This window comes from Serratia sp. Ag1 (genome assembly GCF_000743355.1).
Classification (GTDB): Bacteria; Pseudomonadota; Gammaproteobacteria; order Enterobacterales; family Enterobacteriaceae; genus Chania.
On the sequence record NZ_JQEI01000042.1, the window covers coordinates 1 to 57,671 of the forward strand.

Below are 57,671 nucleotides of genomic sequence, written 5' to 3' on the forward strand. Positions count from 1 at the left end.
ATTTTGTGATCCACTACAGCTTTCCCCGGCTTCGCCTGGCCAGAATCCTACCACAAGAGCCCCGATAGTGGTCGCAGCAGTCCCTGCTGTTACCGTCGGTGCAGCCTCAGCCAATGCTACTGCTCCACGCGATATAGCACCAGATATAGAGCCCGACAGTGTGCGACCTGCCGTTAGAATACCTTCAGCGAAAGTAGATAACTGAGTCATCCCCGGGGCACGATTCATTACCAGTGCACCCGCAGCGGTTAAAGAAGCCTGAGCCAACTTAACCATTTCTGACGTATATACTGGCGTGGGGTTTACGCCCGCTTTGGCCATCAGTGCCGCCAGTTTCGCTCGAGCTTCAGCCTCTGCTTTTGCCCTGGCCTCTGCCGCCGCTTTAGCCTCCGCCTCGGCCTTTGCTGTAGCCTCAATCTTTTGTGCCAATTCCGCGGTGGCACTTTTGAGTTGCTCGCTCAGCGTACTAATCTCCCGCCACAATCCGTCAATCTGCATACGCCCTTCAGAAGCAGCTTTCTCAAAAGCAGCGGCGCGAGCATTAGCATCCATGCGCTCCTGGTTGTGATGACTCCCCAGAAGGCCAGCCACAGCTCGAGCCGAGCGAGCTTGTGCATCTAGACGCTCCACTCTGGCCTGCGTGACAGCTAATAGTTGCTGCCTCTCAGCAAGGCGGGCCTCTGATGCTACCTTACGGCGCTCATATTGAGTGACCTCCGCCACCCCACCTGCCCAATTCCAGGTTACGATTTGTTCAGCCTGCTCTCGTATGGCCCGACGTTGGTTAAGCTCCTCCTGAGCCAGGCTTTCTTCCCGTTGGCGCAATTCAACCTCACTCAAAAGACGGGTCACAGAAATATAGACTGGATCCATGTTCAGCTCTTTTGGAAAGGTCACGATCGCATCACGAGTATTGCCCCCTTGCATTCTGTCAGACAAAGGCTTGGCAGACTGATCGGTAACTTTAGCAAAAGTCTTACTGTCTAGCTCTGGATTGGGCTGAACGGCTGACGGCTGTGCGACATCTAGTCGTAGCGGTGTACTCAGCCCTGGTACGGAAACATCAAACTGGCGAGGTTTACCCGTTGGTTTGGCTTGTACCACTGGAGCCTTGGTCGGGGTACCTTTATCCCTCACAACTGCCAATACCTGCTTGCCATTATCGATGACATCACTCACATGTCCCTTGACCGAAGCCTCTGGCTGAGAGAACAGGGTATTTAGGTCAACAGTAACGATATCCTTGGCGGAGATCACCTGAGCAATTTGTTGCTGCTTTACACCAGCGCCAATGACACTCATATCATCAGGAGCAATGGATGAAGGCCAAACCGCCGCAAGCGGGGCAAATGCCCTGCTCAATATGCTGCTGGCTACCGCAGCCAATGGTGTCGACGCCAGTTCACTCAGTGCTGCTGCACCTATGCCAAAAGCGAGAAAACCTTCGGTAAGTGAAAAGGTACCTGGAACCCCACTGGAAACCATCGTCGGAGCAGTCGAGTTGGAGCCACTGCCTTGACTACTGCCACCACCACTACTCGGCATTCCACCACCTGGTGCTGGAGTCTCCCCCCTTTCTTTACTCCAGGATGTGCCGTCCCCTGGTCCTCCACCATAATCAAATCCACCCATATTTATCTCCTTGCTTTTCTGTTAGTTGGGTAGTAAACGTACTGTTTCAATACAAAGAATCCTCTGAATTATCAGCTCTGGTTGCTGATGATTAATTCTTCCAGCATTGCCAATCGGGACTCCAACTGACGTCTCGCCTCACCTTCTTCTTTTAATGCTTCAATCAGAAGTGCCACAACACCATTAATATTGATCCCGCGGGCGTCTTTCAGTGTGTTACCGTCATTAAGCCTCAATTCTGTTGTAGTCACTGACTGTGGTAATACGTTCTCCACTTCCTGAGCAATTACCCCAGCCTCTGGAACCCCCTGCTTCAGATAGGTATACCCACTGATTTTTTGCAGCTTCTCCAGGGCTTCATCAATTTTCACGATTTCCGTTTTCATACGGGCATCAGAGCTACTATTCCAGCCGCCGTTGGCGAAGGCATAACCTGTGTGCAGGAACTCATACCAGGCATGCTGACCATTATTATTGGCAACATGGATCCCCATCAGGTTATGTTTACCAATGCGTTCATAATGGTAGAGTTCTGAATTCAGGCCATTTTCCCCTTGAATACGAACCCCCTGCGTATAGCGATCCGCATTGTTATTAACAGATAGGGTTCCGGTAGCCAAAATCCATCCGTTGGCATTACGCTTGACGAACTGGCCAGCCGACACTTCACTGTTTGCTCTAACATGAATTTCGTTCCTGTTTCCTAGCCGATCGAGATAGGAAAGTATGCCAAAGTCATCTTTTCCAGGAACGGTACGTGAAGTCATCAACATTGAAGTTGTCACGTTGCCGCTGGTGAAATCGGTATGTATGCCGGGTGCCTCATAGATTTGCCCATTGATTAGAGCGGCAGGACCGGCTGTCACCGCAGCAATGCCAGCGTTACTTGACACCACAGCACCACCAGATACCTCAACACCGTTACGAAGAGACACTTTGCCGGTGGCAAGATTGAAGGAGAAAGGACGCAGGGTGTTCCACTGCCCGTCCTGTGCTTGGCCACTTGGCGTGGTCAGGGCATAAAAATCCTGCCCATCGTTACGCAGGATCACGCCGGTATTTCCGTATGCCAGACGAAAACCGTTTGGTGTTTTGGATACTATTTCCCCATCGCTGATAACACGCTTACGCAGCGTAGACAAAGATTTCAGTTCAGTAATATCGTCATTCACACCGTTCAGTACCTGAGCGTTTTTCATTTCTACAGCCATTGTTATTTTCCTTTTTGTACAGCCTGTTTTATGACGGTGAGCAGCATCATGCGACCTCCCTGTTATCAGGGGTAAAGTTCACGCGACTACTGCGAACCAGTAAAATATACAGAAAAAATACTGTATATATAAACAGTGCTTTATTCTTGTGAACGGGAGGTGTCAATGGTCATTTTTTGTGTGTAGCTGATACAACGATTGGAAAGAATTAGCGAAGTGGTCAGTGACGGGGAGTTTTTGTTGGCAAATAATGTAGGTTGAAAACCGCCATTGATTGCAGGTCGGGCGGCTTCCGATGTCAGGTCGCTACACGTAATGCTTGTCAATTAAGACTAACCAGTTCCCTATCACTTGGGCTGTCCAGCCAGGTGTAATGGTAATTGCAGTAAACAGAATGCATCCCATGAAATCACGGTGAACGTCCCCCGAATCTGTAACCACCGGGCAACCTTTACAGGGGTATTGATAACAATAGATTAGACATTATTGTCGGTGAGATGAGCACGGGGGTTGAGGCCATTGAAGGCGCCGAACGGAGACACCGCGCATAGGCGAACGCGCCACGGACGGCGCGTTCAGGCGAGACAGTCAGGGACGACTGTCGTAGCCGGCCTTAATGCGCGGTGGCGGAGTGAGGGTAGTGGGCGAAGCCCACCGCCTGATATGGCAAGGGCCGGGGTGTTGGGGGCTGGCTCTTGAGCCCCCAACTCGGTCGTATTCACCCGCGTTACTGAATAAACACAAAAGGTATGGCGACCGAAATAAACACACATCCCACAACAAACCTCAAGATGTGAATAAAAGACAGCCAATGGGGTTAGAGGCTCTCCCTGCGGGGGCTACATTAATTAACTCAGGTCCGAACCATTACTGGCAATCACCTTCTTATACCAATAAAACGATTTTTTCCGGGTTCGGGCTAACGAGCCATTGCCTTGGTCGTCGCGATCGACATAGACAAAACCATAGCGTTTGCTCATTTCCCCGGTAGAGGCAGAGACCAGATCAATACAGCCCCAAGAGGTATAACCTATCACCGGAATACCGTCTTCGATCGCCTCCGCCATCGCTTTAATATGCTCGCGCAAATAGCTGATGCGGTAGTCGTCGTCGATTTCACCTTGCGGATTGATTTCGTCTTTCGCCCCCAGGCCGTTTTCCACCAGGAACAGCGGTTTCTGGTAACGGTCATACATCATGTTCATGGTGATGCGCAGGCCCAGAGGATCGATCCCCCACCCCCAATCGCTGGCCTGGATATGCGGGTTTTTCAGTGATTTGACCACGTTGGCAGCGCTGCTGTTGTGCTCATTCATCTCTGCCGATGCACAGCGTGAGGCGTAGTAGCTGAACGAAACAAAATCGACGCTGTTTTTCAGGATCTCCGCATCGCCCGGTTCCATTGCCACCGTGATGCCCTTTTCCCTGAACAGGCGTTGGGCATATGAGGGGTAAGCCCCGCGCGCCTGAACGTCGATAAAGAACAGGTTTTCGCGGTCTTTTTCCAGCGCCGCCCACACGTCTTCAGGCTTGCACGACCACGGGTAGAAATTGCCCCCGGCCAGCATGCAGCCAACCTGATTGTGCGGGTTAACCTCATGGGCAATCTTGGTTGCCAGTGCGCTCGCCAACAGTTCATGATGAGCAGCCTGATATTTCACCTGCTCCTGATTATCGCCCGGTTCAAACACCAAACCCGCGCCAGAGAACGGGCTGTGCAACAGGATGTTGATTTCATTAAACGTCAGCCAGTATTTCACCAGCCCGTCGAACGCTGCAAAGCAGGTGCGGGCGTAATGGGTAAAAAAAACCACCATTTGCCGGTTGCGCCACGAACCGTATTCACGCACCAAATGCATCGGCACATCGAAATGGCACAGCGTCACCAATGGTTCAATGCCGTGCTTTTTGCATTCGGTAAACATGTCGCGGTAAAAAGCGATGCCCTCGTCATTCGGCACGGTTTCATCACCGTTGGGGAAAATACGGCTCCAGGCGATCGAGGTGCGAAACACGCTGAAGCCCATCTCCGCCATTAAGGCGATATCGTCTTTATAACGATGATAAAAATCGATGCCCTGATGGCTCGGGTAGAACTCGTCTTCACGCAGGGCAAAGCGTTTTTGCTGGCCCAGTTTGACTGCCAGCCGATCTTTACCGTGAGGGATCATATCCACCGTGGTCAGCCCTTTGCCGCCTGCAAGATAAGCGCCTTCGGCCTGGTTGGCAGCAAGAGCACCACCCCATAAAAAATCTGCGGGGAAAACAGATGCCGACATAAGATACCTCTTGTTAATTAATGAGTGACAGGCAGCGCAGGCGCAACCTTGGCTTTTTCGCTTGCCGCCTCTTCCGCGACCGGAATATCTTCAAACCCCATCAGCAGAGTAAGCACGAAGGAAAGCACCACCGCCAGGATCATCACGCCAAACACCCAGACGATGGTCATCGGGTTGGTCGGATCAAAAAACTGCACGCTGGTAAACAGGCCCGGTGACGCCATCGAGTGACTTGCCAACCCGGCGACGCCAGCAACACCGCCGCAGACAAACCCGCTGATCAACGCCGCGATCAGCGGGCGTTTCAGGCGGATTGCCACACCGTAAAGTGCGGGTTCTGAAATACCGGCGACAATCGCCGATGCCGCTGCGGCCAGCGCCGTTTGGCGCAGTTCCGGGTTTTTGGTGCGCCAGGCCACCGCCAGCGATGAACCGCCCAACGACAGGTTGGCACCAATTTCTGACGGCATCACCATGCCCTCTTTACCGGTTTCTGCAATGGTCTGAATGATGGTTGGGGTAAACACCCGGTGCATCCCGGTCATCACCAACAGCGGCCACAGCCCGCCCATAATGGCGACGGATAACCAACCCAGATAGCTATGAATGGTGTAAACCAGTGCCGAAATCCCGCTACCAATCCAGATACCCAACGGCCCCACCAGCAGGATGGCGATCGGTGCCGACACCAGCACAATCAGCATCGGTTTGAGGAAGTTTTTGGTCACGGCTGGTGTGATACGATCGATCCATTTTTCAATGTAAGAGAGCAGCCAGGTCATAAACAGCGCGGGGATTACCGTGTAGGTATATTTCACCGCCGTCACCGGCAGGCCGATAAACTCAACCTGCTGGCCCTGCGCCGCTTTGGCCATCAGATCAATAAAAGTGGGATGCACCAGTACCCCGGCAATGGCGATCGCCAGCGACATATTGGTTTTGAATTTGATGGCGGCAGAAGCAGCCACCATCACCGGCAGGAAGAAGAAGGCCCCGTCACCGATCACGTTGAGAATAATCAGCGTTGAGGAGTCTTTAGCAAATACGCCGGTCATATTCAGGATCATCGCGAGCAGTTTCACCATCGAGCCACCGATAATCGCCGGGATCAGCGGCGACATGGTGCCGATCAGCGCATCCAGGATCCCTGCCCCAATGCGTTTAAGAGTGATTTTGCTGTTTTCTGGCGCAGGACGCTGGGCCACCGCCCCTTCCGGCAACAGCTTCAGCACTTCGGCATAGGCTTGTGAAACCGTATTGCCAATGATCACCTGGCACTGGTTTTCACTCCTGACCACGCCCAACACACCGCTGATGGCCTTGAGCTTCACCGTATCAACCACGCTATCGTCGTTGAGCACAAAACGCAGGCGCGTCATGCAATGTGTCACCGCCGCGATGTTACTCACGCCCCCAACTGCATCCACTATCGATCCTGATACTGCCGCATAATTCTTTGACATGAGGATAACTCTCATAGATAGGTAACCGGTTCCACACAAGAGTGTTTATATTGAAGTTGAATATCAATTTATAAATTTATTTATTGTCTATTTTGTGAAGAGGATCGGTTTATAGGGCTGAGGGCAAGCGTACAGCGAAAGCCGTAGGGGTAGAGGGATGGCAGAAGGGGAAGTCAGCCTAGCGTTTTTCTCGCGCGGCACGGCGATAAAGCGTGCTGCGAGCAATGCCTAACGCCTGAGCCGCTTTACTGACGTTGCCGTTATAGCGTTCCAGCGTTGCTGCAATGACCCGCTCGTCATGCAGGTGCAGAGCCAGCGGAGGCGTAACCTGTTTGGGGCGGTATTTTTCCGGCAACGCTTCGCAGGCCAATATCTCGCCGTCATCTGCCAGGGCAAACAACACCTTGAGCAAGCTTCGCAGTTCCCGCACATTACCCGGCCAGCAGTAATGACTCAGCACCTCTAACAAAGCCGGTGCGAGCTGGATACCGCGATCGATCCCGCCCAGTTCCCGCCACAGTTGCCCAATAAAAGCAGACAAGTCCGGCCATTCGCGCAGCGGCGGCAGCGTCAGGGCAAACTCTTGCAGCCGGTAGAGCAAGTCCTCACGGAATTCACCTTCGGCTACCCGTTGATTGAGATCCCGGTGCGTGGCGCTGATCACCGCAAAATTGACCGGCCAAGTGCAACTGGACCCCAGCGGCGCGACCTCTTTCTCTTGTAGCACCCGCAGCAGCCGGGTTTGCAGTGCTAATGGCATATCGCCAATTTCGTCCAGAAACAGCACTCCGCCATCGGCTTCGCGGATCTTGCCGATATAACCGTTCTTGTTGGCACCGGTAAATGCCCCCGGCTGATAGCCAAACAGCTCCGACTCAATCAGCGGTTCTGGAATAGCAGCACAGTTAATGGCGACAAACTTCCCGTCTCGCCACTGGCTTTGCTGATGCAGCGCCCGGCTGACGTACTCCTTGCCGCTGCCCGTTTCGCCGTGAATACACAGCGATATCCCCGCGTTCAACAACCGCACCAGTTTAGGCGTGTCGCGATGCAGAAACAGTGAAAGATCGGGCGCAACGGTTGGCGTAACGGCAATCTGCCTGCGGGCAGGTGCGCGCAGGTGGAAGAAATAGCGCTGTTGTTGATAAGTGAGGATCGACTGCGGCACGTTGTTCGCTTGCTGCTCGCCGTCGGGGAAAAGTTGCTGGAAGGTGAGCGAGCCCAAACGATCGGCGCTCAGTTGCAATTCGCGCATTGCCAAGCGGTTCGCCGCCATCAGCACGTTGTCAGAGAACACCAGCAGCATCTCCGTCACGCTATCAATCCCCTGCACCTGCGCATGCAGGCTCATTAACCACTGTTCCGGGTGCAGGCTCTGTTTTACCCATAGATATTCAATCTGCTGCGCGGCTTGTTTCACCCAGGCCAGCGTATGCGGATGGGCATAATGTGCCGGCCCAGAAATATCCAGCACACCGGCAATCTGCCCGCTGGGTGACTGCAACGTCATGGCCGCGCAGTACAACCCCTGATTGCTGGTGAGATAGTGCTGATGCGCCAGAATTTCGCAACCGTCATCAATGGCCAACGCCGTACCGATGGCGTTAGTGCCACGGCCACATTCGCTCCATAAATTGCCGGGTGCCAAGGCAAAGCGTTGGGCTTTTTGCAGCGCCCGCATGTCACCAAAGGTATTCAGTATCAGGCCGCTGGCGTCGGAGAGCACCACAACGGATTGTTTATCGGCCACTTTTTCCGCCAGAGCTTTAACCGTTGGGTGGGCAAACTGCTGCAACTTGGCGTTATTTGCCAGCACCTCGGCCAGCTCCGATTGATGGATACGCGGAAAGTCATCAGCCATGCGGTTTAAACCGTACCGCTCGCTGCGCAACCAGGAATCGCTGAGTAACAGCGTGTTGCCGGTGATGGAGTTATTGGTGGCTGACGCATTTCCGCGCATTAGTAACCTCATCTTCGCCCGAGAGTGTTGCAACATTGTAGCAATTTGGTTTTTCCGGTGTTGCGATTTGCAACACAAATGGCAGATTCTTCTTTAGGGCGACACGGACCTTATCAGCCAAGAAAAAATAACCTGCTGATTTAACTATAAATTAAAGATTAAATTACCCTTATAAAAAGAATGGCACGGCGGCTGCAAGAGTCATGACGTAACCGCAATCACCCAGTAGCGGTTGCCACACTCTGACAACAACACCCTACACAAGGAGTTTGCGATGCGTTATGCACATCCCGGCACGCCGGACGCACTGGTCTCTCTCAAAGCCGCTTACGGCAACTACATTGGCGGCAAATTCGTAGAACCACTCGGCGGCCAATACTTTATGAACACATCGCCCGTGAACGGCAGCGACATTGGGTTGTTCCCGCGTTCCGATGCGCAGGATATTAACGCCGCGTTGGACGCAGCCCACCAAGCCGCAGAAGCCTGGGGCAAAACCAGCGTGCAGCACCGCTCCACGCTGTTGCTGAAAGTGGCCGATCGCATTGAAGCCAATCTGGAATATCTTGCGGTTGCAGAAACCTGGGATAACGGGAAACCGATTCGTGAAACCCTGAACGCCGATCTGCCGTTGGCGATCGATCACTTTCGCTACTTTGCCGGTTGCCTGCGCGCGCAGGAAGGCAGTACGGCAGAAATTGATGAGCACACCGTTGCCTATCACTTTCATGAGCCGTTGGGCGTGGTGGGCCAGATAATCCCCTGGAACTTCCCCCTGTTAATGGCAGCCTGGAAGTTGGCACCGGCCCTTGCAGCGGGCAACTGCGTGGTGTTGAAACCGGCTGAGCAAACGCCGCTGGCCATCACACTGCTAGTGGAGCTGATCGGCGATCTGTTCCCTGCTGGCGTTCTCAATGTGGTGCAGGGTTATGGCCGCGAAGCGGGTGAAGCACTGGCGACCAGCAAGCGGATCGCCAAGATCGCCTTCACCGGCTCAACACCGGTTGGCCGCCACATCATGGCCTGTGCGGCGGAGAATATTATCCCCTGTACGGTCGAATTGGGGGGCAAATCACCGAACATCTATTTTGCCGACGTGATGGACGCCGAACCGGAGTTTATCGACAAAGCGGTGGAAGGGTTGGTGCTTGGCTTCTTTAACCAGGGTGAAGTTTGTACCTGCCCTTCACGTGCGCTGATTCATGAGTCTATCTATGCGCCGTTCATGGAACGCGTGATGGCGAAAGTCAAAAACATCCGCCGTGGCGATCCGCTGGATACCGACACCATGATTGGTGCGCAGGCTTCTCAGCAGCAGTTTGACAAAATCCTCTCCTACATCGACATCGCCCGCAATGAAGGGGGGCAAATCCTGATCGGCGGCGAAAGAGCAAGCATCACTCCTGCCTTGGATAAGGGGTTCTATATTCAGCCCACGCTGATCAAAGGCGAAAACCAGATGCGCTGTTTCCAAGAAGAGATTTTTGGCCCGGTCATTGGCGTCACGACGTTCAAAGATGAAGCCGAAGCCTTGGCCATCGCGAATGAAACCCAATTCGGTCTGGGCGCGGGCGTCTGGACACGCGATACCAATCTGGCTTACCGCATGGGGCGCAACATTAAGGCTGGCCGCGTCTGGACTAACTGTTATCACGTCTACCCTGCTCATGCTGCGTTTGGCGGCTATAAGCAATCCGGCGTCGGGCGCGAAACACACAAAATGGCGTTAAACCAATACCAACAAACTAAAAACCTGCTGGTTAGCTATGGCACAGCACCTTTAGGCCTATACCCAAAATAATTCGAGTTGCTTGTAGGCGGCAACTGAACGAGGTCCCAGGAGCTTACTCAAGTAAGTGACTGGGGTGAGTGAAGGCAGCCAACACCCAAGCAACTTGAAGTATGACGGGTATATTTTGAAACATTTGTGCTGACACTTAAAGGGAAAGGCCCACGGATGGGCCACGTCACCACACCAACGCGCCTACACCCGAAGTATGACGGGTATACTTTTAAGGATTGAAAGATGAATACGATGAAAGCCGCAGTAGTGAAAGCCTTCGGAGAGCCCTTGGTGATTGAACAGGTGCCGATCCCAAAAGCCGGGCCAGGTCAGTTGTTAGTGAAGATTGTCGCCACTGGCGTCTGCCATACCGACTTGCACGCCGCCGAGGGCGACTGGCCGGTCAAGCCGCAGCCACCGTTCATTCCTGGCCATGAAGGGGTGGGATATGTGGTGGCGGTGGGCGAAGGTGTAAAACACATCAAGGAAGGGGATCGGGTGGGTGTCCCTTGGCTGTACTCCGCCTGTGGCCACTGCGAACACTGCCTGGACAGTTGGGAAACCCTGTGCCACTCGCAGCAGAACGCCGGTTATTCCGTCAACGGCAGCTTCGCTGAATATTGCCTGGCAGACGCGAACTATGTCGGCATTTTGCCGGATAACGTTGAGTATCACGAGATCGCGCCAATTCTCTGCGCTGGCGTCACGGTCTATAAAGGCCTGAAAATGACCGATACCAAACCCGGCGACTGGGTGGTGGTTTCCGGTATTGGTGGGCTCGGCCATATGGCGATTCAGTATGCGGTTGCCATGGGGCTGAACGTGGCAGCGGTGGACATCGACGACAGCAAGTTGGCGTTTGCCAAGCGCTTGGGGGCCAGCGTGGTGGCGAACGCCAAGCATGTCGATCCGGCGAAGGTCTTCCACGAAAGCTTCGGTGGCGCACACGGAGTGTTGGTCACCGCCGTTTCGCCCAAAGCCTTCGAGCAGGCCATCGGGACCCTGCGCCGTGGTGGGACGATGGTGCTGAACGGGTTACCACCGGGCACTTTTGATCTGTCGATCTTTAATATGGTGCTGGACGGTATTACCGTGCGCGGTTCGATTGTCGGCACCCGTAAAGATCTGCAAGAAGCCCTCGATTTTGCCGGGCGCAATAAGGTGGCGGCGAATATCACCGTTGAGCCTTTAAGTAATATCAACGATATTTTCGCCCGGATGCACGCCGGTCAAATCGAAGGTCGCATCGTGGTCGACATGGCGCTGTAAAACATCACCCTCGTCTGGTTAATCATCAAGCAGGTATCGCCTTTGGCTGTACCTGCTTTCTTTTGGGTATAGAATACCGGGCATGATTAAAAAGCCAGGAAATACCTATGTCTACCATGCAGGAAGTGGCAAAAAAAGCAGGCGTCTCTAAAGCCACCGTATCACGTGTTCTTTCCGGTAAAGGATACGTCAGCGAAGCAACGAAAGATCAGGTATATAAAGCCATCGAAGAAGCGGGATATCGCCCGAATTTGCTGGCAAGAAATCTGGCCACCAATAAATCGCAATGCATTGGTCTGGTGGTAACCAATACGCTCTACAACGGCAGTTATTTTAGCGAACTGCTTTCCAAGGCAGCACAAAAGCTGGAAGAACATGGCCGTCAGCTCATTCTGGTGGATGGCAAACACAGTGCAGCAGAGGAGCAGGCGGCGATTCAATTCCTGCTTGATTTACGCTGCGACGCCATTATTATCTACCCGCGTTTTTTAAGCATTGATGTGATGGACGGCATCATCGATCACTATAAACAGCCGATTATGGTGGTAAACAGAAGGCTGAGAAAACACCAAAGCCACTGTATTTGCTGCGATCACAAAGGGGCCAGCTTTAAGGCAACTCAATACCTGATCGCACGGGGCCATCGCGATATTGCCTTTATAACCGGTTCGCTGGATTCACCGACCGCCCTTGAGCGGCTTTCCGGCTATAAAGAGGCGCTAACGCAGCAAGGTATTGCGCTACGGGATGACCTGATCATTAACGGAAAATGGACGCCGAACAGCGGTGCCAGCGCAATCGAAAGGTTGCTGAACGGTGGAATAACCTTCAGCGCCGTGCTCGCCAGCAATGATGAGATGGCAATTGGGGCCATCAAGCAATTAAATCAGGCGGGCATCGCTGTGCCCCAGAATGTCTCTGTGATCGGTTTTGATAATATCCCCACCGCCCCCTATCTGCTCCCGGCATTATCCAGCGTTAAAGATCCCGTCAGCGATATGATGAATGAAGTGATCGATCGGCTGATTTCCATGCTCGATGGCGGATATTTATCCAAGGATAATATTTTCACCTCAGATCTGCTGGTCAGGGATTCGGTGGCCGATGGGCCGTTTTGGGGTAATAGCCAAAATCATGCGGGTTGTTTTTAGGCGGCCGCTGAGCGCAGCCACAGGCGTTGGCTCAAATCTGTGGCTCTTCGATTGATTCGCCCAGCGCTTTTATTTTCACTGCCTTCTCAAAGTGATCCAGTTTCATGTCCTTGATCCACCAGGTAGCAGCTTCCATAAGCAGGAGCGACTAAAATGTGTCAACAATCATTTATATTAATGGATTAATATTATTATTGATAATCTTCATATTCATATCTTAATTTATTGATGAACTTCCTCGCGATCTGTGTCAAAGGGAAACGTTGAGAGTAAATAAAGCTATAGTCAATATCCGGCAATGGCTCTTTTATCGATATAGGGTGTAACTCTTTATTAAAATAGGGAACTTTAAGTATTTCTTTCGCCCCTACGGTAAGATAATTTTCATTTAATACCAGTTGTAATGCCATCAGCATGGTATTGGAGCGCACCACGGTAGTCGTTCTTTCTTGTGTATCACAGAAAAGCTTCGAGTTTAGCTTATCGTAGTAGCCAATTTTTGACGAAGGCAGGCACCAGTTAGCACACTCCAATTCCTTCAGCGAAGTGGATCTCGCCAGTGGGTGTTTTTTGTTTGTAAAGATATGCGCCGATGTCTTAAAAAATGGCTCTATGGTGATATCACTCAGCGTAAAATCTGTAGATATCGCATCGATAATAAAATCCAGCTCGCCTTCACGCAAGGCTGGCAGCAGTTCAGACATCTGCCCTTCGGTGATATGGATTCTCACGTTAGGGTAGCGTTGCTGAAACCGCTGTATAGAGGATGACAAGAACGTGAGAGGCAACAAAGAGGAGCATCCCAACGTTACAGCACCTTGAGAGGCCTCATTAATGATCTCGATCTCATTGACAGCCCGCTCCAATTCTTTAATGACGAGCTGAGCACGGCCCTCGAAAATACGCCCCATTTCCGTGAGGACAATACCACGACTACCGCGAATAAATAATGGGCTGCCTAATGTTTTCTCGAGTTCTTTGATCGCTCGTGTAACACCGGGTTGCGTTTGCTTGAGTTCTAGGGCTGCCGCACGAATACTGCCACACTCGATTATCTTTATGAAAATGCTAATCTGGTGAATTTTAGGTAAGCGTGTCATGAAAAATCGATCCATTTTTATATTCCATATGCAACATGGCAAATCTGATAATGATTTTTATAATCCTGATGTGTAGATATAAGTTAACAAGGTTGTTACTCATCTTTCTGGAGCGTTTCACTCCATAGTGATTAAAACAAGTTGCATAAAAACGTAATGGAATGTGCTGTTCTTGTTAAAGGTCTATATCATATGATTAGCTAATGATTTATTTCAAAATGGGACAAATAGCGGATGAAGAGTCCGTATACCCAATTTGCTCATCGCCGAGCGCTTGTAGTGGCTGATAGTTTTGTAATTAAGCGAAAGCTCTTTGGCAACCAGAGAAATACTTTTACCATGCAGCAATTTTTTTAAAATAGTTAATTCACGTGTAGATAAGGCACAGGTTAGGCTGGCTACCGGTTCATTTAACGTGCCCTCAGCTCTGCGCACTCGCGACAGTTCGCGGCGGATTTTATCTAGAGGTACATCGACTTGAAGAATAGTATAGGTATTCTCCAACCCCTTCAGATGGCGCTTCAGTGCCTCGATACATTTATTATCTGTAAAAATGATAATTTTACTGTCAGGGTGATGTGCAGGAATGTGGCGACTCAGCACATCCAGGATCTCGGCAGCGTTATAGTAAACGCTATTTAACGTCAGGATAATAACATCCAGACTGTCATTCATAATTAACATATCTTCAGCCTGTTCAAGGCTGCTGACGTTGGTCACGATGTTTATTCTGGTATCGGGATAATGGTCATATAACAAACCCATTACTCCAATTCGTGTAAATTCGCAGTGGCACTGTAGTAATATTTTCATACGCTCCACGTTTATTTATCCTTATATTTATTCACATTATGTTGCAAGCAGATACTTTCCACTTACAAAACGGCATTTATTAGTTAAATATCTAACCTGATTCAATGATATGTCTACCTTTAGAAGGGAATAAAGCTTACCCTTTATGATTAGGTTTATGATTTTTACATACTAAATAACCCGCTGGAGGAGGAAATCCCCCTCTAGTAAGGTGAATGCACTATAGGATTTATCTCGTGAAGCGGGAAGATGATATTTTGTTTAGTGTGATGCAAAAAAAGCATTTATTAAAAAAAATCATTACCAAACAGAATGATAAAAGCAATATCAATTAAATCCTGCCAGGAAAGCTAAGAAACCACTGAATATTACCTAAAAACGCTATTTTTACGCGTTACATCAATAAGAGTAATGGAAGGAGGTATTTATGTCAGCATTTAGTTTTTTATTGTCTATCTATACCTAAAATAATTCGTACAGTATACCCACTGGCTTTACCATTTTGCCCATCCGTGGGCCGCGCCGCAGTGTGTCCATCAGTCTATTTTCTGAATCACCTGTTTGCTGCATTCGAAGCGAATTTCGTTGATTAAATGTTTGGCCAACGGTGTCAAAGAGGCATCTTGGCGGTAGATCAGGCTGTATTTACCATGCGGGAATTTTTCTTTTACCGGAATAGTGCAAAATAGTTTGCTCATAAAGTCGATATCGAGCATTGCCAGTGGTGCGATAACCAGATAGTCCGCCTCCATGACCAACCGTTCACCGACGGCAAAGGAGTCCCCCTTGAATACCACCGTCTCGGGCCCTTTTCCTGCAGGAAACAACAGTGCTTCAAGATGGCTGTAGTACCCGGCATCCGCGACCGGGAGATACCACTTGGCATTACGCAACTCGACAAGCGACGTGCAATTGGCCAAAGGGTGGCCTTTTCTGGCAACCACGCCAAATGGACAGGTCATCAAGGGTTCTTCCACGAACTCCCCCAGTGAGATCTCTTCAGAGATGATGCCGATAAAAAAATCCAGCCTGCCCACTCGCAGCGAGGGCAGTAGTTCAGACAGTTGCCCTTCATACAAAGAGACTAAAGCTTTAGGGTAAGCCGTATTAATACGCTGCATTACGCTGGGAATGATCCTCAACGTTTTAAGATGCGAGCATCCAAATGACACGGTTCCATGCTGCGATTGGTTGATCTGTTGTATTTCGTCAACGGAACGCTCCAATTCATACAGCACCAGCTTCATGCGAGCTTCAAAGACCCTTCCGGCATCCGTCAGCACAATACCACGGGTTCCTCTGACCATTAATGTGGCCCCGAGCGTTGCTTCAAGCTCCTGAAGCGTTCGCGTTATGCCTGGCTGAGTCTGGTTTAATGCTTTTGCAGCGGCCCGTATGCTGCCGTGCAAAATAATCGCTTCAAAAGCTCTAAGGTGATTTATTTTAGGTAAATGTGGCATAAGGCACCCTCTGCAGGTTTGGGCGAAACCATGAAGCATCCGTGCGCCTCCCACGTCAGGGTGGGGAAGATGTAAAGATATTGAGAAGTATAGTCGGGAGTTGTTTAATCCGGTGTGAGTATTCGTTGCTTCAAGGGGTTGGATAATTCAAAAGGCCGTGACAAAGGCTGTTCAAAAATACGGGCGTTTTTGAACAGCAATTCGAATCTTATAGCGCTGCAAATGCTGCGCGAATTTCTTCTTCGGGCAAATCTATTCCAATAAACACCAGCGTACTTTGGCGCTCTTCACCCGGCAACCATTCGCGATCCCAATCCGCGTTATACAAACGCTGCACGCCCTGAAACAGCAGGCGGCGCGGTTCATCCTGAATCGATAAGATGCCTTTGTAACGTAAAAGATTATCAGCAAACTTCAGCAACAGTTCCTCCATCACGGCAGAAACCTGCATCAGTTCCAACGGTTGGTCGTGGTAAACCACAATCGACCGGATATTATTCTGCGGCTGCGGAATCCGCCGAAACAGCGGAGCGGGTGCGGTCAGGTTCAGCCGATCGTTAAGCACAAATCCTTCAATATTGAACAGAACGGCCAGATCAATATCACCCTGAATAACGTTATAGATCGGGGCACGAGCGTTCATCAGTTGCAAACGCTGGATCAGCGCTGCGTTATCCGTTGCCAGATCGGTTTTGGTCAGCAGAATACGGTCGGCGTAACCGACCTGCGCTTGCGAAATGGTGAATTGGTTGAGCTGTTGCTCGGCATGCACTGCGTCCACCAGCGTGATAATGCCATCCAGCAGAAAACGCTCGCAGATCACGTCGTGCGAGAAAAAAGTCTGGGTAATCGGGCCAGGATCGGCCATCCCGGTGCATTCGATGATCAGCCGGTCAAACTCCAGTTGGCCTTGATCAAGCGCATCCAACAAATCCAACAACGCATCCGCCAGTTCATTAGACTTGCTGCAACAGATGCAGCCGTTGCTGAGGGTGGTGATGCGGCTGGCACGATCGCCGATCAGTGCGTTGTCGATCGGCACCTCACCGAATTCGTTTTCAATGACAGCGATTTTGTAACCGTGATCTGCATTCAGGATATGGCGCAACAGCGTGGTTTTACCTGCGCCCAAAAAACCGGTCAGGACGGTGACGGCAATGGGTTTCATCTCTTTTCCTTAATCTACCAACACTAACAGCAGCGCATGCCGCCTTTGCCATCCCCACCGTAACGGGCATCCTGGCGTTCACGGAAGAATTCTTTATAGGTCATCACCGGTTTGTCCGGATGATTGTCTTTCATATGCTGGACGTAAGTATCGTAGTCAGGTACGCCCACCAGCATGCGTGCTGCCTGCCCTAAATATTTACCGGCCTGGCCGAGGTTACCGAACATTGACTCTCTCCAAAGAAAAAATACCCTGCATCATTATGCAGGGTATCCATCAAATCACCATCAGTGGTGCGACGAAACTTTGACGCCCCCCTCAGGAACCGGCACGTATGGCGTCTCCTGATCGGTACGTTTCGGGTTTTTGTACGCCGCCATGGCCGTTTTGATGCCAAAGAAGATGATGCTGTATACCACCAGCAGGAACAGGATGCTCAAACCGGCGTTGGTGTAGTTGTTCACCACGATATGGTTCATGTTGGCAACCTGCTGAGCGGTCAGCTCTGCCCCACCTTCAGCGATTTTGCGCTTGTATTCGTTAGCCAGGAACAGGAAACCTTCCAGTTGCGGATTGTCGCTGAACAGCTTCAGACCGAGCGCATAGGTGGTGCAGATCAGCAGCCAAATGGCCGGAACGACGGTCACCCACACATACTTGGCGCGCTTCATCTTAATCAGCACGACGGTCGCCAGCACCAGCGCTACCGCCGCCAGCATCTGGTTGGAGATACCAAACAGCGGCCACAGGCTCTTCACGCCGCCGAGCGGATCAACCACGCCCTGATACAACAGGTACCCCCACAGGCCAACACAACCTGCAGTCCCCACCATACCCGCCACCAGCGAGTCGGTTTTCTTCAGGAACGGCACAAAGTTACCCAGCAAATCCTGCAGCATAAAACGGCCAGAGCGGGTGCCTGCATCCAGAGCGGTAAGGATGAACAGCGCTTCAAACAGGATGCCGAAGTGATACCAGAAGCCCATATTGGCACCAGGAATGATCTGGTGGAATACGTGCGCAATCCCTACTGCCAAGGTCGGTGCGCCACCAGCACGGTTCAGCACCGAAGGTTCGCCGATGTCTTGTGCAGTTTGCAGGATCTGCTCTGGGCTAATCACAAAGCCCCAGGAACTGACGGTGGCCGCCGCATGAGCGGTGACATCACGCAAAGAGGCCATGATCATTGGCGCATCTTCGGTCCCCAAGCGGTGCAGATCTGGCATGGTGATGCCGAGTGCAGCCGGTGGCGTGTTCATCGCAAAGTACAGGCCAGGTTCGATGATCGAAGCCGCGACCAGCGCCATAATCGCCACGAAGGATTCCATCAGCATCGCGCCGTAACCGATAAAGCGCGCATCGGTTTCGTTGGCCAGCAGTTTAGGGGTGGTGCCGGAAGCGATCAGCGCGTGGAAGCCAGAAACGGCACCACAGGCAATGGTAATAAACAGGAACGGGAACAGAGTGCCTTTCCAAACCGGGCCAGTGCCATCCACAAACTGCGTCACAGCGGGCATTTTCAGGTCTGGGTTGAGGATCACAATACCGATCGCCAGCCCGACGATCACGCCGATTTTCAGGAAGGTCGCCAGGTAATCACGCGGTGCCAGGATCAGCCACACTGGCAGCAGTGCAGAAATAAAGGCATAACCAATCAACGTGAAGGTAATGGTGGTGTCTTTAAAGGTCAACGCCGGGCCCCAGTACGGGTCATGGGCGATCACGCCACCAAACCAGATCGAGGCCACCAGCAGCACGATACCGATAACCGACACTTCCCCTACCCGGCCAGGGCGCAGGAAGCGCATGTAGATCCCCATAAACAGGGCGATCGGCACGGTGGAGCAGACGGTAAACACCCCCCACGGGCTTTCGGCCAGTGCTTTCACCACGATCAGCGCCAAGACCGCCAGGATGATGATCATAATCAGGAAGCAGCCAAACAGCGCAATGGTGCCGGGGATCGGGCCCATTTCCTTTTTGATGATCTCGCCCAAAGAAGCACCGTTACGGCGCGAGGAGATAAACAGCACCATAAAGTCCTGTACCGCCCCCGCCAACACTACGCCGCCCAGCAGCCATAGCGTGCCGGGCAGATAGCCGACCTGTGCCGCCAACACCGGGCCAACCAATGGGCCAGCACCGGCGATCGCCGCAAAGTGGTGGCCGAACAGCACGTTCTTGTTGGTTGGCACATAGTTCAGGCCATCATTATTCACCACTGCCGGAGTGGCACGGGTGGCATCCAACTGCATCACCTTGGTGGCGATGTAAAGGCTGTAATAACGATACGCCACCAGATAAACCGCCACCGAAGCGACGATGATCCACAGCGCACTGATGCTCTCGCCACGGCGCAGTGCTACCACGCCCAGGCAGGAAGCACCCAGTATTCCCAGTAACATCCACGGGATATGTTTTAAAATTCCCTCGCGTTTCATTGAGGTGTCCTTATTTCTATCTGCAAAAATGAGTGATGAATCCGGTTATTTGTTGTTGCAGGCAGACAGCCGCCTGTTGTCGGACCTAGATGTTGTTGCGTTTTCCCCCTGGTAGGGGCAGGTAGAGGAACAGCGCTATCATCCCCGCAGGCAGCGGTACATAACATCTGAATTTCAGTTAGCGGTTTAATACGCGGGCTGAGCGGTTGGAATCGGACGGTGAGTGGTGTAGGGGCAGAGCATGCCCTAGGGTGGGCCTGGCAGATTACTGCGTTCGTACCTCATCCCAGCTTAAAACGAAGCGAGCCAGGTACCAGGGGCGGGGTGTTGGGGGCTGGCTTTTGAGCCCCCAACTCGGTCGCGTTCACCGCGTTACTGAGTAAACACAAAAAGCGTAGCGACCGCAATAAACACACATTCCACAACAAACCTCAAAATGTGCACAAGACACAGCCTTTTCGGAGAGAGGACACGTCCTGTTGCTAATCTGATTAGAAGCGCCAGGTAAAGCCAGCCTCGACGCGGTTATCCTGATGGTTTTGTGATAGCAAGCCACCGTATCCCAGCGACAGCGTAGCATCCTTGCCAACGGCAACCTCTGCACTGGCCTTCAACACCGCGCCATCACGGGATACCGGTACACTGCGGATCACAAACGATGAACTGCTGTCGTTGAACATCAACCCGGTAGCACGATCCAACTCGCCATACTGATGTTGCCAACCCAGCTCACCGCGCAATATGACGGCTTGCAGCCGGGTGTCAGCACGTAACCCCAACGTTGAAACCGTCGTGTCGGTGTGCTGCTTATCTCCCCGCAGCGCGGTAGCAGCACCATGTTCAGCAATACCGCTATTCTGGAAATTAACGTAGGCCAGATTAACAAATGGCTCAAGGTTAACTGCTGCTGTCTTGATGCCGTAACCCGCCTCAGCGAACAACTGCTGAGTGCGGGCGCTATACTTGGCAGAAGTGCGGTCAGACTGAGCGACATAATTGATGGTGCGATCGGTATCAATGCGGTGCCAGGTGTAGGTACTGCCAGCACGTAGCGCCAGTTCACCAAACTGTTTATCGCCATACACGCCTAGATGGTAATTGTCGCTGTCGGCGCTAGAACCGTAAGTGCCATCAAGCGAAGTACGGGTATAACCTGTCGCCACACCGAGTTGCCCATCTCCGGTATAGGCAGAGTCAAGCCCCATCAAGACGCCGTAGGTTGATGCCTGATAGCCAGTGGCGTTAGCATTGCCGGATGCGTGATCCCAAGCTCCTAACCATTGCGCCCAAACACCGCCTGCGCTCGTTTTTATCTCCGGTGAACTGCCCACCCCTTCAGCCTGGCGCAACCGCCCATTGAGGGCTTCACGCAGATAACGGCTTTCATTTATCTGAGCCGAAGCGATATCGGCATGGATCTGCCCCGACAGTTGGTGAAACGCTTGCCGGGCTGCCCAAGGTGTGCTGCTGGTCAGAATGCTTTCGTAGACCGGGTTCCCTGCTCCCAACGTTTCAGCAGCGCGGGCAACCGCGCGTTCGTTCTGCGTTTGTGCGACATCGGCGAAGGCGGTAGCGCTGCGTCCTACGTTCAGCAGCACCTGATTGGTTTGATAGCTCAAGGTGCTGCCCAGGAACAGATAATCAGGCCGTACGCTATCAAACTGCCCACTGATGCCTTGCTGCGCGCTCAGGATGGTATATTGCTGGCCCAGCAGGCTGCGCACGTCACTCTTGCTGAGCAGATTGCCCTGGTTTTCCAGTGAAACATTCACTTCGCCACCGTGCAGTATCGCAACCCCACCGCTCTGGATCAGATCGCTGCTTCCATTGGTGGCGACTTCGACGGCATAGTGCGAGCCCGGCTGAAAGGTGACACCATTAGCCACCTGCAAGGTACCTATTGAATTACCCGGCGCGATAATCGCGCCAGACTGCGCGGTCAATGTCCCAACCGTACCAGAACCACCGAGCAAGGCGCCATGATCAACCGTGACGGCAGAATTGCCGTGATAGCCATTGACCAGCAGTGAACCACCGGCAACCTCGGTCGTACCGGAAAAACGGTTATTGCCAGTGAGTTCGAGAGTACCCGACCCGTTTTTCACAAAGTTACCGTTACCCGCGATGTCATTGTTCCAGGCATCATAGGCGCTGAAGCCCCCCAGGCTGGCGTCCATCGCGACGGTAATGTTGCCATTAAAAGCACCATAGCCGTCGGCGGCGGCATAAAGATTGAGGCGCGCCCATCCAGAGCCATTATCCAGTGCATGGCCTGATTCGATCTCCGTGGTGGCGAGCACCTCACGCCGCTGTTCTGCGGTCAGATAGGGGAAACGGCTGGCGAGCAAAACTTCGGCCCCTTCCGGCACGACCGGGGCGAGATCGGTGGGGCCGATTGAGGCGAGGCCGTAGGTCAGGCTATAAGTGTAATCAGCCTTGTTACGTGCCGCCTGCTGTAAGCGCTCCGCGTTGTCGGCGGCTGAACATGCCGCCAGCGTGGTGCCACACCCTTGCTCCAGCAGCGTGCGCAGATCCGTCTGTGCCGTGGCCATCAACCCTTGGAAATCGGTGGTGGTGGTCATCGGGGTTCCGAATAGGCTCGCAATATTCTGCCCTACATAGTCCGGGTTATTATTGAGGATCTGCGCCATGGCATAGGTGGTCATGATACGTGCACCGATAACGTCTAGCGCATAGTGAGCGCCTAGCGTGACACGGCTGTTACCGTATTCAGCACCGCGCAGGAGAAACTCCTGAAAACGTTCCGGCACCATTTCTGCAAACAGATAGGTGCTGGCGAAGCCAAAAGCCGTATGTCCGCTGGGGAAAGATGCATTTCCTTTAAGGGTTGGCAGGATTGATACTGCGCTGTCGGTTGGTACTCCAAAGAAATCAAGCGCGCTGAAGCTCTCGATCCTGTCCGGTGCAACCTGCACTGGCCGCGAGTCGCCTACGGTGTTACGGTTTTCCTCTGTAGGCTGGTAAGCCAAATCGTAAACGTTATACACCCCACCTGCTGGCAGGTTGATGCCGGTGGCCTGCAGCGCCGGGTTGCCGTTGATACTGCCATTAGCGAAATAGTTTTTGGCAAAGCTTGAATCTATCTGGATCAGTGCATTCACCTGTGAAAACAGGGCGGCGAAACTGGGAGAGAAGGTACTAGCCTTGTAGGTCGCGGCGTTGATGTTGTTATGAGCCGCAAAAATTTCATACATCTTCGGCCCCAGCGCATTTGCCACCAGCAGGCCGTTATCCATGGAGCCGATCAGGGCCGCTATCGTATTGTCCGCAATGGCCCTGGCCCGTTGGGCAGAGGAAGCGTTATTGTTGATGGCGATTGAGGTATTGAGGTTTTCACTCAGGGCAGTTTGCCCTTTTGCGCTGTTGTTCAGTTGGCTGAACCCAGAGATCAGCTCTGTCGCCTTGATGGTACGGCCATCCACTGAATAGGCCGTGTTGACAGAAAAAATCACTGCAATAGCGATTGCTGAAAGTGTTGCGCCTTTTAACATGTTTAATCTTCCCTAATATCCCCAAAATAATTCGAGTCGAAGTATGACGGGTATAAGCCAATGAATTATCAGGGCAAGTTATTAGCAGTTTTTAATGACAGTTTGATGAACGGGGATGGAGGCGAGGTGACAAGAAGGGGCGCTGCTGCGCCCCTGAAAATTACTTCAATGCAATACGGATCACATCGTCTGGTTCCGTAGCTTCTTTATCGCGGCTGGCGGCCTGCTTCACACTCACATATAAAGTCTGCCCATCCGGGGATAATGCCAGGCTGTTCGGATGAACTGGGGTTTTGTAGGTGGTCAGCAACTTATAGCTTTTAGCATCAATCACGCTTACCGTGCCTTCTTGGCGATGCGTGACATACACTTCATCACGCGCCGGATTAAACAAGACGGCCAGCGATTCCGGCAGGTCGATTTTCTGCAAGATATTGCCGTCGCGGGTATCGACCACCAGCACCTGCGGCTGTTTGGAGTCGGTGATAAACGCACGATCCGTAGCCGGATCCAGGCTGATATTCAGGAAGAAATGCTCTTTCGATTCATCCAGCTTTTTACGTGACAAAATCTTGTTGGTTTTGGTGTCGATGGTTACCAGTTCGCCTTCGGCATTGGTCACGTACAGGCGGTTTGCCGCCGCATCCAACGCCAAACCGGTACCCAATTTGCCGGTATCAGTAATTGTGGTGCGCAGGGTCAGCTCTTTGCCATCCACCACCCACACCACGCTGGATTCCCCCAGGCCGGTGATATACAGGGTGTCGGTAGTAGCATCGGCTACCAGCTCGCGCGGGGCCAGCGGTTTGACCGTATCAGAACGTTTGCGGGCATCCAGCAGCAAGCGGCCTTTCACTTCGCCGGTTTTGCTGTCGATAGCGGTGACCGAGTTACTCACGGTATTGCCAAAATAGAGCGTACCGGTTTGCTGATTGATGGCTGCGCCAAAAGGCTTCAGGTCGTTATGAATAACTTGTGTGATATCCAGCGTTTGTGGTTCAAGGCGATAAACGACGCCCCCTTTATCCAGTTTGCGGCTCTGTGAGGTGGCCAGATACAGCGCATTTTCGCTTTGGCTGTAGACCATCTCGTAAGCCCCTTTACCGGTCGGTTTACGCAGCAATTCTGTTGCCGTCTGCGCCCGCAACGTGGTGGTAAACATCAGGGTAGTCAGGAGTAACAAAGGATAAACCGCGCGGCGGCTAAGTGTCGTCACAACATTCATACAGGCTCCATTTCATCAAAGTACAGATCGCCGCAGGGCATCAGCTCCGGCGGCCAAATTCAGGCTCAGCATTGAATCAAAGATAAACATCCGATCGGTCACGGCGTTGCATGCCAATCTTTTTATTTGGTAATGATAATCATTATTAACAAAGAAGGGGAGCGTTTTTACTGTTGCAGACGGTGAAAGGCCGATTGGGTTAATATTCGCCTTGTTCGATGGTGTCTGCCAGCGCCTGTGCGGCGGTGGAAAGCTGGTGTTGCGCCAGCCGGATCAGCCCTACCCGTTTTTCGATCTGCGGCGCTGTCAACGGCACGCACTGTGCCCCCAATTCCCCCATCTGTTTCACACACAGGGCGGGCACTGCGCTGACGCCTAAACCACTGGCCACCATGCGGCCAACTGTGACCAGCTGATGGCTTTCAAATGCTACATCTAACTTTTTCCCACTGCGCAGTAACTCCTGCTCCAGCAATAACCGCACCGCCGAAGGGCGTTGCAACGCGATGAAATCCATCGCCAGCAGTTCGCGCCAGGTCACGTGGCTTTTGCTGGCTAATGCCGAGTCTTTAGGCACGATAGCGACGAAACGGTCGGTACACAGCGGGGTGAAATGCAAGGTATCGCTAGGCTCGGGTTCAAAGGCGATGCCCATCTCCACGCGTCCTTCGCGGATCATTTCGAAAACCTGCTCGTTAATCACGTCATGGACGGTCACGTTGATCCCGGTATAGCGATCGCTGAACGCTTTAAGCAAAGGCGGGAGCTGGTTGGCAGCGAAAGAAGGCATCGCGGCAATCGCCACCTTACCCCGTTGTAACGTAAAACGTTGCCGCAGCGTTTCTTCGGCGTTATCCCAGTCGGCCAGCAGTTGCCGGGCAATGGGGAACAGCGTCGCGCCCTCTGGGGTTAACGTCACGCGCCGGGTGGTGCGTAACAGCAGTGGCCCGCCGAGCGACTCTTCCAGCCCGCGAATCGCCAGGCTCAATGCTGGTTGCGAAAGGTTCAATTGCGCGCTCGCTTGGGCAAAGTTGAGAGTGTGAGCTACCGCTAAAAACGCGCGTAACTGCTTGACGCTCATTTTCATTTCCACCTCACCCAACCTGTTGTTAAATAATGGTTAACATTATATTAATAAAAATTCCAAATCAATGAAGCATAAAAACAAAATTAACAAATCATTGTTGCGAGCTGATGATGCCTGCACACGGAGAAAGCACACCGCTTTCGCCACACCATTTTCAGAGGCAAGAGTATGGCAGGGCTCGATAAACGCGTCGGTAGCTATCAGGAAGCACTGGATGGCCTGACGGATAACATGACGGTGCTGGCAGGGGGATTTGGCCTGTGCGGCATTGCAGAAAACCTGATTGGCGAAATCCGCCGCCGTGGGGTCAGCGGGCTGACGGTGGTCTCGAATAATTGCGGTGTTGATGGCTTCGGCCTTGGCCTGCTGCTGGAAAACCGGCAGATCCGCAAAATCATTGCCTCCTACGTCGGTGAGAATGCGCTGTTCGAGCAGTTGGCGATCAACGGTGAACTGGAGGTGGAACTGACTCCGCAAGGTACGCTGGCAGAGAAGGTACGCGCAGGCGGTGCAGGCATCCCGGCCTTCTTCACCGCCACCGGCTACGGCACCCCGATTGCCGAGGGCAAAGAGGTGCGCGAATTCAATCAGCGCCCTTACATTCTGGAACAGGCGATCACCGGCGATTTCGCCATCATCAAAGGCTGGAAGGCCGATCACTACGGCAACGTCATTTATCGCCATACGGCGCAGAACTTCAATCCGCTGATGGCGACCGCCGCACGCATCACGGTGGTAGAAGTAGAAGAGATCGTGGCCCCCGGCGAGCTGGATCCTGCCGCGATCCACACCCCCGGTATTTATGTCGATCGCCTGATCCAAGGCACTTTCGAAAAGCGCATCGAACAGCGCACCCTGCGCTCCTGAGGAGAATCAGATGCTTACCCGTGAACAAATGGCGCAACGCGTGGCGCAAGAGCTGCGTGATGGTGACTACGTCAATCTGGGGATCGGTATCCCGACGCTAGTAGCCAACTATGTCCCGCAGGGGATGGACGTGATGTTGCAGTCCGAGAACGGGCTGCTGGGGATGGGGGAATTCCCCACCGAGGCGCAACTGGATGCCGACATGATCAACGCAGGCAAACAGACCGTGACCGCGCGATTGGGAGCGGCAATTTTCGATTCGGCGCAGTCTTTCGCCATGATCCGGGGTGGCCATGTGGATCTCACCGTACTGGGGGCGTTTGAAGTGGATGTGGCGGGCAACATCGCCTCGTGGATGATCCCCGGCAAGTTGGTGAAAGGCATGGGCGGCGCGATGGATCTTGTGGCGGGGGCAGAAAACATCATCGTGGTGATGACCCATGCCTCAAAGAATGGCGAATCCAAATTGCTGCCGCGCTGCACGTTGCCGCTGACCGGGGCCAATTGCATTCGCCGGGTGCTGACCGATCTGGCCTATCTGGAGATTGAACAAGGGGCGTTTGTGCTGCGTGAACGAGCACCGGGCGTCAGCGTAGAAGAGATCGTTGCCAAAACGGCGGGTGAGTTGATCGTACCCGATCAGGTTCCCGAAATGCGCTTCTGATAGCGGAGGTTAACATGCAAGACGTGGTGATTGTGGCGGCGACCCGCACACCGGTAGGCCGTTTCCAAGGAGCGCTGGCACCACTATCAGCGGTGGATCTCGGCACGGTGGTGGTGAAAGCCCTGCTGGCCAGCAGCGGTGTGGCGGCAGAGAGCGTGGATGAAGTGATTTTGGGGCAGGTGCTCACTGCTGGTTGCGGCCAGAACCCGGCGCGGCAAACGGCGCTGAACGCTGGCCTGCCCTGCAGCGTACCGGCGGTAACGCTCAACAAAGTGTGCGGTTCAGGGTTGAAGGCAGTGCATCTGGCGGCTCAGGCGATCCGCTGCGGCGACGCGCAGATTGTGATTGCTGGCGGGCAGGAAAGCATGAGCCAGGCACCTTATCTGATGGCCGGAGCCCGTGCCGGGCTGCGCTTAGGCCATGCCCAGATGATCGACAGCGTGATCCACGATGGCCTGTGGGATGCGTTCAATGACTACCACATGGGCGTGACCGCCGAGAATCTGGCACAGCGCTATGACATCAGCCGTGCGGAGCAGGATCGCTTTGCCGTGCAGTCACAACAAAAAGCCCATGCCGCACAGGAGGCCGGGCGCTTTAAACCGGAAATCACCCCGGTGCGAGTTCCGCGAACTAAACAGGAACCGTTGTGGATCGAGCAGGACGAACAACCGCGCGCAGACACCACCGACGAGCTCCTCAGCCGTTTACGCCCGGCGTTCCATCCGCAAGGCTCGGTCACCGCAGGCAATGCCTCCTCCCTTAACGATGGCGCAGCGGCGGTGCTGCTGATGAGTGCGCAAAAGGCGGCAGAACTGGGGCTCCCGGTGTTAGCTCGGGTTGCCGCTTATGCCTCGGCGGGTGTCGATCCGGCAATCATGGGGATCGGCCCGGTCGACGCTGCACGCCGCACATTGGCCAAGGCCGGTTGGGCGCTGGATGAGGTCGATCTGATCGAAGCCAACGAAGCCTTTGCCGCACAGGCGCTGGCCGTGGGTAAAGCATTGGCCTGGGACAGTGAACGGGTGAACGTCAACGGCGGAGCCATTGCACTCGGCCACCCGATCGGCGCTTCCGGTTGCCGCATTCTGGTGACGTTATTGCACGAAATGCAGCGTCGCACAGCCCAAAAAGGGCTGGCAATGCTGTGTATCGGTGGTGGGCAAGGGGTGGCGCTGGCCGTTGAGCGTGCTTAAGCAATCTGTACTCGAAAATAATAATTAAATGAGGAGTCATTGATGAGCGTCTCAATCGCCCTGGCCGCACTGGCCGTTCTGATGCTGGCAGCCTATCGCGGCTACAGCGTGATTCTGTTTGCACCAATCGCCGCACTGGGGGCGGTATTATTAACCGACCCTGGCGCGGTCGCCCCGACCTTTACCGGGCTGTTTATGGAAAAGATGGTCGGCTTTATCAAACTCTATTTTCCGGTATTCCTGCTAGGAGCGGTGTTTGGCAAGTTGATTGAGCTTTCTGGTTTCTCGCGTTCGATTGTCGCGGCGGCAATTGGCATCCTGGGGCGTCGCCATGCCATTCCGGTAATCGTCCTGGTTTGTGCGCTGCTGACCTACGGCGGGGTTTCTCTGTTCGTGGTGGTGTTTGCGGTGTATCCGTTTGCTGCCGAACTGTTTCGCCAGAGCGGTATTCCAAAACGCCTGATCCCGGCTACCGTGGCGCTGGGGGCTTTTTCTTTCACCATGGATGCGTTACCCGGCACTCCGCAGATCCAGAACATCATTCCCACCAGCTTTTTTGGCACCACCGCCTGGGCGGCCCCTTGGCTGGGGCTGATTGGTTCGCTGTTTATTGTGATTGTCGGCCTGGCCTACCTTGAGCGCCAGCGCCACAAGGCGCAGTTGCGCGGTGAAGGTTATGGCACTGCGCTGCTCAATGAACCGGAAACGGCAGAAGACATCAATCTGCCCAATCCGTGGATTGCCATTATGCCGCTGATCCTGGTTGGGTTGCTGAACCTCGGTTTCACACGCTGGATCCCACATTGGTATGGCCCCAGCCATGAACTGTTGCTGGCTGGCCTGGCCAAACCGATCACCGTTGAAGTGAGCAAACTGACCGCCATCTGGGCGGTGCAGGCAGCGTTGTTGAGCGGCATCGTGGTGGTGTTACTGTTTGGCTGGCGCAATATCCGTGGTCGCTTGGCAGAAGGCAGTAAAAACGCCGTCGGGGGAGCAATGCTGGCAGCGATGAATACTGCGTCGGAATACGGTTTTGGCGCGGTGATCGCGGCTTTGCCTGGGTTTCTGGTGCTCTCCAAAGCGCTGGCGACCATCCCCGATCCACTGCTGAACGAAGCGATCAGCGTGACGCTGCTGGCCGGTATTACCGGTTCAGCTTCCGGTGGCATGAGTATTGCGCTGGCGGCGATGTCGGATTCCTTCATTGCCGCTGCCCATGCGGCGGATATTCCACTGGAAGTGCTGCACCGCGTGGCTTCCATGGCCAGCGGCGGCATGGACACTCTGCCGCACAACGGGGCGGTAATCACCCTGTTGGCGATTACCGGCTTGAGCCATCGGCAAGCCTATGGCGGTATTTTTGCCATCACATTGATCAAGAGCGCAGCGGTGCTGTTTGTTATCGGGGTGTTCTACCTGACCGGCATTGTATAAAGGAGCATTAACATGAAATTACAGGGCAAAACGGCACTGATCACCGGTTCAACCAGCGGGATCGGCCTGGGTTTAGCCTCCGCGCTGGCAGCGGCAGGGGCACAGGTGATCCTTAACGGTTTCGGCGAGGTCGAACGAGCAAAGGATCACATCGCCAGCCTGGGCAAAGCGCCCGGTTACCATGCGGCGGATCTCAGCGATCCGCAGCAGATCGGCGACATGATGGAGTATGTCAACCGCGAGTTTGGCGGTGCCGATATTCTGATCAACAACGCCGGGATCCAGCACGTGGCCAAGGTAGAGGCGTTCCCGCTGGAAAAATGGGACGCGATCCTCGCGATCAATCTTTCCTCGGTGTTCCATACCAGCCGCCTGGCCTTGCCCGGCATGCGCGAGCGTGGTTGGGGGCGCATCATCAACGTGGCATCGGTACATGGGTTGGTGGCTTCCAAAGAGAAATCAGCCTATGTGGCAGCCAAACACGGTGTGATTGGCTTAACCAAAACCCTGGCGCTGGAAACCGCGCGCACCGCAATCACCTGTAATGCCATCTGCCCAGGCTGGGTGTTGACCCCCTTGGTGCAGCAGCAGATCGATCAGCGTATCGCCGCAGGGATCGATCCACAGCAGGCGCGTGATGACCTGTTGGCGGAGAAACAGCCTTCGCAGGAATTTGTCACCCCGGAACAATTAGGGGAACTGGCACTGTTCCTGTGCAGTGATGCCGCTCTGCAGGTGCGCGGTGCTGCGTGGAATATGGATGGGGGTTGGCTGGCCCAGTGATGAGGTGGTGCATATCAGGCCCAGATTTGGTATTTCTGGGCCGATAAAAGCAAAAAGTTCCCTTGGCAGCACACTTAGCTACAAAAAAATGTGATATTTGCTCCAGTAATGTTTCACTCTTGGGTGGAAGTGCACATATAATGCGCATCCGGTCACACTTGGCCGGCTATACCCAGCGCCCTTCAAGCCGCAGCCAATAACCAAGCAACTTGAAGTATGACGGGTATAAAAACATATTAATCCTAGCCAGTGCGGCACCACTCCAATACAAAGATGAAAATGAGCATTCGTAAATTATTAACACTGTTTACGGCACTGGCTGCATTTAGCCAGGCTGCCCTCGCCGTTGTATACCCTTTACCTGCCAAAAATAGTCGTCTGATTGGCGAAAATATCCAGATTACCATTCCAGCAGACAGCACACTGCCTCTGGAAAGCTTTGCGGCTCAATACCAGATGGGGTTGAGCAATATGATGGAAGCCAACCCGGGTGTGGATCCGTACCTGCCGTTACCGGGCAGCACGCTGACTATTCCACATCAACTGATCCTGCCGGATACTCCGCGCGAAGGCATCATTGTCAACAGCGCTGAAATGCGTCTGTACTATTACCCGAAAGGCAGTAACACCGTCGTCGTGCTGCCCATTGGTATTGGCCAATTGGGCAAAGATACTCCGTCTAACTGGGTAACCAGCGTACAACGCAAGAAAGATGGCCCAACCTGGACGCCGACCGCCAAAATGCGTGAAGAATATGCGGCAGAAGGTGAAATTATACCTGCAGTTTACCCAGCAGGGCCGGATAACCCAATGGGCTTGTATGCATTATACGTGGGCCGCCTGTATGCCATTCACGGTACCAATGCCAACTTCGGTATCGGCCTGCGCGTGAGCCATGGCTGTGTGCGTCTGCGCGCTGACGACATCAAGTACCTGTTCGACAGCGTGCCAGTTGGTACCCGTGTGCAGTTTATCAACGAGCCGGTGAAAGCCACCGTTGAGCCAGACGGTTCCCGTTACCTGGAAGTGCATAACCCACTGTCGGCTAACGAAGAAGAGCTGAAGTCGAAAGAGCCAGTGCCGATCATTTTCTCTGAGGCCGTTGGTAAAACGCTGATGGACCCGAGCGTTGATCAGAATGAAGTGAAATCAGCGGTTGATGCGCGTTTGGGCTTCCCAGTCCGCGTCGGCTGATGGTTTTGATCGATTAAAAGCGCCTACGGGCGCTTGAGTTTGATGACAAAGTAGTCTTTTAAACCGAGATACTCGGGCCTAGCGCACCGAGGGGCGCTCCGGCGGCTTACGCCGCTACGACCCCTTCGGCACGCTCTCCCTAATATCTAACTTTGTCAGCCGTCTGAAGCGCCTGCGGGCGCTTTTTACGGCAGTTAACGCCAGGGTTCAGCGTCCGCGTTTTGCCACCAGCGTAAACTTGTAGTCTTCGCTTTTAAAGAAATTACGGCTGAACTCAAATACCGTGCCATCGCTCAAAAAGCCGGTAGAGACTTTCTCCAAAATCGGTTTTTGCGGGTCAATCCCTAATGCGTTCACCGCATCTTCAGAGGGCATCACCGGAATGATCTCCTGCTCGCTACGGTCGATCACCAGCTTTTTTACCTGCTCAATATAGTGGTATTTGGATTTCTGCATCACTTCGTAGCTGAGATCGGGGAACAGTGCCAGCGGCATCCAGGTTTCTTCGAGCGTCACCGGCTTCTGCTTGATGTAACGCACCCGCTTCACGTAATACACCTTATCGTCAGTGGTCAGACGCAGTGCTTCGGCGATCGCCGGGCTGGCTTTGGCGACCTGAAAGATCAGCACATCGCTGTGGGTTTCCACATTACGATCCGCCAGTTTTTCATAAAAACTGGTCAACTGATAAATGTCGTAATTCACCCGCTCTTCTTTCACATACCAGCCACTGCCCTGCAGGCTTTCGATCACCCGTTCTTCGGTCAGCAACTTGAGTGCCTGACGTACCGTGACCCGGCTGACCCCATACTGCTCGCACAATAGCGCTTCTGTTGGCAGCGCATCACCCGGCTTCAGATCCCCATTAGCAACCTGTTGGCGCAGAATATCCGCAATCTGGCGGTAAATAGGCTTCTTGCTCAATCTGTTGGCATCCCGTAACTCGTATGGCGTTCTGCCTGCATTCTAGCCTTCACACCGTGATAAACAAACCAGTATGCCTATCTTTCGTTGAGTCATGGCATTCTTGTAATTAAAATGAATTAATACAAATTAAATACAAAAATAACTGTTAATTGAAATTGATCACAAAATGGTATGGTTTAGCTTGTTATGATCGCCGCCTGTCTGGTGATGGAGCCGTGTTGGCTTCACCGCGAAAGTAGTTAAACCGAGGATAGCGATGAACCTAAGCAGCCTGACCCACCCCAGCCTGATCAACCTGCAAACGGAGTTTACGGGGCGCGATCAGGCCATTCATCTGCTGACAGAACAACTGGCCGCGCAAGGCAAATTACACGACAAACAGGCTTTTCTGCAGGCGGTATTCGCCCGTGAAGCACAGGGCCCAACCGCGTTGGGAGAAGGGCTGGCGGTACCGCACGGTAAAAGTGATGCCGTCAAAGAGGCGGCGTTTGCCGTTGCCACGCTGAAAACCCCAGTGGAATGGGAAGGCATCGATGGCCCGGAAAGCGTCAACCTGATTTTCTTGCTGGCGATCCCGCAAGATCAGGCCGGTTCCACCCATATGCAGCTGCTCACTACGCTGACGACCGCGCTGGTGGATGACGATATTCGCGCAGCGGTATTGCAGGCCACTACGGCGGAGCAGTTGCTGGCTCTGTTGTCGCAGGGGGTTGTAGAGCCTGAACCGCTGCAACAGGAGGCGACTCGGCCAACGATCGTTTGCGTGACCGCCTGCCCGGCGGGCATTGCCCACACTTACATGGCAGCGGAATATCTGGAAAAGGCCGGGCGCAAGCTTGGGATTAACGTTTATGTCGAAAAGCAGGGAGCCAACGGTATCGAAGGCCGCCTGACGGCAGAACAACTGAATCAGGCCACCGCCTGCGTGTTTGCCGCTGAAGTAGCGATCAAAGAAGTGGAGCGTTTTAACGGCATTCCACGCGTTGCCACACCGGTAGCGGAACCGATCAAACACGCTGAGCGTATTCTCAACCAAGCGCTGGAAGCGGGTAAATCCGGCAACGCTGCAGAACGTATTAAGCGGCAAGATGAACCCGCGCAGAAAATCAGCGTGAAAACTGAACTCAAGCAGGCGCTACTGAGCGGCATCTCTTTTGCCGTGCCGCTGATTGTCGCCGGGGGCACGGTGCTGGCGGTAGCGGTCTTGCTGGCGCAGATCCTCGGGCTGCAACATCTGTTCGATCAGGAGAACTCCTGGCTGTGGATGTATCGCAAACTGGGTGGTGGCATGCTCGGCACCCTGATGGTGCCGGTGCTGGCCGCTTACACCGCCTATTCACTGGCCGATAAACCGGCGTTAGGCCCCGGCTTTGCCGCCGGGCTGGCGGCGAACATGATTGGCTCCGGTTTTCTCGGCGGCGTAGTCGGTGGTTTGATCGCCGGTTACCTGATGCGTTGGGTAAAAAACCATGTCCGCCTCAGCCCCAATTTCAACGGCTTTCTGACGTTTTACCTGTCCCCGGTCATTGGCACTTTAGTAGCAGGTAGCCTGATGCTGTTTGTGATTGGCCAGCCGGTGGCCTGGCTGAACAACGGCCTCACCCACTGGCTCAACGGCCTATCCGGCACCAATGCGCTGGTGCTGGGGGCGATCCTCGGTTTTATGTGCTCGTTCGATCTCGGTGGCCCGGTGAATAAGGCGGCTTACGCCTTCTGCTTAGGGGCGATGGCTAACGGGGTGTTTGGCCCTTATGCGATCTTCGGCGCAGTCAAAATGGTGTCTGCTTTCACGGTGACCGCTTCTACGCTGTTAGCACCGCGTCTGTTCCAGCAGTTTGAAATTGAGACCGGTAAATCGACCTGGCTCTTGGGCCTGGCGGGCATTACCGAAGGGGCGATCCCGATGGCAATTGAAGATCCGCTGCGGGTGATCGGCTCCTTCCTGGTGGGATCGGTGGTAACGGGCGCTATCGTTGGGGGAATGGGGATCGGCCTGTCGACACCGGGCGCGGGGATCTTCTCGCTGTTCCTGCTGCATGACAACGGCCTGGGCGGGCTACTGTCGGCGGCTATCTGGCTGGGCGCAGCGCTGATTGGCACGGTGATCTCTACGCTGGTGCTGATCATCTGGCGGCGTCAGGCAACCAAGCAGGGCAAATACACTGTTGTTCAAGCTGATTGATTTTTGGCGCGGCGAAAGCCGCGCACTATTTAGGAATTGAAGATGAAAGCAGTATCACGGGTTCATATTACCCCGCATATGCATTGGGATCGTGAGTGGTATTTTACCACCGAGGAGTCACGCATCCTGCTGATTAACAATATGGAAGAGATCCTGACCCGGTTGGAAACCGATGCCGAATACCGGTTCTATGTGCTGGATGGGCAAACCGCCGTGCTGGAAGACTATTTTGCTATCAAACCAGAAAATACCGAACGGGTTAAAGCGCTGGTGCAGGCAGGCAAGCTGATTATCGGCCCGTGGTATAGCCAGACCGATACCATGGTGGTCTCCGGTGAATCCATCGTGCGTAACCTGATGTACGGCATGCGCGATTGCCTGAGTTTTGGCGAACCGATGAAAATTGGTTACTTGCCGGATTCTTTCAGCATGTCCTCGCAGCTACCGCACATTTTCAACGGCTTTGGCATTACGCGCGCCATGTTCTGGCGCGGTTGTTCCGAGCGCCACGGTACCGACAAAACCGAGTTCCTGTGGCAGAGCAACGACGGCAGTGAAGTGGCAGCGCAGGTGCTGCCATTGGGCTACGCCATCGGCAAATATCTACCGGAAGATGAGGCCGGATTGCGCAAACGGTTGGACAGCTACTTCAAGGTGCTGGAAAACGCCTCGGTCACCCAAGACATCCTGCTGCCCAACGGCCACGATCAGATGCCGTTGCAACAGAATATCTTCGCGGTGATGGCAAAACTGCGCGAAATCTACCCGCAACGTGAATTTGTCATGAGCCGTTTTGAACAGGTGTTCGAACGCATCGAAGCCAACCGGGAACGCCTGGCGACGCTGAAAGGTGAATTCAACGATGGCAAGTACATGCGCGTGCATCGCACCATCTCCTCCACCCGTATGGACATCAAAATCGCCCATGCGCAGATCGAAAACAAGATTGTCAATGTCCTCGAACCGCTGGCGGCGATCGCCTGGTCGCTGGGCTTTGAGTATCACCACGGCCTGTTGGAGAAAATGTGGAAAGAGATCCTGAAAAACCACGCGCACGACAGCATCGGCTGTTGCTGTAGTGACAAGGTGCATCAGGAGATTATGACGCGCTTCATTCTGGCGGATGATATGGCCGAGAATCTGGTGCGTTTCTACATGCGCAAGATTGTCGACAACATGCCGGTGCAGCACGCTGATGCAGACAAACTGACCTTCTTCAATCTGTTGCCTTACGCCCGTGAAGAAGTGATCAACACCACAATCCGTATTCGTGCCCAGCAGTTCTCGCTGGTGGACGATCAAGGTCAACCGGTGGAATACTTTATCCGCGCAGCACGGGAGATCGATCCCGGTTTGGTGGATCGCCAAATCGTCCATTACGGTAACTACGATCCGTTTATGGAATACGATATTCAGCTACAACAGCCGTTACCGGCGATGGGCTATTGCACGCTGCATATCCATGCCAATCAGGCTGGGGCTGTGCAGCAACCCACTGAGCAACCGGCAGATCTGCTGGAAAACCGCTATTACCGCATCAGCCTGAATGCTAACGGCACGCTGGATATTGCAGATAAACAGACCGGTTGCCGTTATCAGCAGGTGCTGCAACTGGAAGATGGCTCGGACGATGGCGACGAATATGACTATTCCCCTTCGCGCGAGGAATGGCTGATCTATTCAACGCAGAGCGCCGTGGCCACTGCCGTTAAGCACGAAGCCTGGCAGAGCACTGCCACCCTGGCCCTGCGTATGGTGCTGCCTGCTAACCTGCAACAGCGTGCCGCGCGCCAAACCGATGGTTATCTGGATGTGCAGTGCCAGATCACGCTGGCGCTCGACAGCCGCCGCATCGACATTGAAATGCAGTTGGATAATCAGGCCGACGATCACCGCGTGCGCGTGCTGATCCCGACGCCATTTGCCAGCAAAACCGTGCTGGCGGATAACCAGTTTGGCAGCATTACCCGCCCGGTGGACGATCCGGCGATGGCGTACTGGCAACAAGAAGGCTGGAAGGAAGCACCAATCCCGGTGTGGCAACTGATGAACTTTGCTGCGCTGCATGACGATCGCTACGGCTTGGCGCTGTTCACCGAAGGGCTGCGTGAGTTTGAGATTATCGGTGAACGCCGCGATACCTTTGCGCTGACGCTGTTCCGCTCGGTGGGCGTGCTGGGTAAAGAAGAACTGCTGCTGCGGCCAGGCCGCCCTTCCGGCATCAAACTGCCGACGCCGGATTCGCAAATGCGCGGCAAACTGCACTGCCGCTTCAGCCTGTTCAGCTTTGCGGGCGATCCACATCAGGCCGGCGTGATGCAGCAAGCGCGGGCCTACGTTACCCCAGTGCGTTGCTACAACAAGATCCCGTTCGACGCGATGAAGCTGAACCTGGCAGCATTCCGCACCCCGCAGCGTTTCAGCCTGCTGTCGATGGCGGAATCAGGCCCGGTGCTCAGCGTGTTGAAAAAAGCCGAGGATGCCGATGCGTTGATTATCCGCGTCTACAATCCTTCAGAACAGGTGACCATTGGCGGGCAGTTGACGTTGGCAAAACCACCGCAGGAATGGCTGGAAACCGCTATGGATGAACGGCCACTGGCGCAGCAGAGCGCGGCAAGTGGGGATTTTGGCCCGCTTGCGCCATGCCAGTCGCGCACCTTTCGGTTTATGCGCTAGCAGGCAGAACCAGAGGCGTGGTAAATCACGCCTCTGCAGAAAACTAGAACCCAAACTCCCGCGCTAACCGATCGAGTGCAGCGCGCTGGAACTGGTTGAAGGCATCCCTCGGTTGCTGTTGCTGAATAAAGCCTAACAGCGGATCCTGCACTTCGGTGCGGATCCCGCTCAATGATTCCATCACCGCTAACCCGCAGAACGGCACATAAGCTTCGGCGTATCCCCCTTCGTGCACCATCACCAGTTTGCCGCCACACAACCGATCGGCGGCGCTTTGCACCGATGCAGTCATCGCGCGGAAACTGTCGCTGTGCAGTTGCATACGCGCCAGCGGATCGAGGGCGTTGGCATCATAACCGCAGGCGATGATGATCAGTTCCGGCTTGAAGCGTTCCAACGCCGGGATCACAATCTGTTGCATGGCGTACTGATAACCATCGTCACCGGCACCGGCCAGCAGCGGAATATTGAGGTTATAACCGTAACCGGCACCTTGCCCACGATCCTGCTCACCGGCATAGCCCGCAGGGAAACAGCCGTCCTGATGCAGTGAAATGGTCAGCACATCATCCCGTTGCCAGTAAATATGCTGAGTACCGTTGCCGTGATGCACATCCCAGTCGATTACCGCCACTTTGCCCAGCCCCAGTTTGGCCTGAGCGCGTTCGATGACGATCGGGATATTAGCGAGAAAACAGAACCCCATCGATTGATCCGGCAGGCAGTGGTGGCCCGGTGGGCGCGACAGCGAGTAAGCATTGTCCAACGCACCTTTCAGCACCGCTTCGACGGCGGCGCAGGCCAACCCGGCAGAAAGCTTGGCGATTTCGTAGCTACCCGGCCCCAATGGAGCCTCCTCCCCCAACATACCACCACCGTTATCGCTTAGTTGCTTGAAGCGTTGCAGGTAGTGCGCCGGGTGGATACGCAGCAGATCCTCTTCCTCTGCACACTCGGCGCTCAACAGGCTGAGCTGGCGCGACAGGCCAGAAACGTCCATCAGGTTTTTCATCCGCCGCTTGGTTTCCGGCGATTCTGCATGGCCTGCGCCCGAAGGCGGTTGCACCCAGCCGCCCACCGGCAAAGTAGTCGCGTGCAGACCGGTGCTGTGCCAGAAGCAACGTTCATCAAAGAAGAAACCGGTTTTTCTTTTCACTTTATGACTCCTGTTAAACGGCGCGGCATGCGCGGTGAAGCCAGTAAGATCAGCAGCAACGACAGTAGCGCACAGGCAAACGCACCGGCCAGCAAGGTGCCGACCCCACCGGAAGATTCGATCAGATAACCCGCCAACGTTGGGCCAATCGCCATACCACCGCCGATCACCAGGTTGATGCTGTTCATCAGTTTGCCGTCGTTATCCAGCGCAGCGACGCGCGCCAGCATGAACGGCAGCACAAAGGTCCAGGTGAATTTGAATATCACTGCGGCGAGCGTGAAGCGAATGAGCAAGGGATCGCGGCTCAGTAACACAATGCTGGCGATCAGCAGGCTGTAACCGATCCACAGTAGCGGTTTGTGGCTACGCCGCGTGCCAATCAACGCAGCACACCCGGCACCGATAATGCCAAACAGGGTAGCCGCCGCCAGCACCTGCCCACTGCGCACCAGTGAAAGGCCTGCGGTGGCGGCGATGTTGCCGATAAAGGTCCAGACTGCGCTCAGGCTGATATAGAAGGTTAAAACCGCCAACACGGCATACAGCTTGCTACTGAACGGGGCCGCAGGAAACTGGCTGGAAGTGCCGCTGGCCTGGTGGAATCCGCTGGGGAACGCGCGGATCAATGGCAGGCAGCACAGCATCATCGCCGCCAGAATCAAGTACACCACTTTCAGGCCGAAATGAGCGAACAGCGGCGGCAATGCCAGCAGTCCGATCGCGCCGAGCAGCAGTTGGCCCAACACCCAAAAGGCATATACCCGGCTAGGGTTGGCGGTTCCGGCAGCGCAGGTGATGCATAGGATCATCAGCGTACCGCCTGCCAGTGAGGCGATAAAACGCAGTATCAGTAGCAGACTGTAATCATTGACCATCGCCGAGGCCAGATTGCCGAACAGAAATACCGCAGCTGCCAGCGCCGCGATCCGGCGCCAGTTGATCCGGTTGATCCACCACCAGGCAGGGAGTGTCGCCAGGCTCATGGCACCCAGTTCAGTGGAAAACAAACGGCCAATCTGGCCGGGGTTGAGTTGCCATTGCAGTGCCAACTGCGTCGCGATGGCCGGTGCAGTCATTAAGATCCCCGGTGCGATGGCAGCAAAGACAATGATTGCCGTGAGCAATCCGGGTGGGCAAAAGAGTACGGCACCGGTAGCAGGCATTACGATTGAGTGTTTGGACATAGTTAACATCCTTGATTTTCATCTATACCCGTCATACTTCAAGCTGCTTGGGTGAGCGCGAGCAACTCGAATTATTGTGGGTATATAAATATCCGTAACGCCGTTTTTTAAACATACGGAAGCCACGCCCGGCAAAGAGAATTAATACCGGTGCTCATTCCTGATATTGGGTGGTTGAAATCAATCAGCCTTGGGCGATAAAACCGCTGGAAACCAGTTCAGTGCGGTTAACCACCGCCGTTTTGGCAAAGATATTACGCATATGTGTTTTCACCGTTGAGAGCGAAATCCCCAGCTTCAAGGCGATGCGCTTATTGCTCGCGCCGTCGCGCACCATATTGACGATCTCCTGCTCTTTGGCGGTAAGCAGCGGTGTTTCTGCATCGGGCAGCAGATCGCGCGTGGCCAGTTCGATCAAGGGCATAACCGCCCGCAACCGGCTGCGTTCAAGCTCGGTGAAAGGAGTGTCGCGGATCAGCGAAACGCCAGCGATAATCCGTTTGCGCTGGCGAATAAAAATCTCGGTCATATCGCGCATCTGATTCGGTAACATAAAGTCATGGTAGTAATGGCTGTTATCAGCGAATACTGCCGGGCCCATGCCCACCACGGTGACCTCCTGCTGGTGGAAATTGGCAGGCCGATGCGGATCCAACTGCTGAAAATGATCCAGATATTGCTGGTGGGTATTATCGGAAATACCGTGCAGGATATAGTGATCAGGCCTCAGAGTAGGATCGACCAAATAGAATACCGCCGCAGAAACCGGGATCAGGTGCGCGATAGTATTCAGACAGCTTGAGATAAAAGCGTCGTTACGCATGGGGGATGATGTGGCTGACATGTTTCATTTCCTCCCTTGATCGCTCGGAGTGTAGGGCTTGGCCTGTGCAATATGTGAACGCATTCAGCATAGTTGCAGCAAATAATTAACACAATAAAAACATATTAACAACGTGAGCCTCATTCCACAAAATGCATGAATAACAACATATCTATGGCATTTCACTCCGCTTTAATTTGCACAAAACAGCCATTTTGTTAATACATTAATAAATTTGATGTACCAAAAAAATCGAGTTGCTTGTAAACTGGCTGCGTGTTGTCACACCAACCTACCTACAAGCAACTCGAATTATTTTAGGTACCGCGTGATATTAAAACCGATTAAACGGAGCAGAATACTCCACCAGCCCACTTACCTCGTTCAGGGCACTTTCTGCCAGCGGGTAAACCTGAAACGCCGCTTCAGCCCCCGGCCAACGGCAGTGCAGATGGTACTGGGCGGCGGTTTTAAAACCAAAACGCCCGTAGTAGGCCGGATCGCCCAGCACAACAACGGCGGCATAGCTGAACTCGTTCAGCGCATCCAACCCTTCGTATACCAGCTTTTCACCCAGCCCCTGGCGGCGCAGGCTTGCGTCAACCGCTAATGGCGCCAGCCCAACCCACTGGCGATCAACACCCGCCACGTCAACCGGGCTGAAGGCCGCATAGCCAACCACACCGCCTTCATCGTCGGTGGCAACAATGCCCAGCGTCAGCAGGCCATCTTCACGCAGTTGCTGCACTAAATCGGCTTCATCATCACGCCCGAACGCCTTGCGCAGCAACGCATCAATGCCTGCCGCATCAACCGGAATCTCTACGCGGATCAGCATGGCTGTGGTACACGGGAGGATTGCACCGTGCCCTCCTGCAAACCCGCTTCAACAAAGGCCGCCAATTGCAACAGGCCAACGCGCAACGGCGCAGGCATGGCATCCAGATCGATGGCGTCCATCAAGTTTTTTACATACAGACCCAATTCAGTGTCCCCTTCAATCTGTAGCCGACGCTGGAAAAACAGCGTATCAGGATCTTGCTTGCGCGCGGCGATCAAGATCAGATCGTTGGCGTCGCCGCTGAAGCTGACATCGGCTTCAGCCTGCTGGCTCACCACCAACCTGCCGTTTTCAACCGTCATAAACCAGTGCAGCGCCAGATCGCGCACTTCGATTTTCAGCCAACGCGACTCGAGAAACGCCAAATCACCGTCCGCCAATGCCTGACGAAACTGCCAGCCCAGCACCTGTTCCAGAAGCTGGCGCTGCAGAGCAAACGGCGTGAATTTTAGCGGTACGCGCAGCAGCGACGGCCCCTGACGCACAATACGTGCCCGTAGTTTTTCCAACACTGTCATCCACTCCTTTTCACTCAGTTTGCGCCTATTTTGCCATATTGATGCGCTGCGGAACCGGCTTATATCAACAAATAGTGCATTTAACATTCGCCACTGCCTTCTATCAATACGCCAGAAACTGCCTCAAATCAAAGCCTGTTAGCGACAGGTTCACTAAAATTATCCCCCCGTTGACCCTATTGCCGGGCGGAAAACAGGCCGGCAACCACTACCACAGCGTATGCCTGGGCTGGCGTACCGCTGAATCAGGATTGAATCTATGGAGCTGCTATGCCCCGCCGGTAATCTGCCGGCCTTGAAAGCTGCGGTGGATAATGGCGCAGATGCCGTTTATATCGGCCTGAAAGACGATACCAACGCACGCCACTTCGCCGGGCTGAATTTTACCGAAAAAAAACTGCAGGAAGCCGCCGATTATGTCCATCGGCACGGGCGAAAACTGCATATTGCCATCAATACTTTCGCTCATCCCGATGGTTACGCCCGCTGGCAGCGCGCCGTGGATATGGCTGCGCAACTGGGAGCCGATGCGCTGATCCTGGCAGACTTGGCGATGCTGGAGTATGCCGCCCAGCGCTACCCGCAGCTTGAGCGCCACGTTTCAGTACAGGCTTCGGCCACCAATGAAGAAGCTATCCGTTTTTATCAGCGCCATTTCGATGTCGCGCGTGTGGTGCTGCCAAGGGTGCTGTCGATGCACCAGGTCAAACAGCTTTCACGCACCAGCCCGGTGCCGCTGGAGGTATTCGCGTTTGGCAGCCTGTGCATCATGGCCGAAGGGCGCTGTTATCTTTCGTCCTATCTGACCGGCGAGTCCCCCAATACCGTCGGAGCCTGTTCGCCCGCACGCTTTGTGCGCTGGCAGCAAACGCCGCAGGGGATGGAATCACGCCTGAACAACGTGCTGATCGACCGTTATCAGGACGGTGAAAACGCCGGTTATCCGACGCTGTGTAAAGGCCGTTACCAAGTGGATGACGTGCTTTATCACCCGCTGGAAGAACCCACCAGCCTGAATACGCTGGAGCTGTTACCGGAACTGCTGGCTGCCAATATCGCCTCGGTGAAGATCGAAGGCCGCCAGCGCAGCCCGGCGTATGTCAGCCAGGTGGCGCGCGTATGGCGTCAGGCCATTGATCGCTGCCTGGCCAATCCGGCCACCTATCAGGCCGATCCTGCCTGGATGGATACGCTCGGCGCAATGTCCGAAGGCACCCAAACCACGCTCGGTGCCTATCACCGCAAATGGCAGTAGCAGGAGAAACCATGAAATATGCATTAGGCCCGGTGCTCTACTACTGGCCAAAAAACGATGTGGAGGCGTTTTATCAGCAGGCCTCCAAAAGCAGCGCCGATATTATCTATCTTGGTGAAAGCGTCTGTACCAAACGGCGCGAAATGAAAGTCGGTGACTGGCTGACGCTGGCGCAGGAGATTGCTAAATCCGGCAAACAGGTGGTGATCTCAACCCTGGCGTTGCTGCAAGCGCCTTCAGAACTGAATGAGTTGAAACGTTATGTGGATAACGGTGAGTTCCTGATCGAGGCCAACGATCTCGGCACGGTTAATCTGGCCGCCGAACGCGGGTTGCCGTTTGTCGCCGGGCATGCCCTGAATTGCTACAATGCCTACACGCTGCGCCTGTTGCATAAGCAGGGAATGACGCGCTGGTGCATGCCGGTAGAGCTTTCTCGCGACTGGCTGGTGAACTTGCTGAACCAATGCGAAGAGCTGAAGTTCCGCCAGCAATTTGAGGTGGAAGTGCTGAGTTACGGCCATCTGCCGCTGGCTTACTCCGCACGTTGCTTTACCGCCCGCTCAGAAAACCGTGGTAAGGACGAATGCGAAACCTGTTGCATCAAATATCCACAAGGGCGGGTAGTTAACTCGCAGGAGAACCAGCAGGTCTTTGTGCTGAACGGTATTCAAACGATGAGCGGTTACTGTTACAACCTGGGTAATGAGTTAGCCGGAATGCACGGGCTGGTGGATATTGTCCGCCTGTCACCGCAAGGCGAAGAGACTCTGACGATGCTCGATCGCTTCCGCGCCAACCAGCAAGGAACCCAGCCCCTAACGCTGGCTGACCGCGCAGAATGCAACGGTTACTGGCGGCGCGTGGCCGGGCTGGAACTGGTGCCATAATTCCTGGCGGTGGGGAGAACAGTGCCTCCCCACCCTCCATCAATCGTATGAGATATTAAACTGTACCGCGCTCTTCACTTTACCGGGAGTCGCCAGCCCGGTAGCGTAATACTCATATTCAATATCACACTGGCTCTGGTTATTGACGATAACCGCACAATCGACCCGTGGACTGGTGCGCAGATCTAATGGCGTGTCCTTCATCAACAGCCTGATCTCCACATTCTCGGCCTCATTACTCAGGGTATTGATCAGATTACCGGTGTTCGCACTGACGGTCGCCCCGTTATTCAACGTGATATAAGGGGTATACCCGTTAGTACAGCGTGCCCCACCAATATGGATGCTGCCCTGTGCCCGGCCATGGGTCATACCTGGGCTGTTCAGGTTGCCCATGAACACCTGCGGCAGCACCCAGTCGTAGGTTTTCTGCTCTTGCCCTGGGACGCTGTCGAAATAACAGGTGGCGAGCTTGATGGAGCCCGTCACATTCAGCACACCAGTGGAAGACGCCTGCACACCCGCGCCATAACAGACCAGTGCCAGCAGGGAGAGGTTTCTCAACGTACTCACTATATGCATTTCACGCTCCCGATCACTGATAGGTGATCATAAACTCGATTTGAGCATCAGCCTTGCCCGCCCGGATCGGGGTCGCAGTCTGAATATACGTGGCCTTAACCCCTAAGTTGTAATCACTGCCGCGATCCTCAAGGAAGGTTATATAATCGGCCAGATCGATATCCTGATTGAATTTAGCTAACTGATAGTTGCCGTTTTCCTGCTTAAAGCTCAACTGTACGCCAACCCCTTCAGCGGCATCGCCGCCTGCCACATTCAGCTTCGAGATCCCCTGTTCGGCATTTTCGAACCCATTGCGTGGCGTCAGCTTGATGCTGATGACGTTCGGCTTGAATACGCTATAAGAGGTTCTGCCATAGAAAGCCGGGCAACCCGAGAGGACAATCTGAGTTTCAGCGCTGCCGGCGGTGCTGCCAACGCCATTGAATTCATCCGGATAGTGTTCACCCAGCGGCAGGTAATAGTTACTGCCCACGTTGCAGGTGGCCGGAATGACCGTCAGGCTGCCGCTGATCGACGTTTTCTGGTAGACAAAATTCTCGCCATTGCCATTCAGTGACGTCTCAAAACTGGGCAAATCACTTCGGCTAATCGTGCCGCTGCCAACGCTGCTGGCGGTTTTGATAAATTCAATGTTAAAGCTGACCGAGGCATCACTCTGGCTGGTGAAGCTGAAAACGCTGCTGCTGCTATTTGATAAATAACCTGTGAGGCTGCCTGGGATCAGCAGGCGTGCGCTGCCGCCGTCGGGCGTGCCCTGCCACAACGCTACCCCAATGCCTGGGATATTGGTATTGAACACGAACGGAAACGTGGGGTCACTGTAGCTGGATTGACCATAAGGCGTGCTGGTAAAAGAACTCACCAGGTCATAAATACCCGCCTGGCAAAATAGTTTGGCACCGTTACCGCTGGTTTGGATACGCTGGGAATAGATGACGCTACCGACCGGCAAATCTTCCCCCACGGTCACCGAGCCACCGATAGTCAAACGGGTGTCGAGTGGGGAAAAAATGGCAGAAGTACTGTCCCAATCACAACCAGGGGTCACCGCTAGCGCGCTTTGTGCATATAAGCCTGCACAGAGTATCAACGATACCGCCACTCTTGACGCGATTATTGTTTTCATCTGTTTTCTCATTAATCTTGGCGCTCGGTTATTGGCAGATACCCTGAATCACAGGTTTGCTTTCGTCAGGTGAGAATGCGGGTAACGAATAATGGATACTGCAATGTTCCGTCTGCTCATCTCCCCATCTGACCTGCAAGATCCCTGACTGAGCCAGATCGTGCGCCACCACCAGGCTCGCCTGCCCGACAATACCGATGGCATTGTTCTGCGCATCATAAACATTGGCGGCAAAAGGCAGTGGCTTGCCATCTGGGCGCTTCGCCTTGATGTAGGTCACTACACTGTGCTTGGTTTCATAATCGAGCAACACCAACGCACCAGCGCGAGGAACCGCAGTACTTTTGCTGGACAGCAACTCAACGTCCTGCGACGTGCCTTTAGGGTCAATATCCACCTGATTAAAGTAGTAAGGGCGCAGATAAGGCACTATCGCATAACCAAAGCGATCGACCTCCACGCCGGATGCACTGGTAACCTGTGCGCCTTTGGCACCAGGAGCACGTACCAGGCCGCTGGTTTCCCCCAGTGTTTGCCCCAGCGTAATCCCCCCCCGGTGAACCACAATCGCGCCATCAATATTGGACGACAACTGCCGGTTGCCTTGACCATAGCTGTAGCTGGCACCCATATTCGCTTGTGGAGCGCGATAGCCCACACCGCTGTTAAAGAAGTTACCATTCGATGCGGTATCGCGGCTGGTACTGACGACATAGTTGAACTGGTTCTGCTCGCCCGCATTCCCCGATAGGCCAATCAGGCCATTACTGCCCTTACTGTCGGTGGTTCCGGTCATATTCAGCGTAGGCGCGTGGGTACTTGCCCCTAACGGCAACGAGAGGCTTAGCGAATATTGGGTTTCACGCCGATCCAGCGTGTCGCCCTGTACCCCTGAGAACTGTCCGCTCAAGGTGCGGTTGATCGAGAGGGTGTAGCTGAGGTTCTGCCAGAAATTGCTGTAGCCGATTTGCATACTCTGCTGTGAACCATTCTGGTTCCAGTAAGTAATATGGTTACCGGTGGCATACAGGCTGCCCCAATGCTCGCCCAGCGGCTGGCTCACAGAAAGCGTAAACATGCTGCGCTGCCGCCCATAGCCTTCAATATCTTCATTACGCAGAGCCAGATCGCGCAATTGCACCGCGTCGTTCAAGTTCAGGAAGCCATCGGTTGAGTAGCGATATGCCATCACCGAGAAACTGGTTTGCGTTTCCGCATAAACCTGGCTGAACCCGACACGATAACTTTGCCCTGAACGCTGATCCTGTTCAGGCAAGCGGGCGATCGACTGGGTGATGTCCAAAGAAAGTGCACCGATTGGCGTGTTCAGCGCTCCCCCCATCAAAGCGGAGAAATAACTCTCACTACCGACGACGCCGGTATACCCCGTCACCAGATTATTCAGGCCAAGCTGATACGTCAGGCTGCCAAAGTCGGGTTTATCAACCAACCCGGAAGTATTGATCTTACCGGCGGCCATCTCGTAACGGCTCACGCCGGGCCGCAGCATCTGTGTCACTGACGCATAAGGCACAGCAAAGGATCGGATCAGGCCATTAGCTTCCTCAATCCGTACCGTCAGTTCACCGCCATAGCTGGTGGGATAGAGGTCGTTAATCTCAAACGGCCCTGGGGAAACGGTGGTGGTGTAGATGGTGAATCCATTCTGCACGATGGTCACTCTGGCGTTGGTATTGGCAACACCACGCACCACGGGCGCATAGCCGCGCAGGGAATCCGGTAGCATACGATCGTCGGAATAAATCCTGACACCGCGAAAACGGATCCCGTCAAACAACTCACCGCTGGTGAACGCATCGCCGATAATCAATTGCGACTTAATCGCAGGAATATCACGGCCAACATAGGTAGAGTTACTCTTGTAACCGCCACTGCCACCGTCTGAAACCCAGTTGACGGAGCCATTATTACGCACGCGCCAAGCGCCCACGTTCAACCCATTACGCAACCCAAGATAGCCATAAGTGTTAGTATTTTCCCGCTGCTTGGATTGGTAGACGTTGGCGTTATAGTTAACCATCAGGGCGGTCAAGCCATCTTCCCACAGTTTGGGGCTGACATAACCGCGTGGCGTTTTATTCAGCAACAATTGTGGTATCGATACCGTCAGCTTTTGCTCGCCGGAATCAAAACTGGCTGAAGCGCCGGGCAGGATGTCGCTGAGCGAGCCGCAATACCCTTCAGCCTCTAACCGACTCAGTTGCTGCGGTGGCTTTTGCTCAAGCAGCATCTTTTCGCTCAGATTAAGCAGAGAAAAGAAACTGCCGCTGTAGCACGGCGTAGTGGCATATTGACTGCCAGACTGGGCTTTAAAACGGATCTCTTCGTTGCCGATAGGTTGTCCATTGAGCTCAATTGACGCGTTGTAAACGCCAGGAACCACGATATTACCGCGGCTGAACTGGGCGGGATCGAATTTCCCGGCCTTGCCACCGGGGAAGAAGCTGGGATCAAATTTTACTTCTTCCGGCGCTTCTGCAGCGTAGGCAGACGAGGCCGAAATCATGGCATAAGACAAGAGCCATTTCAGTCCCGTTTTTTTTGCTGGTTTATGCGTAGTCATAGCATCCTTGACGACTCAGATAAGCCAATAATTCTGAAAAAACTGACGAACGCTAACGAGTTAGCGGGTATGTTTTTTCAACAAAAGCGCCATAGTCAGTGATCGCATCAGCCGTTATGGTGTTTGGCAACCCACCAGTGGCGTTATTAGTGCGTTTGACCTGAAAAGCCTGTTCAGAGAAGGGGGCAATCATGCCACCATCGCTCCCCGCCACCACGGCTTTCCCTGTGCCCACGACCCGCACAGAGGCATAACTGATGTAATAAGGGGTCGGGTTTTTACCGATGAGCTGATCCCCTTGCAGACGCCAACTGACCTTTCCCATGGTTTCTGGAGACAGGCTTTTCAACGCTGCCGGGCGGTAAAACACTTTCAGGCGATTGCGATAGGCGATAGAGAGGTAATTACTGTCACCTTTAGACTGGGGAGGCACTTCCAGCACGTTAATCCAGTAAAGCGTTTCACGATCGGTGGCCTGATTTTTCGTCGGCGTCGCACTGATACGCAGCGTTTGCGCTTTGGTGGATTCAATGCGTGAAACCGGTGGCATCACGGTAAAAGGAACCTCACTGTCCTCAGGAGAGGAGTTGGCATCTCCACTATCAATCCAGGATTGTACCAATAGAGGAACCTTGCTTTTATTTTCCAGCTTCAGCGTCACTTCTTTTTCATTGGAGGGATAAACCACGCGAGTGCCAGAAATAACAATACCTGCATGCAGGCATGAGGAAAATAACCCGGCGACCAGCACCAATGATGACAACCAATATCTTTCCATGAAGAATCTAACCGCCTTGTAAGTATATCCCCAATGCCCTTCGAACCGCAGGCCATAGGCTGCAGTTTGAAAGGCCAGGGTATAGCGTTATTAAACAGGGCCCTGTTTGAGCAGGCCCCTGTCACTACTCTGCTATATTATTGGTAAACAATACTGTATTTAACTGTAGAGGCTACCGGGCCTGAAGTTGCCGGGCCATTCACTGCAATATACTGACCAAAGTACGAGTACTCTGCCGTATGATTCGCGATGGTTTTCGGCGCATAGTTATTGTTGCCAGAGAACAAATTGATTGGGCTGTTAGTCTCTCCATTCAGGATTTGCACCTGAACGTTTTGAGCCGGGTTAGATGCCGCAGGTGCGGTATTCTTCAGCCAGCCAGTAGTTCTGTCAATCGCTGGGCTAGTCGGTTCGAAATACACCTCAGCAATCTTCCCATTGGTGCAATTGGTATCAGTATCGCCACCCAGCGTTATTTTAAACGGTGTAGCGTTTGCAGTAGCGCCTGCAAAATTCAGCGCACCGACCTGAACCTGTTTCAAGTCGACATCAACGTTTACAGCACCATTTGGGGTCTGACCGTTGATCAGGCAAGTGGTATCAATAACTTCACCCGTGAAGTTAATGTTACCATCAATTGCAAAAGCAGAAGTCGCAGTCAGGCCACCCATGACACATGCAATCGTCATTAATAAAGCATTCTTTTTCATTTAAATCACTATCCTGTTAATTGTCCTTAAACACTCTGAAACCTTGGGCTCAGAGCCATTATTTCACTTTACAGTGAAATTCTGTCTCCCTATTAGACGCACCTAGAAAACTATATAAAGGCACAATCAATGCTCCTTGCAATGTATATCCCTTTCCGCGAGAGGCTTTAATAAAACCATCATCTATACCAATTGTTGCCAAACGCGTCTTCAGTTCACTCATCACCTGTGTCAACCTGGTTGAAGAGGATGACAGGTTATAGTTTTCCCACACATTAACCATTATCTCTTCATTCGAGATATAGCCAAAACTTGCATTTTCCAATAAATAAAGTAACAATCTCATCATCGTTTCACGCAACTTAAAATAATTACTAAAACGTTGGTCATCTTGATTACTATATTCTATAGTATTATATAACTTTATTACCGAGCTTGACTTTATATCAACCTGGAATTCATCGTTAACAACATAGCCAAAAAGCATCAATTTCTTTGTATCAAGCCGAACAATTGATTTTTCTGCTTCTCTTTTTTGGCTTGCGGTATCCATTATCACTCCATCACATTACTGCTGTAACCACTTAGATATTTTATTTTTTGGTTAGGAATCATTACCTATATATTATCGGCCCGGTCTATATTATGGGCTGGGATTATAATGTCAATTCATAAAGACAAAAAAAACAGCACGCAAAAGAGAATTAAAATCCAAAATTGGTCGTAAAAATAAATTAAATAGAATATAAAACCAAATAAATTAATTTTTTGGTTAAAAAAACCATTCATGCAGATAAATTAATGCATAAGCATGAAATTCTTTTTTTGTCATTTATTTGGAGAGGTCTATTGCTTTTTTTAGGTTAAAATCTCATTGACTAACATTAAAAAACACACTGCTTTCTTATATCACCACATTTCGGGTTTCCTGCATAACTTTCTTGCTTAATTTATCTCCGTATTTATTAACGGCGTGACTAGTCAGTACCGTGAATTATTTCGAGGAAATACAATAGACAACCAATTAATTCTGATGATGTGTATTAAATTATTAATTTCTTTCATTAATGCTTTCTTTAAACCCAATGACACACAAAGTATATGGCTATTTAGTCTTCATCAAGCACAGATATCCCCTTTTCCCATCGCAAATTAGATTATGCTTCAACAACCCGCAGATCCCTGCACTCGCCCTTTAAGCGAAAGCCATACGCCGCGCTCTGCAATAGCAAGAAACGGCGCTAAGTAAAATGGACGACGAGATGACTGAAAATACAAAGGTATTACTTTCCATACTGGATTTATCCCCGATTCCCCAAGGCGCTAAACCACGGGATGCATTCCATTCCTCACTGGATTTGGTGCAGCATGCCGAAAATTGGGGATATCAGCGTTATTGGCTGGCAGAACACCACAATATGCCTGGCATTGGCAGCGCGGCAACGTCAGTGCTGCTGGGTTACCTGGCAGCAGGCACGACTCGCATTCGCCTCGGTTCCGGTGGCGTGATGCTCCCCAACCATGCACCACTGGTGATTGCAGAACAATTCGGGACGCTGGAGTCACTCTATCCAGGCCGGATCGATCTGGGGCTTGGCCGTGCCCCGGGAACCGATCAACGTACCATGATGGCGTTACGCCGCCATCTCTCTGGTGACGTGGATAATTTCCCCCGCGATGTGCAGGAACTGCAACGCTACTTCGGTGACGTGCAGCCAGACCAGGCAGTGCAAGCTGTGCCGGGCCAGGGGCTGCATGTACCAATCTGGCTGTTGGGTTCCAGCCTGTACAGCGCACAACTGGCCGCACAACTCGGTCTGCCCTTTGCGTTTGCCTCCCACTTCGCGCCAGACATGCTGTTCCAGGCATTGAACCTGTACCGTGAAAATTTTGCTCCTTCTACACAATGCCAGCAGCCGCACGCTATGGTTTGCGTGAACGTGATTGCAGCCGACAGCGATCGTGATGCACGCTTCCTGTTTACCTCAATGCAGCAACAGTTCATCAATCTGCGCCGAGGTTCGCCAGGGCCGCTACCGCCACCGGTAGACAATATCCACGCTTTATGGACTGCAGGTGAGCAATATGGCGTTGATCAGGCACTGCGTATGTCAATTGTCGGCGGCGAAGATACGGTGCGCCAAGGGCTGCAAGCGCTGCTGCGTGCCACTGATGCCGATGAGATCATGGTGAACGGCCAGATCTTTGATCATCAGGCACGCTTGCGATCGTTTGAGATCGTCGCAGGTTTGAAAGGCGAGTTGGTGAAAGGGTGATTGGAATAGGGGATTGCTGACAAACGGGTTTTGTCAGCAATTGGTGGGCACCGTGATGGTGCCCGGTTCTATCAGCGTTGAATCAGGTAGCGAATCGTCGGGCCATCCTGCTGAATATCTAGCACCTGGTAACCATGATTACGAGCATCCAACGGGATGTTATTGATCGATTGCGGGCAATCACTGATCACTTCCAGTATTTCACCCGGCTTAAGCTGCGGCATCGCCTCCAGCGTGGCCACTGCCGGATAAGGGCAAGGTTCACCCACCATATCCAGACGATAATCCGGCACGATCTCTGCCTGTTTCATGATGCACTCCTCTTTAAGTCAGCAGCCTGCGCAGCAGATTTTGCGCGGAAAAAACGCTTTTCCCACCACAGCATGGCGGCAAAAGCCAATGCCAACAGCAGATAAGTAACCAGCAATCCGCCGATCGGGCCGAAGGTATCCAATAAGTTAATTTTATCGTAATCGGTGGCAAGCGCCGGAGCCAGATCGTCCCAGTAATAAGCCAGCAAGGTTGCTCCAATGATATTACCCAAGCCAACCCACCAGTAGTGGATCTGCCCTTCTACCGCGCGGTACATCCAACCGGTTTCACAGCCACCGGCCAACACAATGCCAAAACCAAACAGCAAGCCGCCAATTACCGCATTCGGCCCCGCCCACATGATTTTTGGCGCAACCCCCAATTGCACATAGCTGAAGATACCTATCGCGCTCACTGCCATGCCAAGAATAATCGCTTTAGCCATATGAGTGCGGCCAGTGATCCACAGATCGCGGAACGCCGAGGTGAAGCAGATCTGCGCTCGTTCAATCAGCAAACCGAAGCCAATACCAAATAACATAGCGATGCCGAGCTTCGGCGCATCAAACAAAGTCCATAATGACCAAACCACACTCAGGCAAAAAATCACCATCCCTAAACGAAAACGGCGGCGTGCTTGCGTTGGTTTCTGCGTTAACGGTGCAGCAGCATTCACTTTTTGCAGTTTTACAGGGATGCGGAACAGCGGTAACAGAGTGAATTTGGCCCCAAAATAAGAACCTGCTGCCGTCGCCAGCGCAAAGAACCAAGCGTGCAAAGAAAACTGTGGGATCCCGGTGAAAAAGGCCGCCAGGTTACACCCCATCGCCAAGCGGGCGCCAAAACCGGCAATAATGCCGCCCAACAACGCCTGTACAATACGGATGCGATGCTGGGGCATGCGCAGCTTGAGGTTATTGGCCCACAGCGCGGCAGCCAGGCAACCGGCAAACATGCCGATAATCATCCGGCCATCGATACGCTCAAGTGGCGTTCCCTGTAGGCCAATCACTTTAAAATAACCCCACTGCTCAGGATGGAAGCCCAATCCCTGCAGCACATGACCGCCCCAGCGGGTGAACTCGCCAGTTACCGCCCAGAAAGTCCCCGTGATACCGAAGTAATAGGTAGAAAGGATCCCGGCAGCTATCACAGCCGGTAATGGTGCCCAAAAACGCACCAGATATTGAGATTTGAATTGCTGCCAGCTCATGGCATCTCCTGTACTTTACATCCGTAAGGTAAACCTTGCGGATGATACGCCATTTATTTCTTTTAACCGCTATTCAGGTATAAAAAAACCAGCCCGCAGGCTGGTTTCCAAAGTGATTAACCACGAACGGTTAAATCAGCAGTTATGCATCACCAAAGCGGCGACGTGCTGTAGCCGGTGCGGCATCGTCACGGCGCGGTGCTGGCTTGCGGCGTTCGCCACCGGCAGTATTACCGCCTTCACGACGCTCACCGAAAGAACGACGCGGAGCACCTGCCCCTTCACGGCGCTCGCCGTTGAATGAACGGCCACCACGACGCTCACCACCGTTACCGCCTGCAGGACGCTCACGGCGTTCATGCGGCTGTGCATCACCCAGCAACTGCATGTTCATCGGCTTGTTCAGAATGCGCGTGCGAGTAAAGTGATTCAGGATCTCGCCCGGCATGCCTTTTGGCAGCTCGATGGTGGAGTGGGAAGCAAACAGCTTGATGTTACCGATATAACGGCTGCTGATATCACCTTCGTTAGCGATAGCACCAACGATGTGACGAACTTCCACGCCATCATCCCGACCCACTTCAATGCGGTACAACTGCATTTCACCAACGTCACGACGCTCACGACGTGGGCGATCGCCACCGTCACGGCTATCTGAACGGGCATCACGACGACGATCGCCGCCGCGATCATCACGCTCGTTGAACTCACGGCGTTGACGCGGTTTGAACACCGGATCCGGTGGCAGGATCAGAGGACGCTCGCCCTGGGCCATTTTCAGCAAGGCTGCGGCCAAGGTTTCCATATCCAGCTCTTCTGCCGGTTGCAGCTTAGTCAGCAGCGCACGGTACATATCCAGATCACTGCTTTCCAGTTGCTGCTGCACTTTGGCTGCAAACTTGGCCAGACGGCGCTCACCCAGCAGTTCTGCGTTCGGCAGCTCAACTTCTGGAATGGTCAGCTTCATGGTGCGTTCAATGTTACGCAGCAGGCGGCGTTCACGGTTCTCCACGAACAGCAGCGCACGGCCAGCACGGCCAGCACGGCCTGTACGACCGATACGGTGAACGTAAGACTCTGAATCCATAGGGATGTCATAGTTGACAACCAGACTGATACGCTCAACGTCCAGCCCACGGGCCGCAACGTCGGTAGCGATCAGGATATCCAGGCGACCATCTTTCAGGCGCTCCAGAGTCTGCTCACGCAGGGCCTGGTTCATGTCACCGTTCAGAGCAGCGCTGTTGTAACCACTGCGCTCCAGCGCTTCGGCCACTTCCAGCGTCGCGTTTTTGGTACGCACGAAGATGATCGCAGCGTCAAAATCTTCTGATTCCAGGAAACGCACCAGCGCTTCGTTTTTACGCATGCCGTGCACAGTCCAATAGCTCTGGCTGATGTCTGGGCGGGTCGTCACGCTGGATTGAATACGAACTTCCTGCGGCTCTTTCATAAAGCGGCGGGTAATACGGCGAATCGCTTCCGGCATGGTAGCAGAGAACAGCGCGGTCTGATGTTCAGCCGGGATCTCTGCCATGATGGTTTCTACGTCTTCGATAAAGCCCATACGCAGCATTTCGTCGGCTTCGTCCAGCACCAAACCTTTCAGGCTGGAAAGGTTCAAAGTACCGCGCTTCAGGTGATCCAACAGACGGCCTGGGGTACCGACCACAATTTGTGGGCCTTGGCGCAGAGCGCGCAGTTGCACGTCATAACGCTGGCCACCGTACAGGGCCACCACGTTCACGCCATGCATGTGTTTAGAGAAATCGGTCATTGCTTCAGCAACCTGAACCGCCAGTTCGCGGGTCGGTGCCAGCACCAGGATTTGTGGCGCTTTCAGGGCTGCATCAAGATTGTGCAGCAGTGGCAACGAGAACGCCGCCGTTTTACCGCTACCGGTCTGCGCCATGCCCAGCACGTCGCGACCGTTCAACAGGTGAGGAATACACTCAGCCTGGATCGGTGATGGTTTTTCATAGCCCAAATCGGTCAGGGCAGAAATAATTGGAGCAGACAGCCCCAGGTCAGCAAAAGAGGTTTCAAACTCAGTAGTCATGTACACGTGCCTCATTAATAATGGCAGCCAGTCTACATAACTCGTCGAGAAAACTTTCAGTCATTTTCATTGAAAAGTGTGAACCGGCTCAAATTAGATTATAAAACAGACAAAAAAGCCCTCGCCCGCCAAGGCGATTACTTTGGTCAAAAAACCAATGTAATTCAGGCTGATAAATGTCCGTCAGCTATTGCTGGTCCGATTCCGATAGGTCGTCTTGTTCTTGGCTCAACATCGCCAATTCCAACAATGCATAGCGGTGCTCAACAAAGTTATGAACGTTGTTAGCTACCGTCAGTTTGAACAGCGCCGAAGCGGTGTCCTTGTCCCCCAGACTTAGGTAATGTTTACCTAAATAGAAGTCAGTTTCACTGAGATGCTCAGCGAGCGAAGTGTTATCCGTTGCATCTGCCTTGAGGCGTTCCATCAGCGATTTTTCGCTGATTTTGCCCAGGTAGAATTCGACAATATTCCATCCCCATTGCCCTCTGTTTGCCTTTTCATAACGCTGCTGGAGCGATATGGCGGCTTTCTTGGGATCGATTTCTCTTTCCACCAGATAAAGCCACAACGAACGGAAGGGATCATTTGGATCGTCTTGATAAAACGCCTGCAGATCATCCTGCGCCAACGGGAAGCGACCACCATAATACAGTGCGATGCCCCGGTTTAAACGCGCGTAATTGTAAGTTGGATCAAGCTCTAGTACAGAATCAAACGCTTCATAGGCAGCATCAAAATTGCCTGCCTGCGTAAAGTAAATGCCCAGGTAGTTGAAAACTTCCGGCATATCAGGACGTATCGCCAGCGCTTGCGAGAAATCATTGCGCGCTAGTGCACGTAGCCCGAGGCTATCATACAACACACCGCGCTCATATAAAAGCTGCGCGCGCTCATCGTCCGTCAGTGCCCGGCTGGCAAGTATTTGTTCCATGCGCGCCAGGATCACTTCCTGCTGCAGCGTTGGCTGCAACGGAATAGCCAAAACGTCGTCTTTACGCCAATCATGGTTGCTGCATCCTGCCAGCATGAGTGCTGTCGCAACATAACACCAGCGCAAGAAAGGCTTCATTTCCCACTCCCGAAGACAAACATTGGATGAACGTCCTGTCCTCCGCTTGCTAATACGTGGATATCCTACCCACGCGATAAGGACAGCTCCCAACCCCAGGGCGGGGAGCTGTAAAACTTCTGATACAGTTATTCTGCTTCAGGAGCTGGCGCAGCCGCCGTTTCTGGCGCTGTCGCTTCTTTGATACTCAGGCGCACACGGCCCTGACGATCAACTTCCAGCACCTTAACTGGCACTTCCTGGCCCATCTGCAGATAGTCGGTCACTTTCTCAACGCGCTTGTCAGCGATTTGAGAGATATGTACCAGACCTTCTTTACCGCCGCCAATGGCCACAAAAGCACCAAAATCAACGATACGGGTCACTTTACCCTGATACACGCGGCCAACTTCGATCTCAGCAGTGATCTCTTCGATGCGGCGAATCGCGTATTTCGCTTTCTCACCATCGGTAGCAGCAATTTTCACTGTACCATCATCTTCAATTTCAATGGTAGTGCCGGTCTCTTCGGTTAACGCACGGATGACCGAACCCCCTTTACCAATCACATCTTTGATCTTGTCTGGATTGATACGGATGGTGTGGATACGCGGTGCAAACTCAGAGATATCGCCACGCGGCGTGCTGATTGCCTGTTCCATAACGCCCAGAATGTGCAAACGCGCACCCTTGGCCTGGTTCAGAGCCACCTGCATGATTTCGCGGGTGATACCTTCAATTTTAATATCCATCTGCAGCGCGGTGATACCTGCACGGCTACCGGCAACTTTGAAATCCATGTCACCCAGGTGATCTTCGTCACCCAG

Annotated in this window: 46 protein-coding genes and 1 pseudogene (1 of these 47 running past the window's edge); 14 read left to right on the forward strand and 33 right to left on the reverse strand. The window is 53.3% G+C overall.

Translation table 11 applies throughout. The annotated features are described in order from the left end of the window. The 5 genes from IV04_RS21190 to IV04_RS21215 all read right to left on the reverse strand — a co-directional run. A partial coding sequence (locus IV04_RS21190; RefSeq protein ID WP_152562931.1) for a colicin-like bacteriocin tRNase domain-containing protein occupies positions 1 to 1,632 on the reverse strand: 1,632 nt, incomplete at its 3' end. A 71-nt stretch (positions 1,633 to 1,703) separates the two neighbouring features. Continuing rightward, entirely contained in the window at positions 1,704 to 2,909 is a 1,206-nt protein-coding gene (locus IV04_RS21200) for a tail fiber domain-containing protein (protein WP_369794957.1), read from the reverse strand. A 782-nt stretch (positions 2,910 to 3,691) separates the two neighbouring features. Next, complete coding sequence (locus tag IV04_RS21205; RefSeq protein ID WP_037396510.1) at positions 3,692 to 5,122, reverse strand: 6-phospho-beta-glucosidase; 1,431 nt, start codon at positions 5,120 to 5,122, stop codon at positions 3,692 to 3,694. 17 nt (positions 5,123 to 5,139) lie between these two features. After that, the gene (ascF, locus tag IV04_RS21210; protein ID WP_037396507.1) at positions 5,140 to 6,585 is read right to left on the reverse strand and encodes a PTS cellobiose/arbutin/salicin transporter subunit IIBC; all 1,446 of its coding nucleotides are present in this window, start codon (positions 6,583 to 6,585) and stop codon (positions 5,140 to 5,142) included. Positions 6,586 to 6,763: 178 nt separating this feature from the next. Beyond that, positions 6,764 to 8,545: a sigma-54-dependent Fis family transcriptional regulator gene (locus IV04_RS21215; RefSeq protein ID WP_037396504.1), complete on the reverse strand. Its 1,782-nt coding sequence runs from the start codon at positions 8,543 to 8,545 to the stop codon at positions 6,764 to 6,766. A gap of 274 nt (positions 8,546 to 8,819) precedes the next feature. Here IV04_RS21215 and IV04_RS21220 point away from each other — a divergent pair, with 274 nt between their 5' ends. The 3 genes from IV04_RS21220 to IV04_RS21230 all read left to right on the forward strand — a co-directional run bounded on the left by IV04_RS21220 (position 8,820) and on the right by IV04_RS21230 (position 12,748). Continuing rightward, a complete protein-coding gene (locus tag IV04_RS21220; RefSeq protein ID WP_037396501.1) occupies positions 8,820 to 10,346 on the forward strand; it encodes an aldehyde dehydrogenase family protein in 1,527 nt (508 codons plus the stop codon). A gap of 225 nt (positions 10,347 to 10,571) precedes the next feature. Next, positions 10,572 to 11,597 carry an alcohol dehydrogenase AdhP gene (adhP, locus tag IV04_RS21225; RefSeq protein WP_037396498.1) on the forward strand — a complete coding sequence of 342 codons (1,026 nt, stop codon included), beginning with the start codon at positions 10,572 to 10,574 and terminating at the stop codon, positions 11,595 to 11,597. Positions 11,598 to 11,704: 107 nt separating this feature from the next. Continuing rightward, on the forward strand, positions 11,705 to 12,748 hold the full coding sequence (locus tag IV04_RS21230; protein ID WP_037396495.1) for a LacI family DNA-binding transcriptional regulator: 1,044 nt from the start codon (positions 11,705 to 11,707) through the stop codon (positions 12,746 to 12,748). Between the two features lie 31 nt (positions 12,749 to 12,779). On the opposite strand, the pseudogene IV04_RS26895 reads toward IV04_RS21230, so the two are convergent. From IV04_RS26895 to IV04_RS21275, 10 genes and pseudogenes are all read right to left on the reverse strand, one after another. Next, a pseudogene (locus IV04_RS26895) lies at positions 12,780 to 12,890 on the reverse strand (DUF6500 family protein); the annotation flags it as partial. 49 nt (positions 12,891 to 12,939) lie between these two features. Next, positions 12,940 to 13,863: a LysR substrate-binding domain-containing protein gene (locus tag IV04_RS21235; RefSeq protein WP_051916927.1), complete on the reverse strand. Its 924-nt coding sequence runs from the start codon at positions 13,861 to 13,863 to the stop codon at positions 12,940 to 12,942. 198 nt (positions 13,864 to 14,061) lie between these two features. Next, complete coding sequence (locus tag IV04_RS21240) at positions 14,062 to 14,661, reverse strand: LuxR C-terminal-related transcriptional regulator (protein WP_231566252.1); 600 nt, start codon at positions 14,659 to 14,661, stop codon at positions 14,062 to 14,064. Positions 14,662 to 15,197: 536 nt separating this feature from the next. Beyond that, positions 15,198 to 16,160, reverse strand: a complete 963-nt coding sequence (locus IV04_RS21245; RefSeq protein ID WP_231566250.1) for a LysR substrate-binding domain-containing protein — start codon at positions 16,158 to 16,160, stop codon at positions 15,198 to 15,200. Between the two features lie 169 nt (positions 16,161 to 16,329). Continuing rightward, entirely contained in the window at positions 16,330 to 17,289 is a 960-nt protein-coding gene (gene yjiA / locus IV04_RS21250; protein WP_037396489.1) for a GTPase, read from the reverse strand. Positions 17,290 to 17,312: 23 nt separating this feature from the next. Further along, positions 17,313 to 17,516 carry a YbdD/YjiX family protein gene (locus IV04_RS21255; RefSeq protein ID WP_021179159.1) on the reverse strand — a complete coding sequence of 68 codons (204 nt, stop codon included), beginning with the start codon at positions 17,514 to 17,516 and terminating at the stop codon, positions 17,313 to 17,315. A gap of 60 nt (positions 17,517 to 17,576) precedes the next feature. Beyond that, positions 17,577 to 19,730 carry a carbon starvation CstA family protein gene (locus IV04_RS21260; protein ID WP_037396487.1) on the reverse strand — a complete coding sequence of 718 codons (2,154 nt, stop codon included), beginning with the start codon at positions 19,728 to 19,730 and terminating at the stop codon, positions 17,577 to 17,579. 491 nt (positions 19,731 to 20,221) lie between these two features. Further along, positions 20,222 to 23,242, reverse strand: a complete 3,021-nt coding sequence (locus IV04_RS25505) for an autotransporter outer membrane beta-barrel domain-containing protein (RefSeq protein ID WP_051916928.1) — start codon at positions 23,240 to 23,242, stop codon at positions 20,222 to 20,224. A gap of 160 nt (positions 23,243 to 23,402) precedes the next feature. Next, positions 23,403 to 24,467: a YncE family protein gene (locus IV04_RS21270; RefSeq protein ID WP_037396485.1), complete on the reverse strand. Its 1,065-nt coding sequence runs from the start codon at positions 24,465 to 24,467 to the stop codon at positions 23,403 to 23,405. A 199-nt stretch (positions 24,468 to 24,666) separates the two neighbouring features. Further along, positions 24,667 to 25,554, reverse strand: coding sequence for a LysR family transcriptional regulator (locus IV04_RS21275; protein ID WP_037396483.1), 888 nt, complete (start codon positions 25,552 to 25,554; stop codon positions 24,667 to 24,669). Between the two features lie 168 nt (positions 25,555 to 25,722). Here IV04_RS21275 and IV04_RS21280 point away from each other — a divergent pair, with 168 nt between their 5' ends. From IV04_RS21280 to IV04_RS21305, 6 genes are all read left to right on the forward strand, one after another. Next, positions 25,723 to 26,421 carry a CoA transferase subunit A gene (locus IV04_RS21280; protein ID WP_037396480.1) on the forward strand — a complete coding sequence of 233 codons (699 nt, stop codon included), beginning with the start codon at positions 25,723 to 25,725 and terminating at the stop codon, positions 26,419 to 26,421. A 10-nt stretch (positions 26,422 to 26,431) separates the two neighbouring features. Further along, a complete protein-coding gene (locus tag IV04_RS21285; protein ID WP_037396477.1) occupies positions 26,432 to 27,085 on the forward strand; it encodes a CoA transferase subunit B in 654 nt (217 codons plus the stop codon). A 14-nt stretch (positions 27,086 to 27,099) separates the two neighbouring features. Further along, complete coding sequence (locus tag IV04_RS21290; RefSeq protein WP_037396475.1) at positions 27,100 to 28,281, forward strand: acetyl-CoA C-acetyltransferase; 1,182 nt, start codon at positions 27,100 to 27,102, stop codon at positions 28,279 to 28,281. A gap of 39 nt (positions 28,282 to 28,320) precedes the next feature. Further along, positions 28,321 to 29,715 carry a GntP family permease gene (locus IV04_RS21295; RefSeq protein ID WP_197062152.1) on the forward strand — a complete coding sequence of 465 codons (1,395 nt, stop codon included), beginning with the start codon at positions 28,321 to 28,323 and terminating at the stop codon, positions 29,713 to 29,715. Between the two features lie 12 nt (positions 29,716 to 29,727). Next, complete coding sequence (locus tag IV04_RS21300; RefSeq protein ID WP_037396469.1) at positions 29,728 to 30,498, forward strand: 3-hydroxybutyrate dehydrogenase; 771 nt, start codon at positions 29,728 to 29,730, stop codon at positions 30,496 to 30,498. Between the two features lie 273 nt (positions 30,499 to 30,771). Next, on the forward strand, positions 30,772 to 31,692 hold the full coding sequence (locus IV04_RS21305; protein WP_037396466.1) for a L,D-transpeptidase family protein: 921 nt from the start codon (positions 30,772 to 30,774) through the stop codon (positions 31,690 to 31,692). 207 nt (positions 31,693 to 31,899) lie between these two features. Here the strand turns inward: IV04_RS21305 and IV04_RS21310 are convergent, their stop codons facing one another. Further along, positions 31,900 to 32,616, reverse strand: coding sequence for a GntR family transcriptional regulator (locus IV04_RS21310; protein WP_037396464.1), 717 nt, complete (start codon positions 32,614 to 32,616; stop codon positions 31,900 to 31,902). Between the two features lie 259 nt (positions 32,617 to 32,875). On the opposite strand from IV04_RS21310, the gene mngA reads away from it, so the two are divergent. Then, positions 32,876 to 34,801 (forward strand): PTS 2-O-a-mannosyl-D-glycerate transporter subunit IIABC, encoded by a 1,926-nt coding sequence (gene mngA / locus IV04_RS21315; RefSeq protein ID WP_037396463.1) that lies wholly within the window; start codon positions 32,876 to 32,878, stop codon positions 34,799 to 34,801. A 42-nt stretch (positions 34,802 to 34,843) separates the two neighbouring features. After that, on the forward strand, positions 34,844 to 37,480 hold the full coding sequence (mngB, locus tag IV04_RS21320; RefSeq protein ID WP_037396460.1) for a mannosylglycerate hydrolase: 2,637 nt from the start codon (positions 34,844 to 34,846) through the stop codon (positions 37,478 to 37,480). A gap of 43 nt (positions 37,481 to 37,523) precedes the next feature. Here the strand turns inward: mngB and IV04_RS21325 are convergent, their stop codons facing one another. From IV04_RS21325 to IV04_RS21345, 5 genes are all read right to left on the reverse strand, one after another. Then, complete coding sequence (locus tag IV04_RS21325; protein WP_037396457.1) at positions 37,524 to 38,636, reverse strand: class II histone deacetylase; 1,113 nt, start codon at positions 38,634 to 38,636, stop codon at positions 37,524 to 37,526. Continuing rightward, complete coding sequence (locus IV04_RS21330) at positions 38,633 to 39,823, reverse strand: MFS transporter (protein ID WP_037396454.1); 1,191 nt, start codon at positions 39,821 to 39,823, stop codon at positions 38,633 to 38,635. Before IV04_RS21330 ends, IV04_RS21325 begins: the two co-directional genes overlap by 4 nt. A gap of 184 nt (positions 39,824 to 40,007) precedes the next feature. After that, positions 40,008 to 40,667: a LuxR family transcriptional regulator gene (locus tag IV04_RS21335; RefSeq protein WP_037396451.1), complete on the reverse strand. Its 660-nt coding sequence runs from the start codon at positions 40,665 to 40,667 to the stop codon at positions 40,008 to 40,010. A gap of 313 nt (positions 40,668 to 40,980) precedes the next feature. Continuing rightward, positions 40,981 to 41,484 carry a GNAT family N-acetyltransferase gene (locus IV04_RS21340; RefSeq protein ID WP_037396449.1) on the reverse strand — a complete coding sequence of 168 codons (504 nt, stop codon included), beginning with the start codon at positions 41,482 to 41,484 and terminating at the stop codon, positions 40,981 to 40,983. Then, complete coding sequence (locus tag IV04_RS21345; protein ID WP_037396544.1) at positions 41,478 to 41,999, reverse strand: SCP2 domain-containing protein; 522 nt, start codon at positions 41,997 to 41,999, stop codon at positions 41,478 to 41,480. The genes IV04_RS21340 and IV04_RS21345 overlap by 7 nt, the downstream gene beginning before the upstream one ends. Positions 42,000 to 42,264: 265 nt before the next feature. On the opposite strand from IV04_RS21345, the gene IV04_RS21350 reads away from it, so the two are divergent. Together IV04_RS21350 and IV04_RS21355 are read left to right on the forward strand one after the other, a co-directional pair. Then, positions 42,265 to 43,260: a peptidase U32 family protein gene (locus tag IV04_RS21350; RefSeq protein WP_037396448.1), complete on the forward strand. Its 996-nt coding sequence runs from the start codon at positions 42,265 to 42,267 to the stop codon at positions 43,258 to 43,260. A gap of 11 nt (positions 43,261 to 43,271) precedes the next feature. After that, on the forward strand, positions 43,272 to 44,150 hold the full coding sequence (locus IV04_RS21355; protein WP_037396447.1) for a U32 family peptidase: 879 nt from the start codon (positions 43,272 to 43,274) through the stop codon (positions 44,148 to 44,150). Positions 44,151 to 44,189: 39 nt separating this feature from the next. Here IV04_RS21355 and IV04_RS24810 read toward each other — a convergent pair whose 3' ends face one another. The 6 genes from IV04_RS24810 to IV04_RS21385 form a co-directional block, all read right to left on the reverse strand. Beyond that, positions 44,190 to 44,732, reverse strand: a complete 543-nt coding sequence (locus IV04_RS24810) for a fimbrial protein (protein ID WP_051916929.1) — start codon at positions 44,730 to 44,732, stop codon at positions 44,190 to 44,192. A 13-nt stretch (positions 44,733 to 44,745) separates the two neighbouring features. Next, positions 44,746 to 45,861: a fimbrial protein gene (locus tag IV04_RS21365; protein WP_161782108.1), complete on the reverse strand. Its 1,116-nt coding sequence runs from the start codon at positions 45,859 to 45,861 to the stop codon at positions 44,746 to 44,748. Positions 45,862 to 45,889: 28 nt separating this feature from the next. After that, complete coding sequence (locus tag IV04_RS21370; RefSeq protein ID WP_051916931.1) at positions 45,890 to 48,445, reverse strand: fimbria/pilus outer membrane usher protein; 2,556 nt, start codon at positions 48,443 to 48,445, stop codon at positions 45,890 to 45,892. A 52-nt stretch (positions 48,446 to 48,497) separates the two neighbouring features. Continuing rightward, entirely contained in the window at positions 48,498 to 49,223 is a 726-nt protein-coding gene (locus tag IV04_RS21375) for a molecular chaperone (protein ID WP_037396444.1), read from the reverse strand. Between the two features lie 137 nt (positions 49,224 to 49,360). Continuing rightward, a complete protein-coding gene (locus tag IV04_RS21380) occupies positions 49,361 to 49,933 on the reverse strand; it encodes a fimbrial protein (RefSeq protein ID WP_051916932.1) in 573 nt (190 codons plus the stop codon). Positions 49,934 to 49,991: 58 nt separating this feature from the next. Beyond that, positions 49,992 to 50,486, reverse strand: coding sequence for a winged helix-turn-helix domain-containing protein (locus tag IV04_RS21385; protein WP_051916933.1), 495 nt, complete (start codon positions 50,484 to 50,486; stop codon positions 49,992 to 49,994). Positions 50,487 to 51,195: 709 nt separating this feature from the next. Here IV04_RS21385 and IV04_RS21390 point away from each other — a divergent pair. Further along, positions 51,196 to 52,209: a luciferase-like monooxygenase gene (locus IV04_RS21390; protein ID WP_197062151.1), complete on the forward strand. Its 1,014-nt coding sequence runs from the start codon at positions 51,196 to 51,198 to the stop codon at positions 52,207 to 52,209. A gap of 71 nt (positions 52,210 to 52,280) precedes the next feature. Here IV04_RS21390 and yedF read toward each other — a convergent pair whose 3' ends face one another. From yedF to pnp, 6 genes are all read right to left on the reverse strand, one after another. Further along, entirely contained in the window at positions 52,281 to 52,520 is a 240-nt protein-coding gene (gene yedF / locus IV04_RS21395) for a sulfurtransferase-like selenium metabolism protein YedF (protein ID WP_037396440.1), read from the reverse strand. Further along, complete coding sequence (yedE, locus tag IV04_RS21400; RefSeq protein WP_037396438.1) at positions 52,517 to 53,734, reverse strand: selenium metabolism membrane protein YedE/FdhT; 1,218 nt, start codon at positions 53,732 to 53,734, stop codon at positions 52,517 to 52,519. Before yedE ends, yedF begins: the two co-directional genes overlap by 4 nt. Positions 53,735 to 53,876: 142 nt before the next feature. Further along, positions 53,877 to 55,793: a DEAD/DEAH family ATP-dependent RNA helicase gene (locus IV04_RS21405; RefSeq protein ID WP_037396435.1), complete on the reverse strand. Its 1,917-nt coding sequence runs from the start codon at positions 55,791 to 55,793 to the stop codon at positions 53,877 to 53,879. Further along, complete coding sequence (gene yrbN / locus IV04_RS27150; RefSeq protein WP_152562932.1) at positions 55,783 to 55,863, reverse strand: protein YrbN; 81 nt, start codon at positions 55,861 to 55,863, stop codon at positions 55,783 to 55,785. The genes IV04_RS21405 and yrbN overlap by 11 nt, the downstream gene beginning before the upstream one ends. 117 nt (positions 55,864 to 55,980) lie before the next feature. Continuing rightward, entirely contained in the window at positions 55,981 to 56,865 is an 885-nt protein-coding gene (nlpI, locus tag IV04_RS21410; RefSeq protein ID WP_037396433.1) for a lipoprotein NlpI, read from the reverse strand. Between the two features lie 128 nt (positions 56,866 to 56,993). Continuing rightward, positions 56,994 to 57,671 carry the 3' end of a polyribonucleotide nucleotidyltransferase gene (gene pnp, locus IV04_RS21415; protein ID WP_037396430.1) on the reverse strand. Its footprint extends 1,443 nt past the window's final position, so only the last 678 of its 2,121 coding nucleotides appear in the window; its start codon lies beyond the right edge, outside the window; it ends in the stop codon at positions 56,994 to 56,996.

What these genes read in the sequence shown, in the direction of transcription:
- IV04_RS21305 (WP_037396466.1), top strand. Translation starts at nt 30,772, where the DNA reads ATGAAAATGAGCATTCGTAAATTATTAACACTGTTTACGGCACTGGCT.
- IV04_RS21390 (WP_197062151.1), top strand. Translation starts at nt 51,196, where the DNA reads ATGACTGAAAATACAAAGGTATTACTTTCCATACTGGATTTATCCCCG.
- IV04_RS21275 (WP_037396483.1), bottom strand. Translation starts at nt 25,554, where the DNA reads ATGAAAATGAGCGTCAAGCAGTTACGCGCGTTTTTAGCGGTAGCTCAC.
- IV04_RS21280 (WP_037396480.1), top strand. Translation starts at nt 25,723, where the DNA reads ATGGCAGGGCTCGATAAACGCGTCGGTAGCTATCAGGAAGCACTGGAT.
- yrbN (WP_152562932.1), bottom strand. Translation starts at nt 55,863, where the DNA reads ATGAAAATGACTGAAAGTTTTCTCGACGAGTTATGTAGACTGGCTGCC.
- mngA (WP_037396463.1), top strand. Translation starts at nt 32,876, where the DNA reads ATGAACCTAAGCAGCCTGACCCACCCCAGCCTGATCAACCTGCAAACG.
- IV04_RS21405 (WP_037396435.1), bottom strand. Translation starts at nt 55,793, where the DNA reads ATGACTACTGAGTTTGAAACCTCTTTTGCTGACCTGGGGCTGTCTGCT.
- IV04_RS21255 (WP_021179159.1), bottom strand. Translation starts at nt 17,516, where the DNA reads ATGTTCGGTAACCTCGGCCAGGCCGGTAAATATTTAGGGCAGGCAGCA.
- IV04_RS21330 (WP_037396454.1), bottom strand. Translation starts at nt 39,823, where the DNA reads ATGTCCAAACACTCAATCGTAATGCCTGCTACCGGTGCCGTACTCTTT.
- yedF (WP_037396440.1), bottom strand. Translation starts at nt 52,520, where the DNA reads ATGAAACAGGCAGAGATCGTGCCGGATTATCGTCTGGATATGGTGGGT.
- IV04_RS21300 (WP_037396469.1), top strand. Translation starts at nt 29,728, where the DNA reads ATGAAATTACAGGGCAAAACGGCACTGATCACCGGTTCAACCAGCGGG.
- IV04_RS21260 (WP_037396487.1), bottom strand. Translation starts at nt 19,730, where the DNA reads ATGAAACGCGAGGGAATTTTAAAACATATCCCGTGGATGTTACTGGGA.
- ascF (WP_037396507.1), bottom strand. Translation starts at nt 6,585, where the DNA reads ATGTCAAAGAATTATGCGGCAGTATCAGGATCGATAGTGGATGCAGTT.
- IV04_RS21245 (WP_231566250.1), bottom strand. Translation starts at nt 16,160, where the DNA reads ATGCTTCATGGTTTCGCCCAAACCTGCAGAGGGTGCCTTATGCCACAT.
- IV04_RS21230 (WP_037396495.1), top strand. Translation starts at nt 11,705, where the DNA reads ATGTCTACCATGCAGGAAGTGGCAAAAAAAGCAGGCGTCTCTAAAGCC.
- IV04_RS21335 (WP_037396451.1), bottom strand. Translation starts at nt 40,667, where the DNA reads ATGTCAGCCACATCATCCCCCATGCGTAACGACGCTTTTATCTCAAGC.
- IV04_RS21365 (WP_161782108.1), bottom strand. Translation starts at nt 45,861, where the DNA reads ATGAAAACAATAATCGCGTCAAGAGTGGCGGTATCGTTGATACTCTGT.
- yjiA (WP_037396489.1), bottom strand. Translation starts at nt 17,289, where the DNA reads ATGAAACCCATTGCCGTCACCGTCCTGACCGGTTTTTTGGGCGCAGGT.
- IV04_RS21205 (WP_037396510.1), bottom strand. Translation starts at nt 5,122, where the DNA reads ATGTCGGCATCTGTTTTCCCCGCAGATTTTTTATGGGGTGGTGCTCTT.
- IV04_RS21240 (WP_231566252.1), bottom strand. Translation starts at nt 14,661, where the DNA reads ATGAAAATATTACTACAGTGCCACTGCGAATTTACACGAATTGGAGTA.
- IV04_RS21270 (WP_037396485.1), bottom strand. Translation starts at nt 24,467, where the DNA reads ATGAATGTTGTGACGACACTTAGCCGCCGCGCGGTTTATCCTTTGTTA.
- IV04_RS21380 (WP_051916932.1), bottom strand. Translation starts at nt 49,933, where the DNA reads ATGAAAAAGAATGCTTTATTAATGACGATTGCATGTGTCATGGGTGGC.
- IV04_RS21220 (WP_037396501.1), top strand. Translation starts at nt 8,820, where the DNA reads ATGCGTTATGCACATCCCGGCACGCCGGACGCACTGGTCTCTCTCAAA.
- IV04_RS21355 (WP_037396447.1), top strand. Translation starts at nt 43,272, where the DNA reads ATGAAATATGCATTAGGCCCGGTGCTCTACTACTGGCCAAAAAACGAT.
- adhP (WP_037396498.1), top strand. Translation starts at nt 10,572, where the DNA reads ATGAATACGATGAAAGCCGCAGTAGTGAAAGCCTTCGGAGAGCCCTTG.
- IV04_RS21285 (WP_037396477.1), top strand. Translation starts at nt 26,432, where the DNA reads ATGCTTACCCGTGAACAAATGGCGCAACGCGTGGCGCAAGAGCTGCGT.
- IV04_RS21215 (WP_037396504.1), bottom strand. Translation starts at nt 8,545, where the DNA reads ATGCGCGGAAATGCGTCAGCCACCAATAACTCCATCACCGGCAACACG.
- IV04_RS21290 (WP_037396475.1), top strand. Translation starts at nt 27,100, where the DNA reads ATGCAAGACGTGGTGATTGTGGCGGCGACCCGCACACCGGTAGGCCGT.
- IV04_RS25505 (WP_051916928.1), bottom strand. Translation starts at nt 23,242, where the DNA reads ATGTTAAAAGGCGCAACACTTTCAGCAATCGCTATTGCAGTGATTTTT.
- mngB (WP_037396460.1), top strand. Translation starts at nt 34,844, where the DNA reads ATGAAAGCAGTATCACGGGTTCATATTACCCCGCATATGCATTGGGAT.
- IV04_RS21235 (WP_051916927.1), bottom strand. Translation starts at nt 13,863, where the DNA reads ATGGATCGATTTTTCATGACACGCTTACCTAAAATTCACCAGATTAGC.
- IV04_RS24810 (WP_051916929.1), bottom strand. Translation starts at nt 44,732, where the DNA reads ATGCATATAGTGAGTACGTTGAGAAACCTCTCCCTGCTGGCACTGGTC.
- IV04_RS21385 (WP_051916933.1), bottom strand. Translation starts at nt 50,486, where the DNA reads ATGGATACCGCAAGCCAAAAAAGAGAAGCAGAAAAATCAATTGTTCGG.
- IV04_RS21370 (WP_051916931.1), bottom strand. Translation starts at nt 48,445, where the DNA reads ATGACTACGCATAAACCAGCAAAAAAAACGGGACTGAAATGGCTCTTG.
- IV04_RS21340 (WP_037396449.1), bottom strand. Translation starts at nt 41,484, where the DNA reads ATGCTGATCCGCGTAGAGATTCCGGTTGATGCGGCAGGCATTGATGCG.
- nlpI (WP_037396433.1), bottom strand. Translation starts at nt 56,865, where the DNA reads ATGAAGCCTTTCTTGCGCTGGTGTTATGTTGCGACAGCACTCATGCTG.
- IV04_RS21350 (WP_037396448.1), top strand. Translation starts at nt 42,265, where the DNA reads ATGGAGCTGCTATGCCCCGCCGGTAATCTGCCGGCCTTGAAAGCTGCG.
- IV04_RS21375 (WP_037396444.1), bottom strand. Translation starts at nt 49,223, where the DNA reads ATGGAAAGATATTGGTTGTCATCATTGGTGCTGGTCGCCGGGTTATTT.
- yedE (WP_037396438.1), bottom strand. Translation starts at nt 53,734, where the DNA reads ATGAGCTGGCAGCAATTCAAATCTCAATATCTGGTGCGTTTTTGGGCA.